65 protein-coding genes (2 of these 65 cut by a window edge) are annotated in these 57,671 nt (G+C 39.5%); 60 read left to right on the forward strand and 5 right to left on the reverse strand.

Translation table 11 applies throughout. From position 1 onward, the window contains the following. Positions 1 to 254, reverse strand: partial view of a ribose-5-phosphate isomerase RpiA gene (gene rpiA, locus IGL15_RS00260; protein ID WP_002294319.1) — the start only. 430 nt of this gene lie to the left of the window's left edge; 254 of the gene's 684 nt are visible here — the first part of the coding sequence; the start codon lies at positions 252 to 254; its stop codon lies off the left edge, out of view. A gap of 318 nt (positions 255 to 572) precedes the next feature. On the opposite strand from rpiA, the gene rpsL reads away from it, so the two are divergent. The 37 genes from rpsL to truA all read left to right on the forward strand — a co-directional run bounded on the left by rpsL (position 573) and on the right by truA (position 23,274). Continuing rightward, complete coding sequence (rpsL, locus tag IGL15_RS00265; protein ID WP_002294318.1) at positions 573 to 986, forward strand: 30S ribosomal protein S12; 414 nt, start codon at positions 573 to 575, stop codon at positions 984 to 986. An 83-nt stretch (positions 987 to 1,069) separates the two neighbouring features. Next, complete coding sequence (gene rpsG / locus IGL15_RS00270) at positions 1,070 to 1,540, forward strand: 30S ribosomal protein S7 (RefSeq protein WP_002290440.1); 471 nt, start codon at positions 1,070 to 1,072, stop codon at positions 1,538 to 1,540. Between the two features lie 93 nt (positions 1,541 to 1,633). Beyond that, positions 1,634 to 3,721: an elongation factor G gene (fusA, locus tag IGL15_RS00275; protein WP_002294317.1), complete on the forward strand. Its 2,088-nt coding sequence runs from the start codon at positions 1,634 to 1,636 to the stop codon at positions 3,719 to 3,721. 171 nt (positions 3,722 to 3,892) lie between these two features. Continuing rightward, positions 3,893 to 5,080 carry an elongation factor Tu gene (tuf, locus tag IGL15_RS00280; protein WP_002290442.1) on the forward strand — a complete coding sequence of 396 codons (1,188 nt, stop codon included), beginning with the start codon at positions 3,893 to 3,895 and terminating at the stop codon, positions 5,078 to 5,080. Positions 5,081 to 5,485: 405 nt separating this feature from the next. Further along, complete coding sequence (gene rpsJ, locus IGL15_RS00285; RefSeq protein ID WP_002290443.1) at positions 5,486 to 5,794, forward strand: 30S ribosomal protein S10; 309 nt, start codon at positions 5,486 to 5,488, stop codon at positions 5,792 to 5,794. Positions 5,795 to 5,824: 30 nt separating this feature from the next. Further along, positions 5,825 to 6,454, forward strand: a complete 630-nt coding sequence (gene rplC / locus IGL15_RS00290; RefSeq protein ID WP_002290445.1) for a 50S ribosomal protein L3 — start codon at positions 5,825 to 5,827, stop codon at positions 6,452 to 6,454. Between the two features lie 27 nt (positions 6,455 to 6,481). Then, positions 6,482 to 7,105 carry a 50S ribosomal protein L4 gene (gene rplD, locus IGL15_RS00295; RefSeq protein WP_002290446.1) on the forward strand — a complete coding sequence of 208 codons (624 nt, stop codon included), beginning with the start codon at positions 6,482 to 6,484 and terminating at the stop codon, positions 7,103 to 7,105. Continuing rightward, the gene (gene rplW / locus IGL15_RS00300; protein ID WP_002290449.1) at positions 7,105 to 7,395 is read left to right on the forward strand and encodes a 50S ribosomal protein L23; all 291 of its coding nucleotides are present in this window, start codon (positions 7,105 to 7,107) and stop codon (positions 7,393 to 7,395) included. The genes rplD and rplW overlap by 1 nt, the downstream gene beginning before the upstream one ends. Positions 7,396 to 7,433: 38 nt before the next feature. Continuing rightward, positions 7,434 to 8,267, forward strand: a complete 834-nt coding sequence (gene rplB, locus IGL15_RS00305; RefSeq protein WP_002290451.1) for a 50S ribosomal protein L2 — start codon at positions 7,434 to 7,436, stop codon at positions 8,265 to 8,267. Positions 8,268 to 8,309: 42 nt separating this feature from the next. Then, positions 8,310 to 8,588, forward strand: a complete 279-nt coding sequence (gene rpsS, locus IGL15_RS00310; RefSeq protein ID WP_002288655.1) for a 30S ribosomal protein S19 — start codon at positions 8,310 to 8,312, stop codon at positions 8,586 to 8,588. A 22-nt stretch (positions 8,589 to 8,610) separates the two neighbouring features. Next, positions 8,611 to 8,958: a 50S ribosomal protein L22 gene (rplV, locus tag IGL15_RS00315; protein WP_002288657.1), complete on the forward strand. Its 348-nt coding sequence runs from the start codon at positions 8,611 to 8,613 to the stop codon at positions 8,956 to 8,958. A gap of 13 nt (positions 8,959 to 8,971) precedes the next feature. Then, positions 8,972 to 9,628: a 30S ribosomal protein S3 gene (gene rpsC, locus IGL15_RS00320; RefSeq protein WP_002288659.1), complete on the forward strand. Its 657-nt coding sequence runs from the start codon at positions 8,972 to 8,974 to the stop codon at positions 9,626 to 9,628. 2 nt (positions 9,629 to 9,630) lie between these two features. Beyond that, entirely contained in the window at positions 9,631 to 10,065 is a 435-nt protein-coding gene (gene rplP, locus IGL15_RS00325; protein WP_002288661.1) for a 50S ribosomal protein L16, read from the forward strand. Continuing rightward, on the forward strand, positions 10,055 to 10,243 hold the full coding sequence (rpmC, locus tag IGL15_RS00330; protein ID WP_002288664.1) for a 50S ribosomal protein L29: 189 nt from the start codon (positions 10,055 to 10,057) through the stop codon (positions 10,241 to 10,243). The genes rplP and rpmC overlap by 11 nt, the downstream gene beginning before the upstream one ends. A gap of 24 nt (positions 10,244 to 10,267) precedes the next feature. Continuing rightward, entirely contained in the window at positions 10,268 to 10,534 is a 267-nt protein-coding gene (rpsQ, locus tag IGL15_RS00335) for a 30S ribosomal protein S17 (RefSeq protein ID WP_002288668.1), read from the forward strand. A gap of 57 nt (positions 10,535 to 10,591) precedes the next feature. After that, entirely contained in the window at positions 10,592 to 10,960 is a 369-nt protein-coding gene (rplN, locus tag IGL15_RS00340) for a 50S ribosomal protein L14 (RefSeq protein ID WP_002288669.1), read from the forward strand. A 36-nt stretch (positions 10,961 to 10,996) separates the two neighbouring features. Next, complete coding sequence (rplX, locus tag IGL15_RS00345; protein WP_002288670.1) at positions 10,997 to 11,305, forward strand: 50S ribosomal protein L24; 309 nt, start codon at positions 10,997 to 10,999, stop codon at positions 11,303 to 11,305. A gap of 27 nt (positions 11,306 to 11,332) precedes the next feature. Then, the gene (rplE, locus tag IGL15_RS00350) at positions 11,333 to 11,872 is read left to right on the forward strand and encodes a 50S ribosomal protein L5 (protein ID WP_002288671.1); all 540 of its coding nucleotides are present in this window, start codon (positions 11,333 to 11,335) and stop codon (positions 11,870 to 11,872) included. Positions 11,873 to 11,890: 18 nt separating this feature from the next. Further along, positions 11,891 to 12,076: a type Z 30S ribosomal protein S14 gene (locus IGL15_RS00355; protein ID WP_002288673.1), complete on the forward strand. Its 186-nt coding sequence runs from the start codon at positions 11,891 to 11,893 to the stop codon at positions 12,074 to 12,076. A gap of 35 nt (positions 12,077 to 12,111) precedes the next feature. Further along, positions 12,112 to 12,510 (forward strand): 30S ribosomal protein S8, encoded by a 399-nt coding sequence (gene rpsH, locus IGL15_RS00360; protein WP_002288675.1) that lies wholly within the window; start codon positions 12,112 to 12,114, stop codon positions 12,508 to 12,510. A 31-nt stretch (positions 12,511 to 12,541) separates the two neighbouring features. Next, positions 12,542 to 13,078, forward strand: coding sequence for a 50S ribosomal protein L6 (gene rplF / locus IGL15_RS00365; protein WP_002288677.1), 537 nt, complete (start codon positions 12,542 to 12,544; stop codon positions 13,076 to 13,078). Positions 13,079 to 13,238: 160 nt separating this feature from the next. Next, entirely contained in the window at positions 13,239 to 13,595 is a 357-nt protein-coding gene (rplR, locus tag IGL15_RS00370) for a 50S ribosomal protein L18 (protein WP_002288679.1), read from the forward strand. Positions 13,596 to 13,615: 20 nt separating this feature from the next. Beyond that, complete coding sequence (rpsE, locus tag IGL15_RS00375) at positions 13,616 to 14,116, forward strand: 30S ribosomal protein S5 (protein WP_002288681.1); 501 nt, start codon at positions 13,616 to 13,618, stop codon at positions 14,114 to 14,116. Between the two features lie 14 nt (positions 14,117 to 14,130). Continuing rightward, positions 14,131 to 14,310 carry a 50S ribosomal protein L30 gene (gene rpmD / locus IGL15_RS00380; RefSeq protein ID WP_002288686.1) on the forward strand — a complete coding sequence of 60 codons (180 nt, stop codon included), beginning with the start codon at positions 14,131 to 14,133 and terminating at the stop codon, positions 14,308 to 14,310. Between the two features lie 43 nt (positions 14,311 to 14,353). Further along, positions 14,354 to 14,794 (forward strand): 50S ribosomal protein L15, encoded by a 441-nt coding sequence (rplO, locus tag IGL15_RS00385; protein WP_002288687.1) that lies wholly within the window; start codon positions 14,354 to 14,356, stop codon positions 14,792 to 14,794. Further along, on the forward strand, positions 14,794 to 16,089 hold the full coding sequence (gene secY, locus IGL15_RS00390; RefSeq protein ID WP_002288688.1) for a preprotein translocase subunit SecY: 1,296 nt from the start codon (positions 14,794 to 14,796) through the stop codon (positions 16,087 to 16,089). Before rplO ends, secY begins: the two co-directional genes overlap by 1 nt. Positions 16,090 to 16,150: 61 nt before the next feature. After that, a complete protein-coding gene (locus IGL15_RS00395; RefSeq protein WP_002288690.1) occupies positions 16,151 to 16,798 on the forward strand; it encodes an adenylate kinase in 648 nt (215 codons plus the stop codon). A 190-nt stretch (positions 16,799 to 16,988) separates the two neighbouring features. Further along, complete coding sequence (gene infA / locus IGL15_RS00400) at positions 16,989 to 17,207, forward strand: translation initiation factor IF-1 (RefSeq protein WP_002288695.1); 219 nt, start codon at positions 16,989 to 16,991, stop codon at positions 17,205 to 17,207. Between the two features lie 32 nt (positions 17,208 to 17,239). After that, on the forward strand, positions 17,240 to 17,356 hold the full coding sequence (rpmJ, locus tag IGL15_RS00405) for a 50S ribosomal protein L36 (RefSeq protein ID WP_002288710.1): 117 nt from the start codon (positions 17,240 to 17,242) through the stop codon (positions 17,354 to 17,356). A 17-nt stretch (positions 17,357 to 17,373) separates the two neighbouring features. Beyond that, positions 17,374 to 17,739 carry a 30S ribosomal protein S13 gene (rpsM, locus tag IGL15_RS00410; RefSeq protein WP_002288713.1) on the forward strand — a complete coding sequence of 122 codons (366 nt, stop codon included), beginning with the start codon at positions 17,374 to 17,376 and terminating at the stop codon, positions 17,737 to 17,739. A gap of 27 nt (positions 17,740 to 17,766) precedes the next feature. After that, entirely contained in the window at positions 17,767 to 18,156 is a 390-nt protein-coding gene (gene rpsK, locus IGL15_RS00415; protein ID WP_002288714.1) for a 30S ribosomal protein S11, read from the forward strand. Between the two features lie 79 nt (positions 18,157 to 18,235). Next, positions 18,236 to 19,174, forward strand: coding sequence for a DNA-directed RNA polymerase subunit alpha (locus tag IGL15_RS00420; protein ID WP_002288715.1), 939 nt, complete (start codon positions 18,236 to 18,238; stop codon positions 19,172 to 19,174). Between the two features lie 27 nt (positions 19,175 to 19,201). Beyond that, on the forward strand, positions 19,202 to 19,582 hold the full coding sequence (rplQ, locus tag IGL15_RS00425; RefSeq protein WP_002288716.1) for a 50S ribosomal protein L17: 381 nt from the start codon (positions 19,202 to 19,204) through the stop codon (positions 19,580 to 19,582). 271 nt (positions 19,583 to 19,853) lie between these two features. Beyond that, positions 19,854 to 20,693, forward strand: coding sequence for an energy-coupling factor ABC transporter ATP-binding protein (locus tag IGL15_RS00430; RefSeq protein ID WP_002288720.1), 840 nt, complete (start codon positions 19,854 to 19,856; stop codon positions 20,691 to 20,693). Further along, positions 20,669 to 21,538 carry an energy-coupling factor ABC transporter ATP-binding protein gene (locus tag IGL15_RS00435; RefSeq protein WP_086299944.1) on the forward strand — a complete coding sequence of 290 codons (870 nt, stop codon included), beginning with the start codon at positions 20,669 to 20,671 and terminating at the stop codon, positions 21,536 to 21,538. Before IGL15_RS00430 ends, IGL15_RS00435 begins: the two co-directional genes overlap by 25 nt. Next, the gene (locus IGL15_RS00440) at positions 21,528 to 22,325 is read left to right on the forward strand and encodes an energy-coupling factor transporter transmembrane component T family protein (RefSeq protein WP_002288724.1); all 798 of its coding nucleotides are present in this window, start codon (positions 21,528 to 21,530) and stop codon (positions 22,323 to 22,325) included. Before IGL15_RS00435 ends, IGL15_RS00440 begins: the two co-directional genes overlap by 11 nt. 202 nt (positions 22,326 to 22,527) lie before the next feature. Then, on the forward strand, positions 22,528 to 23,274 hold the full coding sequence (gene truA / locus IGL15_RS00445) for a tRNA pseudouridine(38-40) synthase TruA (protein WP_002298563.1): 747 nt from the start codon (positions 22,528 to 22,530) through the stop codon (positions 23,272 to 23,274). Between the two features lie 520 nt (positions 23,275 to 23,794). On the opposite strand, the gene IGL15_RS00450 is transcribed toward truA, so the two are convergent. Both IGL15_RS00450 and rpmB read right to left on the reverse strand, forming a co-directional pair. After that, positions 23,795 to 26,464 carry a YfhO family protein gene (locus IGL15_RS00450; RefSeq protein ID WP_002304024.1) on the reverse strand — a complete coding sequence of 890 codons (2,670 nt, stop codon included), beginning with the start codon at positions 26,462 to 26,464 and terminating at the stop codon, positions 23,795 to 23,797. 237 nt (positions 26,465 to 26,701) lie between these two features. Next, positions 26,702 to 26,890, reverse strand: a complete 189-nt coding sequence (gene rpmB / locus IGL15_RS00455; RefSeq protein WP_002290463.1) for a 50S ribosomal protein L28 — start codon at positions 26,888 to 26,890, stop codon at positions 26,702 to 26,704. A gap of 269 nt (positions 26,891 to 27,159) precedes the next feature. Between rpmB and IGL15_RS00460 the strand changes: the two genes are divergently transcribed. The 15 genes from IGL15_RS00460 to gshAB all read left to right on the forward strand — a co-directional run bounded on the left by IGL15_RS00460 (position 27,160) and on the right by gshAB (position 47,667). Beyond that, positions 27,160 to 27,522 carry an Asp23/Gls24 family envelope stress response protein gene (locus tag IGL15_RS00460; RefSeq protein ID WP_002294298.1) on the forward strand — a complete coding sequence of 121 codons (363 nt, stop codon included), beginning with the start codon at positions 27,160 to 27,162 and terminating at the stop codon, positions 27,520 to 27,522. A gap of 51 nt (positions 27,523 to 27,573) precedes the next feature. Beyond that, positions 27,574 to 29,256 (forward strand): DAK2 domain-containing protein, encoded by a 1,683-nt coding sequence (locus IGL15_RS00465; RefSeq protein ID WP_002301169.1) that lies wholly within the window; start codon positions 27,574 to 27,576, stop codon positions 29,254 to 29,256. 116 nt (positions 29,257 to 29,372) lie between these two features. Then, the gene (gene recG, locus IGL15_RS00470; RefSeq protein WP_104765169.1) at positions 29,373 to 31,409 is read left to right on the forward strand and encodes an ATP-dependent DNA helicase RecG; all 2,037 of its coding nucleotides are present in this window, start codon (positions 29,373 to 29,375) and stop codon (positions 31,407 to 31,409) included. A gap of 48 nt (positions 31,410 to 31,457) precedes the next feature. Then, positions 31,458 to 32,459, forward strand: coding sequence for a phosphate acyltransferase PlsX (gene plsX, locus IGL15_RS00475; protein WP_104765168.1), 1,002 nt, complete (start codon positions 31,458 to 31,460; stop codon positions 32,457 to 32,459). 121 nt (positions 32,460 to 32,580) lie between these two features. Then, positions 32,581 to 32,823, forward strand: coding sequence for an acyl carrier protein (gene acpP, locus IGL15_RS00480; protein ID WP_002294295.1), 243 nt, complete (start codon positions 32,581 to 32,583; stop codon positions 32,821 to 32,823). A 267-nt stretch (positions 32,824 to 33,090) separates the two neighbouring features. Next, positions 33,091 to 34,095 (forward strand): ABC transporter ATP-binding protein, encoded by a 1,005-nt coding sequence (locus IGL15_RS00485; protein ID WP_104765167.1) that lies wholly within the window; start codon positions 33,091 to 33,093, stop codon positions 34,093 to 34,095. After that, positions 34,096 to 35,040: an ABC transporter ATP-binding protein gene (locus IGL15_RS00490; RefSeq protein ID WP_002287891.1), complete on the forward strand. Its 945-nt coding sequence runs from the start codon at positions 34,096 to 34,098 to the stop codon at positions 35,038 to 35,040. Then, the gene (opp4B, locus tag IGL15_RS00495; protein WP_002287892.1) at positions 35,040 to 36,002 is read left to right on the forward strand and encodes an oligopeptide ABC transporter permease; all 963 of its coding nucleotides are present in this window, start codon (positions 35,040 to 35,042) and stop codon (positions 36,000 to 36,002) included. Before IGL15_RS00490 ends, opp4B begins: the two co-directional genes overlap by 1 nt. Before the next feature lie 26 nt (positions 36,003 to 36,028). Next, a complete protein-coding gene (locus tag IGL15_RS00500; protein ID WP_104765166.1) occupies positions 36,029 to 36,943 on the forward strand; it encodes an ABC transporter permease in 915 nt (304 codons plus the stop codon). A 25-nt stretch (positions 36,944 to 36,968) separates the two neighbouring features. Further along, positions 36,969 to 38,750 (forward strand): oligopeptide ABC transporter substrate-binding protein, encoded by a 1,782-nt coding sequence (locus tag IGL15_RS00505; RefSeq protein WP_002294293.1) that lies wholly within the window; start codon positions 36,969 to 36,971, stop codon positions 38,748 to 38,750. A 347-nt stretch (positions 38,751 to 39,097) separates the two neighbouring features. After that, entirely contained in the window at positions 39,098 to 39,784 is a 687-nt protein-coding gene (gene rnc / locus IGL15_RS00510; protein WP_002287896.1) for a ribonuclease III, read from the forward strand. A gap of 19 nt (positions 39,785 to 39,803) precedes the next feature. Further along, on the forward strand, positions 39,804 to 43,385 hold the full coding sequence (smc, locus tag IGL15_RS00515) for a chromosome segregation protein SMC (RefSeq protein ID WP_104765165.1): 3,582 nt from the start codon (positions 39,804 to 39,806) through the stop codon (positions 43,383 to 43,385). Positions 43,386 to 43,393: 8 nt separating this feature from the next. Then, on the forward strand, positions 43,394 to 44,203 hold the full coding sequence (locus IGL15_RS00520; RefSeq protein WP_002287898.1) for a Cof-type HAD-IIB family hydrolase: 810 nt from the start codon (positions 43,394 to 43,396) through the stop codon (positions 44,201 to 44,203). A gap of 11 nt (positions 44,204 to 44,214) precedes the next feature. Beyond that, entirely contained in the window at positions 44,215 to 45,213 is a 999-nt protein-coding gene (gene ftsY, locus IGL15_RS00525) for a signal recognition particle-docking protein FtsY (protein ID WP_002287900.1), read from the forward strand. A 186-nt stretch (positions 45,214 to 45,399) separates the two neighbouring features. Then, positions 45,400 to 47,667, forward strand: a complete 2,268-nt coding sequence (gene gshAB / locus IGL15_RS00530; RefSeq protein ID WP_104765164.1) for a bifunctional glutamate--cysteine ligase GshA/glutathione synthetase GshB — start codon at positions 45,400 to 45,402, stop codon at positions 47,665 to 47,667. An 87-nt stretch (positions 47,668 to 47,754) separates the two neighbouring features. Here gshAB and IGL15_RS00535 read toward each other — a convergent pair whose 3' ends face one another. Beyond that, the gene (locus IGL15_RS00535; protein ID WP_002287902.1) at positions 47,755 to 48,207 is read right to left on the reverse strand and encodes a YueI family protein; all 453 of its coding nucleotides are present in this window, start codon (positions 48,205 to 48,207) and stop codon (positions 47,755 to 47,757) included. Positions 48,208 to 48,356: 149 nt separating this feature from the next. Between IGL15_RS00535 and IGL15_RS00540 the strand changes: the two genes are divergently transcribed. From IGL15_RS00540 to IGL15_RS00555, 4 genes are read left to right on the forward strand one after another with little or no spacing between them, the layout of a single operon-like run. After that, entirely contained in the window at positions 48,357 to 49,307 is a 951-nt protein-coding gene (locus tag IGL15_RS00540) for an ABC transporter permease (RefSeq protein WP_104765163.1), read from the forward strand. Next, entirely contained in the window at positions 49,300 to 50,259 is a 960-nt protein-coding gene (locus IGL15_RS00545; protein WP_002297789.1) for an iron chelate uptake ABC transporter family permease subunit, read from the forward strand. Before IGL15_RS00540 ends, IGL15_RS00545 begins: the two co-directional genes overlap by 8 nt. Continuing rightward, positions 50,256 to 51,011: an iron ABC transporter ATP-binding protein gene (locus IGL15_RS00550; protein ID WP_002312363.1), complete on the forward strand. Its 756-nt coding sequence runs from the start codon at positions 50,256 to 50,258 to the stop codon at positions 51,009 to 51,011. Before IGL15_RS00545 ends, IGL15_RS00550 begins: the two co-directional genes overlap by 4 nt. A 22-nt stretch (positions 51,012 to 51,033) precedes the next feature. Next, a complete protein-coding gene (locus IGL15_RS00555) occupies positions 51,034 to 51,987 on the forward strand; it encodes a siderophore ABC transporter substrate-binding protein (RefSeq protein ID WP_104765162.1) in 954 nt (317 codons plus the stop codon). 522 nt (positions 51,988 to 52,509) lie between these two features. Here IGL15_RS00555 and IGL15_RS00560 read toward each other — a convergent pair. Continuing rightward, entirely contained in the window at positions 52,510 to 52,806 is a 297-nt protein-coding gene (locus IGL15_RS00560; protein WP_002287909.1) for a phenylalanyl-tRNA synthetase subunit alpha, read from the reverse strand. Between the two features lie 354 nt (positions 52,807 to 53,160). On the opposite strand from IGL15_RS00560, the gene IGL15_RS00565 reads away from it, so the two are divergent. From IGL15_RS00565 to IGL15_RS00580, 4 genes are all read left to right on the forward strand, one after another. Beyond that, positions 53,161 to 53,517: an iron-sulfur cluster biosynthesis family protein gene (locus IGL15_RS00565; RefSeq protein ID WP_002287910.1), complete on the forward strand. Its 357-nt coding sequence runs from the start codon at positions 53,161 to 53,163 to the stop codon at positions 53,515 to 53,517. 9 nt (positions 53,518 to 53,526) lie between these two features. Further along, a complete protein-coding gene (locus IGL15_RS00570) occupies positions 53,527 to 54,426 on the forward strand; it encodes a metallophosphoesterase (protein ID WP_002297454.1) in 900 nt (299 codons plus the stop codon). A gap of 519 nt (positions 54,427 to 54,945) precedes the next feature. Further along, on the forward strand, positions 54,946 to 55,674 hold the full coding sequence (locus tag IGL15_RS00575; RefSeq protein ID WP_002331156.1) for a WxL domain-containing protein: 729 nt from the start codon (positions 54,946 to 54,948) through the stop codon (positions 55,672 to 55,674). Between the two features lie 144 nt (positions 55,675 to 55,818). Then, on the forward strand, positions 55,819 to 57,671 hold the 5' portion of the coding sequence (locus IGL15_RS00580) for a lectin-like domain-containing protein (RefSeq protein ID WP_010776644.1). 175 nt of this gene lie beyond the right edge of the window; 1,853 of the gene's 2,028 nt are visible here — the first part of the coding sequence; it begins with the start codon at positions 55,819 to 55,821; its stop codon lies off the right edge, out of view.

Raw genomic sequence — 57,671 nt, forward strand, 5'->3', positions numbered from 1 at the left:
TCATCAGCACCGTCTATTGTCAAATCGACTACGGGGACTTCATCAATACTCTTTAACGGTATTCCTAATTTTTCCGCTTGTTCTTTTGTCGCATTTGAAGTAGTAACTCCTGTGATACGTAAACCTTCTTCACGCATACGGCGACCAATCTCTTCTACCATATAATAGGCGGTTGAACCGGTCCCGAGACCTACGATCATCCCGTCCTTTACGAATTTCGCGGCTTCAATGCCAGCTAATTGTTTTAAATTCATCTTTGCGTCCACCTTTTTTTAGTTTGAGCATCGTGCTTTCCTCACTATTTTAGCGTGATTTACGGTAAAAAGATACCATTCTTTTTTATTCCAATAAAGCTTTTTCAAAAAAAATTGCATCTCTTGTTGACATGTTTTTTCATTCGTGATATTCTAACAAAGGTGCTTTATCTACAGGTTTCTGTGAAGAAACGTGCTGACTGTTTATCAAAGCATATTTGATAAGGATGCAGACATTGCATTTATTTTTTATCACAAAAAAAGAACCACCTGGATGTGTGGAACTAGACGCAAATCGTGGGAAGGAGGAAACAAGGAATGCCTACAATTAACCAATTAGTACGTAAACCTCGTAAATCAAAGGTGGAAAAATCTAATTCACCTGCTTTGAACAAAGGATATAACAGCTTTAAGAAAACTCAAACTAACGTAAACTCACCTCAAAAACGTGGGGTAGCAACTCGTGTGGGTACAATGACACCTAAAAAACCGAACTCAGCTTTACGTAAATATGCACGTGTTCGTTTGTCAAACTTAATTGAAGTTACTGCTTATATCCCAGGGATTGGTCATAACTTACAAGAACACAGTGTTGTATTATTACGCGGTGGTCGTGTAAAAGACTTACCAGGGGTACGTTACCATATCGTTCGCGGTGCTTTAGATACTGCTGGTGTTAACGACCGTAAACAAAGCCGTTCTAAATACGGAACTAAAAAACCTAAAGCTTAATTTTAATTATTAAACAAATGAAACTTGCTTCTACTATATAGAAGTAATTACTATGAACAATATTTCGGAAGGAGGAGTTACGGATGCCACGTAAAGGTCCTGTTGCAAAACGTGATGTTTTACCAGATCCTATTTATAACTCAAAATTAGTAACTCGCTTGATCAACCGTGTAATGGTTGACGGAAAACGCGGGATTGCAGCTAACATTATCTATAATGCCTTTGACTTGATCAAAGAATCTACAGGTAACGATCCATTAGAAGTGTTTGAACAAGCAATGAAAAACGTTCAACCTGTTCTTGAAGTTAAAGCACGTCGTGTTGGGGGTTCAAACTACCAAGTACCAGTTGAAGTTCGCCCTGAACGACGCGTTACTCTAGGTCTTCGTTGGGTAGTAAACTACGCTCGCTTGCGCGGTGAACACACAATGGAAGAACGCTTAGCAAAAGAAATCATGGATGCTGCAAACAACACAGGTGCTTCTGTTAAAAAACGTGAAGACACTCATAAAATGGCTGATGCCAACCGTGCGTTTGCTCACTATCGCTGGTAAGATTCTCTCTGTTTGGTCGGCTTTTATAAGTCGACCTCAGATAGTGTCCTTATTTTTAGCAACTAGATAGTAAAGAGAGGAGAAACAAGGAGAATGACCAGAGAATTTTCTTTACAAAATACTCGTAATATCGGTATCATGGCCCACATCGATGCTGGTAAAACGACTGCTACTGAACGTATCTTGTACTATACTGGTAAAATCCATAAAATTGGTGAAACTCATGAAGGAGCTTCACAAATGGACTGGATGGAACAAGAACAAGAACGTGGTATTACGATCACTTCTGCTGCTACTACAGCACAATGGAAGGGTCACCGAATCAACATCATCGACACACCAGGACACGTAGACTTCACAGTTGAAGTTGAACGTTCATTGCGTGTACTTGATGGTGCTGTAACTGTTCTTGATGCACAATCAGGTGTTGAACCTCAAACTGAAACAGTTTGGCGTCAAGCAACAACTTATGGTGTACCTCGTATCGTATTTGCAAACAAAATGGACAAGATCGGTGCTGACTTCTTATATTCAGTATCAACTTTACATGACCGTTTGCAAGCAAACGCTCACCCAATCCAATTACCAATTGGTGCGGAAGACGACTTCACAGGAATTATCGACCTTGTAACAATGAAGGCTGAAATGTATACAAACGATCTTGGAACAGAGATCGAAGAAACAGAAATTCCTGAAGAATACCGCGAATTAGCTGAAGAATGGCGCGAAAAATTGGTTGAAGCTGTAGCTGAAACTGATGAAGAACTTACTTTGAAATACTTAGAAGGTGAAGAAATCACTGAAGCTGAGTTAAAAGAAGGTATCCGCCGCGCAACAGTTAACGTAGAATTCTACCCAGTACTATGTGGTTCAGCATTTAAGAACAAAGGGGTTCAATTACTATTGGACGCTGTTCTTGATTACTTGCCATCACCGTTAGATATCCCAGCTATCAAAGGGATTGACCCTAAAACTGATGAAGAAGTAGAACGTCCTGCAGACGACAGCGCTCCTTTCTCAGCTTTAGCATTTAAAGTTATGACTGACCCATTCGTAGGTCGTTTAACTTTCTTCCGTGTGTACTCTGGTGTTTTACAATCAGGTTCATACGTACAAAACGCAACAAAAGGCAAACGTGAACGTGTTGGTCGTATCCTACAGATGCATGCCAACTCTCGTTCAGAAATCTCTGAAGTTTACGCTGGAGATATCGCTGCTGCTGTTGGTTTGAAAGACACAACTACTGGGGACACACTATGTGATGAAAAGAGTCTAGTTATTCTTGAATCCATGGAATTCCCAGAACCAGTTATCCAAGTCGCTATTGAACCTAAATCAAAAGCTGACCAAGATAAAATGGGTGTGGCTTTACAAAAACTATCTGAAGAAGATCCTACTTTCCGTGCTGAAACAAACGTGGAAACAGGCGAAACAATCATCGCTGGTATGGGTGAACTTCACTTAGATATCATCGTTGACCGTATGCGTCGTGAATTCAAAGTTGAAGCTAACGTAGGTGCGCCTCAAGTATCTTACCGTGAAACTTTCCGTGCTGGCACTCAAGCCGAAGGTAAGTTTGTACGTCAGTCTGGTGGTAAAGGTCAATACGGTCACGTATGGATTGAATTTACACCAAATGAAGAAGGTGCTGGTTTCGAATTTGAAAATGCGATCGTCGGTGGGGTTGTTCCTCGTGAATACATTCCAGCTGTTGAAACTGGTTTGAAAGATGCTATGGAAAATGGTGTCTTAGCTGGCTATCCATTAGTAGATATCAAAGCTAAACTTTACGATGGTTCATACCATGATGTCGATTCAAATGAAACTGCCTTCCGTGTTGCTGCTTCTATGGCATTACGTGCAGCAGCTAAGAAAGCTAATCCAGTAATCCTTGAACCAATCATGGCTGTAGAAGTTGTTATCCCTGAAGATTACTTAGGTGATGTTATGGGTCACGTAACTGCTCGTCGTGGACGTGTTGAAGGTATGGAAGCTCGCGCTGGCGGCCAACAAGTTGTTCGTGCGATGGTTCCACTTGCTGAAATGTTTGGTTATGCTACAACTCTTCGTTCTGCTACTCAAGGTCGTGGTACATTTACAATGACATTTGACCACTACGAAGATGTACCAAAATCAGTACAAGAAGAAATCATTAAGAAAAACGGCGGAAAAGCTGAATAATTTCTTAAAACCGGATAGTCTTGCAAAGAGATTATCCAAAGAGACTATATTTTTAATATAGTTTCGTGTAAAATAATTATCGATGATATGGGCATGTGGTGTACCTTGTGTACATCATATACCTATCAGACAAATAAAAAATATATTGTATTTTTAGGAGGACATTTTAAAATGGCAAAAGAAAAATTTGACCGTTCTAAACCACACGTTAACATTGGTACTATCGGACACGTTGACCATGGTAAAACTACATTAACAGCTGCAATCACAACTGTACTATCTAAGAAAAACGGCGGCCAAGCTATGGCTTACGATCAAATCGATGGTGCTCCAGAAGAACGCGAACGCGGAATCACAATCTCAACAGCTCACGTTGAGTATGAAACAGATACACGCCACTACGCTCACGTTGACTGCCCAGGACACGCGGACTACGTTAAAAACATGATCACTGGTGCTGCTCAAATGGACGGAGCTATCTTGGTAGTTTCTGCTGCTGACGGCCCAATGCCTCAAACTCGTGAACACATCCTATTGTCTCGTCAAGTTGGTGTTCCTTACATCGTTGTATTCTTGAACAAAGTAGACATGGTTGATGACGAAGAATTACTAGAATTAGTTGAAATGGAAGTTCGTGACCTATTAACAGAATACGAATTCCCTGGTGACGATGTTCCTGTAGTTGCTGGATCAGCTTTGAAAGCTCTAGAAGGCGACGCTTCATACGAAGAAAAAATTCTTGAATTAATGGCTGCAGTTGACGAATACATCCCAACTCCAGAACGTGACAACGACAAACCATTCATGATGCCAGTTGAAGACGTGTTCTCAATTACTGGACGTGGTACTGTTGCTACAGGTCGTGTTGAACGTGGACAAGTTCGCGTTGGTGACGAAGTTGAAGTTGTTGGTATTGCTGAAGAAACTTCAAAAACAACAGTTACTGGTGTTGAAATGTTCCGTAAATTGTTAGACTACGCTGAAGCTGGAGACAACATTGGTGCTTTACTACGTGGTGTTGCACGTGAAGACATCCAACGTGGACAAGTTTTAGCTAAACCAGGTACAATCACACCTCATACAAAATTCTCTGCAGAAGTATACGTGTTGACAAAAGAAGAAGGTGGACGTCATACTCCATTCTTCACTAACTACCGTCCACAATTCTACTTCCGTACAACTGACGTAACAGGTGTTGTTGAATTACCAGAAGGAACTGAAATGGTTATGCCTGGCGACAACGTAACAATGGAAGTTGAATTAATCCACCCAATCGCTATCGAAAACGGTACTAAATTCTCAATCCGTGAAGGCGGACGTACAGTTGGTGCCGGTGTCGTTACAGAAATCAAAGCTTAATTCACTTAAGTTTTAAAGTAAAGCAACATTTATTCGGACGTAATCGCTCGGAATGAAGGTCTCAGGATCTTTGTTCCGAGCTTTTTTATTTATTGCAGGATCAGGGAAAAAGACAGGAGCATTATAATAGAAGAAACACGAAATAAAAGAGTCAGTATTTTCTAAATGAAACTTTATGAAAACAAAATGTTTTTTACAAGAAAAAGCCTTGCTTTGTGAGTTTATATATATTATAATGACAAAGGTGCGTTTACTTTAGTGAATTGCACAGACGTAATCAGAATGATTTCGTCGGCTAAGAAACGAGAGGTTGCGACACGCCCGGACGCTTTGCCACGAACGAGCGTGACGGAAATTTTCGTGGAGCTATGTCTACTTTTCAAAATAGGCGAAGGAGGGAACAAGATGGCAAAACAAAAAATTCGTATCCGTTTAAAAGCGTATGAACACCGTATTTTAGATCAATCAGCGGATAAAATCGTGGAAACTGCAAAAAGAACTGGAGCTAGCGTGTCTGGTCCAATTCCATTACCAACTGAACGCAGTCTTTACACAATCATCCGTGCGACTCATAAATACAAAGATTCACGCGAACAATTCGAAATGCGTACACACAAACGCCTTATCGACATTGTGAACCCAACACCAAAAACTGTTGATGCTTTGATGAAGCTAGACTTACCATCTGGTGTAAACATCGAAATCAAATTATAAAACTAAAACAAAAATAATGGAGGTGTACTCATGACCAAAGGAATCTTAGGGAAAAAAGTGGGAATGACACAAATCTTCACTGAATCTGGTGAATTAATTCCAGTAACTGTTGTAGAAGCTACTCCAAACGTAGTACTACAAGTGAAAACAATGGAAACGGATGGCTACGAAGCTATTCAAGTTGGTTACCAAGATATGCGTGAAGTTTTATCAAACAAACCTGCGAAAGGTCATGTTGCAAAAGCAAACACGGCTCCTAAGCGCTTCATTCGTGAATTCAAAAATGTTGAGCTAGGAGAATATGAAGTAGGAAAAGAAATTACAGTAGATGTTTTCCAAGCAGGAGACATTATTGATGTAACAGGTACTACGAAAGGTAAAGGATTCCAAGGGGTTATCAAACGCCACGGACAAAGCCGCGGACCAATGGCTCACGGTTCTCGTTACCATCGTCGTCCTGGGTCAATGGGTCCAGTTGCACCTAACCGTGTATTTAAAAACAAACGTCTTGCTGGCCGTATGGGTGGCAACCGCGTAACTATCCAAAACTTGGAAGTTGTACGTGTCGATGCAGAAAGAAATGTTATCTTGATCAAAGGTAATGTTCCTGGAGCTAAAAAATCTTTAATCACTATCAAATCAGCTGTGAAAGCTAAATAATTGTAGGAAGAAAGGAGGAACTAAGGAATGCCGAATGTAGCATTATTCAAACAAGATGGAAGCCAAAACGGTGAAATCACACTTAACGAAGAAATCTTCGGAATTGAACCTAATGAAAGTGTTGTTTACGATGCAATCGTAATGCAACGTGCGTCATTAAGACAAGGAACACACGCGGTTAAAAACCGTAGCGCTGTTCGCGGCGGCGGACGTAAACCATGGCGTCAAAAAGGAACAGGTCGTGCACGTCAAGGATCTATCCGCTCACCACAATGGCGTGGAGGTGGCGTAGTCTTTGGACCAACACCACGTTCTTACAGCTACAAACTTCCTAAAAAAGTTCGTCGTTTAGCAATGAAATCTGTATTGTCAGAAAAAGTTGCTGAAAACAACTTGGTAGCAATCGAAGGCTTGAACTTCGACGCACCAAAAACAAAAGAATTCAAACAAGTTCTTGCTAACTTATCTATCGACTCTAAAGTATTGGTTGTTCTAGAAAAAGGTAACGACTTTGCTGCTTTATCAGCACGTAACTTACCAAACGTTTCTGTAGTAACTTCTGATAATGTGAGTGTGCTAGACGTTGTATCAAATACAAAAGTGTTAGCAACACAAACTGCTCTTACTCAAATTGAGGAGGTGCTTGCATAATGAACTTACTAGACGTAATCAAACGCCCAGTGATCACTGAAAAATCAATGCTTGCCATGGATGACAAGAAATACACTTTTGAAGTGGACACTCGCGCAAACAAAACTTTAGTAAAACAAGCGGTAGAAGCTGCTTTTGACGTTAAAGTCAAAAACGTTAACATCGTGAACGTACGTGCGAAATTCAAACGTATGGGCAAATATGCAGGATATACAAAAAAACGTCGCAAAGCGATCGTTACATTGACTGAAGATTCAAAAGAAATCCAATTATTCGAAGCTGCTGAATAAGCACTAATAGATAACTCATTAAATTAGGAGGGAAAAACGTGGCGATTAAAAAGTACAAACCTACCTCAAATGGTCGTCGTAACATGACAGGTTCTGATTTTGCTGAAATCACAACATCAACACCTGAAAAATCATTGTTACAACCATTGAAAAACCATGCTGGACGTAACAACAACGGCCGCATCACTGTACGTCATCAAGGTGGCGGACACAAACGCCAATATCGCGTGATCGACTTCAAACGTAACAAAGATAACGTTGTTGCAACTGTTCAAACGATCGAATATGATCCAAACCGTTCAGCTAACATCGCGTTAGTACACTATGAAGATGGAGTGAAAGCTTACATCTTAGCACCTAAAGGACTAGAAGTGGGTATGAAACTTGTTTCAGGTCCAGAAGCAGATATCAAAGTCGGAAATGCTCTTCCATTAGAAAACATTCCAGTTGGTACTGTTATCCACAACATTGAAATGAAACCTGGTAAAGGTGGACAATTGATCCGTTCTGCTGGTACAAGTGCTCAAGTACTTGGTAAAGAAGGCAAATACGTATTGATCCGCTTGAACTCTGGTGAAGTTCGTATGATCTTAGCTGCATGCCGTGCTACAATCGGTTCTGTAGGTAACGAACAACACGAATTAATCAACATCGGTAAAGCTGGACGCTCTCGTTGGATGCGTAAACGCCCAACTGTACGTGGTAGCGTAATGAACCCTAATGATCACCCACACGGTGGTGGTGAAGGTAAAGCTCCTATCGGACGTAAAGCACCAGTTTCTCCTTGGGGTCAACCAGCTCTTGGTTACAAAACTCGTAACAAAAAAGCTAAATCAGACAAACTTATTGTTCGTCGTCGCAAAAATAAATAATTACTTTGACCATGTGTCGCACATTTTGAGAGGAGGTTCACCATGGGTCGTAGTTTAAAGAAAGGACCTTTTGTCGATGAGCATTTAATGAAAAAAGTTGAAGCTCAAGCAGGGGTTGAAAAGAAAAAAGTTATCAAAACTTGGTCACGCCGTTCAACAGTTTTCCCAAGTTTTGTTGGATATACCATCGCAGTTTATGATGGACGTAAACATGTACCAGTTTACATCCAAGAAGACATGGTAGGACACAAATTAGGTGAATTTGCACCTACAAGAACTTATCGTGGACATGCTGCTGACGATAAGAAAACGAAACGCTAATTTGAGGGGAGGATAAATCCAAATGGCAGAACAAATCACATCAGCTAAAGCAACTGCAAAAACAGTTCGCACTTCACCTCGAAAAGCCCGTTTAGTAATTGACCTTATCAGAGGTAAAAGTGTCGCAGATGCAATTTCAATCTTGAAATTCACACCAAACAAATCTGCTGGAATCATTGAAAAAGTATTGATGTCAGCAGTTGCGAATGCAGAAAATAACTTTGACTTAGATGTTGAAAACTTGGTAGTAAGCGAAGCTTTTGTTAACGAAGGACCTACAATGAAACGTTTCCGTCCTCGTGCAAAAGGATCAGCTTCTCCAATCAACAAACGTACAAGTCATATCACGGTAGTCGTATCAGAAAAATAAGGAGGGATAATCAGTGGGTCAAAAAGTACATCCAATTGGAATGCGTGTAGGCATCATCCGCGACTGGGATGCTAAATGGTATGCTGAAAAAGAGTATGCTGAGTTCTTACACGAAGATTTAAGAATCCGTAAATTTATTTCAACTAAACTTGCTGATGCTGCTGTATCAACAGTTGAAATCGAACGCGCAACAGGTCGCGTAAACATTTCAATTCACACAGCTAAACCAGGTATGGTTATTGGTAAAGGCGGTTCTGAAGTCGAAAGCCTAAGAAAAGAATTAAACAAATTAACTGGTAAAAGAATCCATATCAATATCGTGGAAATCAAAAAACCAGATCTAGATGCAAAATTAGTAGGTGAAGGAATCGCACGTCAATTAGAAAACCGTGTTGCTTTCCGTCGCGCTCAAAAACAAGCCATCCAACGCTCAATGCGTGCTGGCGCTCAAGGGATCAAAACTCAAGTATCTGGTCGTCTAAACGGAGCAGATATCGCTCGTTCAGAAGGATACTCAGAAGGAACTGTTCCTCTTCATACTTTACGTGCGGACATTGATTACGCATGGGAAGAAGCAGATACAACATACGGAAAACTAGGAGTTAAAGTGTGGATCTATCGTGGAGAAATTCTTCCAACTAAAAAAAACACTGAGAAAGGAGGGAAATAATCATGTTAGTACCTAAACGTGTAAAACACCGTCGTGAATTCCGCGGAAAAATGCGCGGGGAAGCTAAAGGCGGAAAAGAAGTAGCATTCGGTGAATACGGTTTGCAAGCTGTTGATTCACATTGGATCACAAACCGCCAAATCGAAGCTGCTCGTATCGCAATGACTCGTTACATGAAACGTGGTGGGAAAGTATGGATTAAAATTTTCCCTCACAAATCTTATACTGCCAAAGCAATTGGGGTACGTATGGGTTCTGGTAAAGGGGCACCTGAAGGATGGGTTGCACCAGTAAAACGTGGTAAAATCATGTTTGAAATCGCAGGCGTTCCTGAAGAAGTAGCTCGTGAAGCGTTACGTCTAGCTTCTCACAAATTACCAATGAAAACTAAGATCGTAAAACGTGAGGAAATGGGTGGTGAATCGAATGAAGGTTAAAGAAATCAGAGAATTAACCACTGCCGAAATGCTTGATCAAGAAAAACAATTAAAAGAAGAATTGTTTAATCTTAGATTCCAATTAGCAACAGGTCAATTAGAAAACACTGCACGTATTAAAGAAGTACGTAAATCGATTGCACGCATCAAAACTGTGTTGCGTGAACAAGCTAAGTAATTATGGAAGGAGGCCATTAAGCGTATGACTGAAGGAAGAAATCAACGCAAAGTTTATCAAGGTCGCGTGGTTTCAGACAAAATGGATAAAACAATTACCGTTGCTGTCGAAACAAAGAAAAACCACCCTATCTATGGCAAACGCATGAACTATTCTAAGAAATACAAAGTGCATGATGAAAACAACACAGCAAAAGTTGGCGACATCGTGAGAATTATGGAAACTCGTCCATTATCAGCTACAAAACGTTTCCGTTTGTTGGAAGTAGTCGAAGAAGCAGTTATTATCTAATAACACGAGATTTTCCTATATAGATTGAATGCAAAATCTGAAAGGAGGATACACAACGTGATCCAAGCAGAAAGTCGTTTAAAAGTCGCTGATAACTCAGGCGCACGTGAAATTTTGACGATCAAAGTCCTTGGTGGATCTGGTCGTAAAACTGCTAACATCGGTGATGTGATCGTTGCTACGGTTAAACAAGCAACGCCAGGTGGGGTTGTCAAAAAAGGTGACGTCGTTAAAGCCGTTATCGTTCGAACAAAATCAGGAGCTCGTCGTACAGACGGTTCATATATTAAATTTGATGAAAATGCTGCAGTGATTATTCGTGATGATAAAAGCCCTCGTGGAACACGTATCTTTGGGCCAGTTGCACGTGAACTACGTGAAAACAACTTCATGAAGATCGTTTCACTAGCACCAGAAGTTTTATAATCTTGAGACACTTATCAAAGGAGGTGCGAAACAGTTATGTTTGTTAAAAAAGGCGATAAAGTTAAAGTTATCACTGGAAAAGACAAAAACAAAGAAGGCGTTGTACTAGCAGCGTTCCCGAAAAAAGATAAAGTTATTGTCGAAGGTGTAAATGTCGTTAAAAAACACCAAAAACCTTCTCAAGCTGCTCCTCAAGGTGGAATTGTTGAGATGGAAGCGCCAATTCATGTTTCTAACGTGATGGTGGTTGACTCTACTGGTGTAGCTGGCCGAGTTGGCTACAAAGAAGTAGACGGCAAAAAAGTCCGTGTTTCTAAAAAAACCGGTGAAGTTTTAGATAAATAAAAGTTTAAGGAAGGAGGGTCTTACTGAATGAACCGCCTAAAAGAAAAATATCTTAAAGAAGTAACTCCATCATTGATGGAAAAATTTAACTATAGCTCTGTTATGCAAACACCTAAAGTTGAAAAAATCGTCATCAACATGGGTGTTGGTGATGCGGTATCAAACGCTAAAAACTTAGATAAAGCAGTTGAAGAATTAACTTTGATCACTGGTCAAAAACCAATGATTACAAAAGCTAAAAAATCAATCGCTGGATTCCGTTTACGTGAAGGAATGCCAATTGGTGCAAAAGTTACATTGCGCGGAGAAAGAATGTACGAATTCTTAGACAAATTGGTTTCTGTTTCACTACCACGTGTACGTGACTTCCATGGTGTAAGTAAAAAAGCCTTTGACGGTCGTGGAAACTATACTTTAGGTATTAAAGAACAATTGATCTTCCCAGAAGTAGATTATGATTTAGTAGATAAAGTACGTGGTATGGACATCGTTATTGTAACAACAGCAAACTCTGATGAAGAATCTCGTGAGTTGTTGACACAATTAGGCATGCCATTCCAAAAATAATTAAAGGAGGCGAACTACGTGGCTAAAAAATCAATGATTGCTAAAAACAAACGTCCTGCAAAATTTTCAACACAAGCTTATACTCGTTGCGAACGTTGCGGACGTCCACATTCAGTTTATCGTAAGTTCCATCTTTGCCGTATTTGCTTCCGCGAACTTGCCTATAAAGGTCAAATTCCCGGCGTGAAGAAAGCTAGCTGGTAAAAAGTAAATTCGCATAAGAAGGAGGTAAAAGATCAATGGTCATGACAGATCCAATTGCAGATTTTCTAACTCGTATCCGTAACGCAAACATGGTTAAACATGAGTCTTTAGAAGTACCTGCATCAAAAATTAAACGTGACATCGCTGAAATCTTGAAACGTGAAGGTTTCGTTCGTGATGTTGAATACATCGAAGATGACAAACAAGGCGTGATCCGTGTTTTCCTAAAATTTGGTAAAAACGGCGAACGTGTTATCACAAACTTAAAACGTATCTCTAAACCAGGTTTGCGTGCTTATGTCAAAGCTGACGAAGTACCAAAAGTATTGAACGGTTTAGGTATCGCAATCATTTCGACTTCTGAAGGTGTTGTCACTGATAAAGAAGCTCGTGAAAAAAATATCGGCGGCGAAGTTATCGCTTACGTATGGTAATCAAGTAGAATCTACAAGGAGGTGTCTTTAAGTGAGCCGTATCGGAAATAAAGTCGTTGTTATCCCTGAAGGAGTAACAGTTACTCAAGACGGAAACAACGTTACAGTTAAAGGACCAAAAGGTGAATTGACTCGTACTTTTTCAGCAGATATCAAAATGAATATCGAAGGAAACGAAGTAACTTTCACTCGTCCAAACGACAGTAAAGAAATGAAAACAATTCATGGAACAACTCGTGCGAACTTCAACAACATGGTTGTAGGTGTCAGCGAAGGTTTCCAAAAAGCGTTAGAACTAATCGGGGTTGGGTACCGTGCACAATTACAAGGATCAAAACTTGTATTGAACGTTGGTTACTCACATCCAGTAGAAATCACACCACCAGCTGGAGTAACTGTTGAAGTACCAGCTAACACACAAGTAATTGTTAAAGGTGCGAACAAAGAAGAAGTTGGCGAATTAGCTGCAAACATTCGTGGAACTCGTCCTCCAGAACCTTATAAAGGTAAAGGTATTCGTTATGTTGGCGAATATGTACGCCGTAAAGAAGGTAAAACTGGTAAATAATCGTTTAGAAAAATTGCATAGAAGCCAGCAGCAGGAAAAAGGCATTTGGCTGAAGTTTACCTTCAAAAAAATACATTTTTACTTGTGCCGCAGCTTCTATTTTTCGAAACGTATTTACTGCTTGAAATAGTAGTACAATAAAAATAAAGAGGTGACAATTGTGATTACAAAACCAGATAAGAACAAAACACGTCAAAAGAGACATCGTCGTGTACGTAACAATATCTCTGGTACTGCTGAGCGCCCACGCTTGAACGTTTTTCGTTCTAACAAAAACATCTACGCTCAAATTATTGATGACGTAGCGGGTGTAACGCTAGCAAGTGCCTCTACCTTGGATAAAGAAATTTCAGGTGGAACAAAAACAGAAGCAGCACAAGCTGTCGGTAAACTAGTTGCTGAACGTGCAGCTGAAAAAGGCATTAAAGTAGTAGTCTTTGACCGTGGTGGATACCTTTACCATGGCCGTGTGCAAGCTTTAGCTGAAGCTGCTCGCGAAAATGGACTAGAATTTTAGAAGAAGGAGGAATACCATTCATGGTTTATATCGATCCAAAACATTTGGAATTAGAAGACCGCGTTGTTGCAATTAACCGTGTAACAAAAGTTGTTAAAGGTGGACGTCGTCTACGTTTTGCTGCTTTAGTTGTTGTCGGTGACAAAAACGGACACGTAGGATTTGGTACAGGTAAAGCTCAAGAAGTTCCTGAAGCAATCCGTAAAGCAATTGAAGATGCGAAGAAAAACTTAGTTGAAGTACCTATGGTTGGTTCAACAATCCCACACGAAGTAATCGGTGCTTTTAGTGGTGGTAGAATCCTAATGAAACCTGCTGTAGAAGGTTCTGGGGTTGCTGCTGGTGGACCAGTTCGTGCCGTATTAGAATTAGCTGGGGTAGCAGATATCACTTCTAAATCTTTAGGCTCAAATACACCAATCAACGTTGTTCGCGCAACAGTTGAAGGTTTGAAACAATTGAAACGTGCAGAAGAAGTTGCAGAACTTCGCGGCAAATCAGTTGAAGAATTAATCGGATAAGGAGGACAACAATAATGGCTGAATTAAAAGTTACTTTAAAACGCAGTATTATCGGACGTCCTCAAAACCAACGCGATACAGTTAAAGCGTTAGGTCTTACAAAGATTAACAGTTCAGTGGTTAAGCCTTCTAATGAAGCAATTAAAGGCATGATCAATACTGTTTCTCACCTAGTGGACGTTGAAGAAATTTAATTTAGAAAAATCATAACTAGAACATTAAGGAGGTGCCAAACCTATGAAACTTCATGAATTAAAACCTGCTGAAGGTTCACGCCAAGTACGTAACCGTGTTGGTCGTGGTACTTCATCTGGTAACGGAAAAACTGCCGGACGCGGACAAAAAGGACAAAAAGCTCGTTCAGGCGGCGGTGTGCGTTTAGGATTTGAAGGGGGACAAACACCATTGTTCCGTCGTTTACCAAAACGAGGATTCACAAACGTGAACCGTAAAGACTATGCAGTCATTAATCTTGATGTATTGAACCGCTTTGAAGACGGAGCTGAAGTAACTCCTGTTGCTTTAGTTGAAGCTGGAATCGTGAAAAACGAAAAAGCTGGAATCAAAGTATTAGCTAATGGGGAACTAAACAAGAAATTAACTGTGAAAGCAGCAAAATTCTCTAAAGCAGCTCAAGAAGCAATTGAAGCGGCTGGTGGATCAATCGAGGTGATCTAATGTTTAGACTATTAAAAGATGCTTTTAAAGTAAAAGACATTAGATCGAAAATCCTATTTACTGTATTTGTGTTGTTTGTATTTCGCCTAGGTGCACATATTACTGTACCAGGCGTAAATGCTGCTTCATTGCAAAACCTTTCTTCTTTGCCATTTTTCAACATGTTGAACTTGGTAAGTGGTAGTGCGATGCAAAACTTTTCCATTTTCTCAATGGGGGTTTCACCATACATTACTGCTTCTATCGTCATTCAGCTTCTTCAAATGGACATCGTGCCTCGATTTGTTGAATGGTCGAAACAAGGGGAAGTTGGTCGTAAAAAACTGAATCAAGCGACTCGATATCTGACATTAGTATTGGCATTTATCCAATCTGTCGGTATCACTGCTGGATTCAATCAATACGCTCAATTAGGTTTCGTGAATAATCCTAACGTAGCAACTTACGTAACGATCGGTTTGATTCTAACAGCCGGTACGATGTTTGTTACTTGGCTAGGAGAACAGATCACAGAAAAAGGTATCGGAAATGGCGTATCAATGATCATTTTTGCAGGTATCATTTCTAGATTGCCTGAAAGTATCAGAGAAATTTATGAAGATTACTTTATAAATATTGATCCTTCAGACATATGGAAATCTGCTATTTTTGTGGCCATTTTACTAGTAGCGGTCTTATTGATCGTGACATTCGTAACATTTTTCCAACAAGCTGAACGCAAGATCCCGATCCAATATACGAAACGCGTAGCTGGCGCGCCTACAAGCAGCTATCTGCCGTTGAAAGTAAATGCAGCTGGAGTTATTCCAGTTATCTTTGCTAGTTCGTTTATTGCTACGCCAAATGCTGTTTTACAAGCATTGAGCGGTAGATTCGGTTCTGAAAACTGGTACAAAGTGATGATGGAGATCTTTAACTATAATACAGCACCTGGTGCTACGATTTATACGATTCTGATCGTTGCCTTCACTTTCTTCTACGCCTTTGTTCAAGTAAACCCTGAGAAATTAGCGGAAAACTTGCAAAAGCAAGGAAGTTATATACCAAGCGTACGCCCTGGTAAGGGGACTGAAGAGTATGTCTCAAGATTACTGATGCGTTTAAGTACAGTTGGTGCAGTCTTCCTTGGTTTAGTGGCATTGCTTCCAATCATTGCTCAAATGGTTTGGGATCTTCCACAATCAATCGGATTAGGCGGTACAAGCTTACTGATCGTTATCGGTGTAGCTTTAGAAACTGCGAAACAGTTAGAAGGCTTAATGCTGAAACGTAAATATGTTGGATTCATTGAGTAAGAAAGCGTGTTGAGGTTTCCCCTCAACACACGTTCTCACACATTTATTAGGAGGGAAAACAATGAACCTCATTTTAATGGGGCTGCCAGGCGCAGGTAAAGGAACACAAGCTGAAAAAATCATTGATGCTTATGGTATTCCGCACATCTCAACAGGAGATATGTTCCGCGCAGCGATGCAAAACGAAACAGCTCTTGGCCTGGAAGCAAAGTCTTATATGGATAAAGGTGCATTAGTTCCTGATGAAGTAACAAATGGAATCGTGAAAGAGCGACTAGCTGAACCAGATACAGAGAAAGGCTTCTTATTAGATGGCTTTCCACGTACGCTAGATCAAGCAAAAGCTCTGGACGCAATGCTAAAAGATTTGAATAAAAAAATTGATGCTGTCATCGATATCCATGTTGGTGAAGAAATCTTGGTCGAACGTCTAGCCGGCCGATTTATCTGCAGCAATTGTGGAGCAACTTACCATAAAATTTTCAACCCTACAAAAGTTGAAGACACATGTGATCGTTGCGGTGGGCATGAATTCTATCAAAGAGAAGATGATAAACCTGAGACGGTTAAAAATCGTCTGGCTATCAACATCAAAAATAGTGAACCAATCTTGGCTTATTATAAAGAACAAGGTTTGCTAAACACTATTGATGGTGCTCGTGAAATCGATGCTGTATTTGCAGATGTACAAAAAATCATTGAAAAATAGCACGATTGCCCGTAGCCGACTTGCATTATGCAGTTACTCTTGTCAAGTTCAATAAATTATGATAGAATATGTCAGTCCGACTTCTAGAGAATCCTCTAGATGATCCATTTTGAGAATTTTGAGGTGGGAACTGCAGTTTCCGCCATTTTATCGTGTGAAAATGCGAAACAAGTACAAGGAGGTACTGTGCGTGGCAAAAGAAGATATGATTGAAGTCGAAGGTACAGTCGTCGAAACTTTGCCGAATGCAATGTTTAAAGTTGAACTAGAAAACGGACACCAAGTTCTTGCTACTGTTTCAGGTAAAATTCGTATGCATTACATCCGTATCTTACCTGGTGACAAAGTAACGGTTGAATTGTCTCCATACGATCTTAACCGTGGCCGTATTACTTATCGCTTTAAATAATTGTACTCCGTAAAACTACAGGAGGTATTATCATGAAAGTAAGACCATCAGTAAAACCAATGTGCGAACATTGTAAAGTAATTCGTCGTAAAGGACGCGTTATGGTGATTTGCCCAGCAAATCCAAAACATAAACAACGTCAAGGATAATTGGAGGTGCTATAAATATGGCTCGTATTGCAGGAGTAGATATTCCTCGTGATAAACGTGTAGTAGTTTCACTTACTTATATCTATGGTATTGGTAACACTACTGCTAAAAAGATCTTAGCTGATGCTGGTGTATCTGAAGATGTTCGCGTTCGTGAATTAACGAATGAACAAACAGATGCTATCCGTGCAGAAGTAGATAAATTAAAAGTTGAAGGGGATCTTCGTCGTGAAGTGAACTTGAACATCAAACGTTTGATGGAAATCGGTTCTTACCGTGGAATCCGTCATCGCCGTGGATTGCCTGTTCGTGGACAAAACACGAAAAACAATGCACGTACTCGTAAAGGCCCAGCTCGCGCTATCGCTGGCAAGAAAAAATAATTCTTAAGTGAAGGAGGTTAAAACTTCATGGCAGCAAAAAAAGTGAATCGTAAACGCCGTGTGAAGAAGAATATAGAAGCAGGTATTGCACATATCCATTCTACATTCAATAACACTATCATCATGATCACTGATACTCACGGAAATGCATTAGCGTGGTCATCAGCTGGTTCATTAGGTTTCAAAGGAAGCAAAAAATCAACTCCTTTTGCCGCTCAAATGGCAGCAGAAACTGCTACAAAAGCAGCAATGGAACACGGATTAAAGACTGTTGAAGTAACAGTTAAAGGACCTGGTTCTGGACGTGAAGCAGCAATTCGTTCATTACAAGCTACAGGTTTAGAAGTGACTGCAATTCGTGACGTGACTCCAGTTCCTCATAATGGTGCCCGCCCTCCAAAACGCCGTCGTGTTTAATGAGTGCCGCTCATTTTGAGTTTTATCAGTAACGTCATTGAACAAGACACTTTTCGTTTTGAAAGGGGTAAAGATAAGAATGATTGAGTTCGAAAAACCAAGAATCGCAAAAATTGATGAAGAAAAAGATTATGGCAAGTTCATCGTTGAACCTCTTGAAAGAGGGTATGGGACTACTTTAGGGAATTCCCTACGTCGTATTTTATTATCTTCTTTGCCAGGTGCTGCCATCACTAATATTCAAATCGATGGTGTACTGCATGAATTCTCTACCATCAAAGGTGTTAGAGAAGACGTCACTCAAATCATCTTGAACATTAAAGGCTTAGCGCTGAAAATGTATGGCCAAGAAGAAAAAACCCTTGAAATCGATATTACCGGACCTGCTACAGTAACTGCTGGCGATATTATCGTTGATAGTGATGTAGAAATTCTTAACAAAGATATGTACATCTGTAGTGTCTCTGAAGGAGCTACGTTCCATGCTCGCTTAACAGTGAAACCTGGACGTGGTTATGTTCAAGCAGATGAAAATAAAAAAGAAGATATGCCAATTGGCGTTCTTCCAGTCGATTCAATCTACACACCTGTTCGTCGTGTGAACTATCAAGTTGAGAACACACGTGTTGGGCACCGTGAAGATTTTGATAAATTGACGATGGAGATTTGGACAGATGGTTCAATTGAACCGTTGGAAGCAATGAGTTTGTCTGCGAAAATCATGACTGAACATTTGGATATTTTTGTGAACTTAACTGATGAAGCAAAAAATGCTGAAATCATGGTCGAAAAAGAAGAAACACAAAAAGAAAAAATGTTGGAAATGACGATCGAAGAGTTAGACTTGTCTGTTCGCTCTTACAATTGTTTGAAACGTGCAGGAATCAATACTGTACAAGAACTTACAAATAAATCTGAGCCTGAAATGATCAAAGTCCGTAACTTAGGACGTAAATCATTAGAAGAAGTTAAAGCAAAATTGCACGACTTAGGTTTAGGTTTACGTAAAGAAGATTAAAACCTTTTACGAAGGAGGGAAACCAACGTGAGTTATCGTAAACTAGGACGCACATCTAGCCAACGTAAAGCGATGTTGCGTGATTTAACAACTGATTTATTAATCAACGAACGTATTGTGACTACTGAAGCTCGTGCGAAAGAAGTTCGCTCAACTGCAGAAAAAATGATCACTTTAGGTAAACGCGGAGATTTGCATGCACGTCGTCAAGCTGCGGCTTTCGTACGTAATGAAGTTGCCAGCGTGCGTGAAGAAAATGAGGACATCGTCATTGAATCAGCTTTACAAAAACTGTTCAACGATATTGCACCTCGTTACGCAGAACGTCAAGGCGGATACACACGCATTTTGAAGACAGAACCAAGACGCGGTGATGGTGCACCAATGGTTGTCTTAGAACTTGTCTAAAATCACACTAATAACATCACTTTATAGATGATTCTTTTAGAGTGTTATGATGTTGGAAGATATTTTTCCGAGTCTAGCTCAGCGCTGCTCCTCAAGCGAATATCGCTTGGGGAGTAAGCACTCATCATAAAGTGTTTTTTTATACCTTCAATTACCTGTCATGACAGATATATTTGAAGGCATAAAAAAACATTTTAAGCGAGAAATAATTGAAAATTTTGTCTTTTTTTGATAGTGTTAGTAGGAACTTTAGGATGAAGAAGGAGTAATCATGGAGCCAATTATTGAATTAGAAAAGATAAATTATAAATACCAGCCAGATGATCTTCGCCCCGCATTGAAAGATGTCTCCTTTACAATTGATAAAGGTGAGTGGATCGCTATTATTGGACACAATGGTTCAGGAAAATCGACACTTGCCAAAACGATCAATGGATTGCTTCTGCCAGAATCAGGGATCGTGAAAGTGGGAAATCAAATATTGGATGAAGAAAATATTTGGACGATCCGACAGATGGTTGGAATGGTTTTTCAAAATCCAGACAATCAGTTTGTTGGTTCGACAGTAGAAGATGACGTTGCTTTTGGTCTTGAAAATCAAGGGATTCCCAGAGAAGAAATGCTAGTGCGTGTGAAAGATGCACTTGAGAAAGTTAGAATGGCTGAGTTTGCTTCACGCGAGCCTGCTCGTTTATCAGGAGGGCAAAAACAACGTGTTGCCATTGCCGGCGTGGTTGCCTTACGACCTGATATCATTATTTTAGATGAAGCAACCAGTATGCTAGATCCAGAAGGTCGTGAAGAAGTGATCTCTACGATCAAGAAGATCAAAGAAGAAAGTCAATTGACCGTTATATCTATCACTCATGATATTGATGAAGCAGCTAATGCCAATCGGATACTAGTGATGAGACAAGGAGAACTTGTCCGCGAAGGTACACCAAAAGAAATTTTTTCTGCTGGTCCTGAACTGATCGACTTAGGTCTGGATCTACCATTTCCTGAAAAACTGAAGAGCGCACTGAAAGAACGTGGGGTTGATGTGCCAAGTGAATATATGACAGAAGAAAGGATGGTGGATTGGTTATGGACATCCGTTTTGAACAAGTAGACTTCACTTATCAGCCGAATACACCATTTGAACAAAGAGCCTTATTTGACATCAATATGACGATCAAAGAAAACAGTTATACTGCATTAGTAGGGCATACCGGAAGCGGGAAATCAACCTTACTTCAGCATTTGAATGCGCTTGTTAAGCCAACAAGCGGTACAGTCCATATTGGAGAACGAGATATTCAGCCGGATACGGATAATAAGAATTTAAAGCCCATCCGAAAAAAAGTTGGCATCGTCTTTCAGTTTCCAGAAGCACAGCTATTCGAAGAAACGGTAGCAAAAGACATTGCTTTCGGTCCTAAAAACTTTGGTGTCAGCGAAGAAGAAGCACTAGTCCTAGCAAAAGAAACATTAGAACAAGTTGGGCTGGATGAAAGCTATTTGGAACGTTCGCCATTTGAACTTTCAGGAGGGCAAATGCGTAGAGTAGCAATCGCTGGTGTGCTTGCCATGAGGCCGGAAGTACTTGTATTGGATGAACCAACGGCAGGACTTGATCCCCAGGGTAGAAAAGAAATGATGGAGATGTTTTGGCGTCTTCATAAGGATCAGCAGATCACTATTGTATTAGTTACGCATTTAATGGATGATGTAGCCAATTTTGCAGATTATGTCTATGTGTTGGAAAAGGGACGAATCGTTAATAGCGGGGAGCCGCAAGAGGTCTTTCAAAACATTGAATGGCTAAAAGAAAAACAACTAGGCGTACCTACTGCCACCGAGTTTGCAGAAGAATTAATGGCTAAAGGGATGAACTTTGCTACCTTGCCTTTGACAGCTGAAGAATTAGCAGACGCTATCGTCCATTATGCTGGAGGAAATGCCCATGATGAATAAATTGATATTTGGTCGTTATATGCCTGGAGATTCCTTGATCCATCGATTGGATCCCCGAGCTAAATTATTAGCCAGTTTTTATTTTATCGGAATCATTTTTTTAGCAAATAATTGGGAAACGTACCTTTTGTTGGCATTTTTCACATTACTTTCTGTCTTCTTGTCAAAAGTAGATTTGAAATTTTTTATCCGAGGCATTCGCCCATTGATCTGGCTAATCCTCTTCACTGTAGCTTTGCAGGTCTTGTTTACAAGTGGCGGAGAAACTTATTGGAGTTGGGGTGTTTTCCATATCACTGAATTTGGTGTGATGAACGGCCTCTTTATTTTCTGTCGATTCGTGTTGATCATTTTTATGTCGACTCTACTCACGCTTACTACACCGCCTTTGGAATTATCGGATGCGATTGAGTACTTGCTTCGTCCATTGAAAGCCGTACGGTTCCCAGTCCACGAAATTTCATTGATGCTGTCGATTGCTCTTCGTTTTGTGCCTACATTGATGGACGAAACAGAAAAGATCATGAACGCTCAGCGCGCTCGCGGTGTTGATTTTGGTGAAGGAAACCTAGTTCAGAAAATGAAAGCAGTCATTCCTTTGCTGATTCCTTTATTTGTCAGCAGCTTCAACCGTGCGGAAGATCTTGCGACTGCTATGGAAGCAAGAGGCTACAAAGGTGGGGAAGGAAGAACGAAATATCGTGTATTGCATTGGCATAATAGAGACACGATGGTTATCATTGCTTTTGTATTATTAACTGTGCTACTGATCTTTTTAAGAGGATAAACGTTCAGTGGGCCGCTATCTATTCTTTTCTTGCTGATCTGTTTGCAAGAAAGGATGCGAGCAGTGTATGACAAGAAATATTAGGGTCTGTGGCAGACTAAGGTCACAGGCCTCTTTCTTTTATCTGAAAAGAAAGAACGAAAAAATTTTATAAAAAAATCATTATTCCAGATAACCTTTTAGGAACAAAGGAGAGAAAAACATGGTACGTTACAAAGCAATCATTGCGTACGACGGAACAAATTTTAATGGATTCCAAAAACAGCCAAATGGGCGTACTGTTCAAGAAGAAGTAGAAAAAACATTACAAAAAATGGCAAATGGAAAAGAAATCACGGTCTTTGGTTCGGGAAGGACAGATGCCGGAGTACATGCGATCGGGCAAGTAATCCATTTTGATTATCCAGAGGAGCGTCCGTTAGAACGAATGCGTTTCGCGCTAGATACCCAGTCACCAGAGGATATTGCTGTAAGACAAGTAGAAATTGTTTCAGAAGACTTCCACGCAAGATATTTGGTCAAAGAAAAGACGTATCAATTTCGAGTGGATATAGGGAAACCACGCAGTCCTTTTCGACGCCATTATGCAAGTTATTTTCCTTACCCTCTTGATTTGGAAAAAATTCAGCGGGCACTTCCTGATTTATTAGGGACTCACGATTTCACCTCTTTTTGTGCATCAGGAAGCTCGATAGAGGATAAAGTACGTACGATCTACGAGGCTAAGATGGAGGTAAATGAAACAAAAGACGAATTGTTGTTTACATTTAGGGGAAATGGCTTCTTGTATAAGATGATACGGATCTTAGTAGGAACGCTTTTGAAAATTGGCAATGGCCGATTGCCTGAAGATAGTATCCCAGATATTATTGCGAAAAAAGATCGTAATGCAGCAGGACCTACAGCACACCCTGAAGGACTTTATTTGTATGAAGTGAAATATGAATAAGAGGTTATGATAGAAGTGGTCAGCTTCAAGAAATAAGAAGGAATTTACGAAAATTACTTCTCAAAATTTTGCAAAATTTCGGCTTATTTTCGAAGGAGCTACTTCTGGAACACCGTGAATCAGAGGTTGTGAAAAAGCTGCCCTGCATCAAGCAATAAGCCCAGCCAAACCAAAATAGCTCCTCATATTTTTCGTTTGGCTGGGCTTATTGCCGCAGATGCAAGCTTTTGAACACCGTTTAAGGAAGAGGTTGTGAAATCAGCGTTTTGAGCTAATACCGAAGGTCAGCTGACTGAACACCGTTTAAGAAAGAGGTCGTGAGCCTGTCATTTAACTCTGAGTCACAAGGAACAATTTCAAAAAACAGCTTCTCATCTTTGATGAATATCGTGACTTGTGGACGAAGCATGGATAAGTGAACCTTCTTTTTGCCATGCTACTTTTTTTGTAACCAAAAAACGATGGAACGTTGTTTTGATTGCCCTTGGTGCGGACAGTCTGAACAGGTTCCATCGTTTCTTTATTTTCTACGTCTTCTTCTGTGTGTGTTTCGTGGTTGTTCTTCTATTGCTGGATCAATCGTGCCATAAAAGGGGCGATTGCGGTCAAGGTACCAGACATAAAGAATAAACAATGCAATACATAGGACAAAAAGGATTGCACCTATCGTAAATCCTTCAGGCAAGTAACTGAAAGTGACAGTATGTTTACCTGCTGGAACTTTTATCATCAAGAATGCGTCTTTGAAATTGCTGACCTTGACTGGTTTCCCATCAATTTTAGCTTTCCATCCTTTGTCATAAGGAATAGTTGTCACCAACATGGAATCTTCAGCGGTATTTACAGTCCCAGAAGCTTTTCTGCCAGTGGCTTCCATTTCGACACCTTTTTCTTTGATCTGATTCATTGCGGCTTGATAGGCTACAACATCTAGACCAACGACTTTAGGCTCCATGAAACTTATTTCTTTCGTCCCATAAAAACTTGCAGTAAATGTCACTGTTGTCTCTTGAGGATAATAGCCAAGATCATAGTATTGACCAGAAATGTTGATTTGCGTTTTTCGCGATGTACCATTGACAGTGATCGTCGCACTAGAACTTTCTAATTGCGCAAAATTGGTTGGGAACAAACTTAAGTAAGCTTGTGTATTTGCAGGCACATGGACTTCCCAAGTGAGCTCTTTTGGCTGGTTATCTGCTGTTTCTGAGTAAGTGACGCCAGTCGTTGTCTTTGTGATCGTCGTATTCAACTGATTCTTCAAAGTAGGTGTATAGAATGTAAAATACTGTTCATTTAGACCAGACAATGTATTGATCAAGTTTGTCTGACTGGTCAAATTATCTGTCACTGGCTGCTCAACATCATTAACGGACAACGGTGCAGTAAATGCTAGTGGCAATGCATTGACATTCTGATACAGTGTATAGTCGCCGCTTTGACCAGCTTGGCGGAAGCCATATTTACTGAACGTGCTTTCGTTTTTAGAAATGTTATATTTGATTCCTGTAAACCCATCCATCAGCAAAGTATTATTGTTATAACGGATATTCAAATTTGTCCCTCTTGAACGGAAACCTAATTTATCCAGGTAAGAGGAAGAATTACGATTTCTTATAGAAGAAAACAAACTGATACCACTGTAACCATAGTTGATCGAATCGTTTGCAGATACTGGATCCAGATTTTCCAAGCGGTAAAACGAGTCGGAATCTTTTTTTGTTTCATTTACAAGAGCTTTCAAGTCAGGATAAGGATCAGTATATAAACTGCGGGAAGCATAATTCCAATCATCAAGAATGCCATGGATCATACTGTTCGTATTGACCAGTGCTTCAGCAGACATGATCAATAATAACAATATACTCAGATGATTGAATGAAAGTTTTTTATGCTGATAAAATCCCACAGCAAAAGCATAAATCCCTAAGAAAACCACTGTCAATACAAAGGAAGTCATCGTCACATAGGTGTAGCTTCCTTCAGGTTTGATGCCCCATGCCACCGCAAAGAGAGCAGCTACGACCAAAATGATTCCTAACAACAGCCCACGATCGTCTTGTTCTATCTTTTCCCATCCTTTTCCTGCAAGCAGGAGCACTAAGAAAGAGAACAGATAGGCATAACGGAATAAAAACATATTCGGTGCATGCATACCATGCCAGAACAAATTCAATGGAACAAGATAAAAACTTGCGATAAGTATGGCGAAAAGACTGCCGTACAAAAATTTATTTTTCAACGGTACTTTCCGACTGGCAAAATAAAACAGACAGAGGACTAATGGTAGCAGACCTGCGTAAACGAACGGAATCGATCCGTATTTTGTCGTGTCATAAACACCAATCATATTTTTCATGATTAGATCCAGATAAGAAGTCGCTTCTGTTTTCAACGTAGTGATCTGACTCAGTGCCTCGCCATTTGACCGAAGATCCAGCACTGCTGGCAATACAATGATCATTGAAGCGCCGCCTGCCAGTAAAGAAGTGATACCATAAGGAACAATCGTTTTTTTATATTCTGACCAGTTTGTCAATAGACGGGCGATAAAATATAAGAAAGAAAATACGCCAATCATAAAACCCATATAAAAACTGGATAAAAACAAGAGTAAATAACTGATAAATAAAAGTTTCGGCCGTTTAAGATCCATAACACGATGAATCCCCAAAATCACTAATGGAAGATAAACAAATGCATCCAGCCACATGATGATCTCCGAATGTGCAGTGATAAATGAGATCAATGCGTAACTGACGCTAAGTGCAACATGCCCCCAGCGAGGAATCTTGAACGTACGTGCAAGAAACCAAAAAGCCAATCCGGCACAGCCGACCTTAAGCAAAGTCAGAACATACAGTGCATCTGGCATCATCTGGTTTGGAAAAAAGAACACCAGTGGCGTGAAGATCCCGCCTAGATAGTAAGAAATTAAAGATAAATAATTCAATCCTAGAGAAGCATTCCATGTATAAAAAATACTTTGCTTTCCAAGAAGAACATTTCGGAAGCTGGCATGAAAATTAGAAAACTGTGAAAAGGCATCACTTGCCAAAATACTTCTGCTGCTTCCAGGATAGATTCCGATACTTAGATAAACAAGTGCTAAAATCAAAAACGGAATCAGGAAACTAGCTGCTGCGTAGCGTCCGTTTTCTCTAAAGAATGACTTTAAATTTTTTTTCATATTTATTTTCCACCAAATTTCTATGAAGTTGTATTCAGTTTATCATATCCTTGTTTTTCTCTGCTTAAAAAGAGTCTAGTTTTCACAAAAAAATAAAATTTAGAATAAATAACTTCATAATTTGTTCGTATAACAAAAATAAACACAAAAAAAGGGTAGGAATCAAAAGTCCCACCCTTAAAAATTTTTATTAAATAAAAAACCGTTCACTATCTGAACGGTCCAAGTATCATTCAATTAAACGCGTTCAACTTTTCCTGATTTCAAAGCACGAGTTGACACCCAAACTTTTTTAGGTTTTCCGTCGACCATAACGCGAACTTTTTGTAAGTTAGGTTTAACAGTACGTTTTGTTGAGTTCATAGCGTGTGAACGGTTGTTTCCACTTTTTGTCTTGCGACCTGTAAAGTAACAAACTTTTGCCATGGTAATTTCCTCCTTTGCCTTGATTTGGAGCAATAGAATAATTCAGCTCATACCAGACTAACATATCATATAGAATGGAAATTTGCAAGTACATTTTCATAGATACAATTGACAATTGAGAAGAATAATTGTAAATTAAACAAGGTTATACCTGAAATTTTGCAAGGTTTTTGAGTACTTTGGGTAACTGCCTTTTATTTCAAGTTGCGCTATGATAAAATATGATAGAAGAAAAATGGGAGTTTTTTACCCGTTAAGGAGGCTCATTCATGGCTGTAAAAATTCAAACGTCAGCTGGAACCATTGAAATTACCAATGATGTAATTGCAACAGTTGTTGGTGGCGCCGCGACAGATGTGTTCGGTGTTGTAGGAATGGCCAGCAAAAATCAAATTAAAGATAATATTACTGAGATTTTGCGTAAAGAAAATTACTCAAGAGGAGTAGTTGTCCGCCAAGAAGATAATGGTATTGCTGTAGATGTTTATACGATTATCAGCTATGGTACGAAAATCTCTGAAGTTTCCCGCAACGTCCAAGAAAAAGTGAAATACAATCTAGAGGCATTATTAGGCGTAACTGCCAATTCAGTTAATGTCTTTGTACAAGGTGTTCGTGTACTGCCAGACTAGGCAGGAGACTGGCTGGTAACTCAGCAGTCGATCTGAAGGAGGATTATCTAGGTGAGTGTAACAGAAATAAGTGCAAGCCAGTTCCAGGAAATGGTCCAGGCAGGTGCGAATCGTCTGCAAGTAAATGCAGAATACGTCAATTCATTAAATGTATTCCCTGTGCCAGATGGCGATACGGGAACAAATATGAATCTATCTATGACTAGTGGAGCTAAGGCAGTAGTAGATTCAACCTCAGAAAAAGTAGGAGAATTAGCAGCAATGCTTTCAAAAGGATTGCTGATGGGTGCGCGCGGAAATTCCGGCGTTATTTTGTCTCAATTGTTTCGTGGATTTTCTAAGCAAATTCCAGATGTTGTCTCATTAAATGCTTCTGATCTTGCTGCAGCCTTCACTCATGGAGTTGAAACTGCGTATAAAGCAGTAATGAAACCAGTAGAAGGAACGATTTTGACAGTAGCTAGAGAAGCAGCGAAAGCTGGAGAAAAGAAAGCAAAAAGTACTGATGATGTCGTTGAAGTAATGACAGCTGTTGTAAAAGGAGCAAAACGTGCTTTAGCTAAAACTCCAGACTTGCTTCCAGTCCTAAAAGAAGTCGGTGTCGTAGACAGTGGAGGGCAAGGACTGCTGTTTGTTTATGAGGGCTTTTTAAGTGCATTGAATGGAGAATTCCAAGCGGATGAAACATATGAACCTTCTCCAGCAGAAATGGATGATATGGTCAATGCAGAACATCATCGCAGTGTCCAAGGTCAAATGGCGACAGAAGATATCCATTTTGGTTACTGTACAGAAATCATGGTAAAAATCGGAGAAGGACCTACAGTCGATAGTACATTCGATTACGAAGAATTCCGTAACTATTTAGATGGTATAGGAGATTCTTTACTTGTGGTCAATGATGACGAGATCATCAAAGTCCACGTGCATACAGAAAACCCAGGAGAAGTCTTGAATTATGGACAAAAATTCGGTTCATTAGTCAAAATCAAAGTCGACAACATGCGCTTGCAGCATGAGACGATTTTGGAACACGATGAAGAAGTGAACGAGTTTGCGAAAAAAGAAACACCACGTATCCCGTATGGTATCGTAGCGATCGCTGCTGGTAAAGGCGTCCAAGAGCTGTTTGAAAGTTTAGGCGCTAATTATGTTATCAGTGGTGGGCAAACAATGAATCCAAGTACGGAAGACATTGTTAAAGCGATTCAAGAAGTAAACGCAGATAAAGTGATTGTCTTGCCAAACAATAAGAACATCTTCATGGCAGCTGATCAAGCAGCAGAAGTAGCAGATATCCCAGTAGCAGTTGTTCCTTCAAGAACGATTTCCCAAGGATTGACAGCTATGCTTTCATTCAATGATCAAGCTTCTTTAGAAGAAAACAAAGAAACGATGACAGAAATGTTGTCTAGCGTTGTGAGCGGTCAAGTCACTCACGCGATCAGAGATACCTCAATTGACGGTGTAGAGATCAAAGAAGGAGACTTTTTGGGCATGATCGATGGAAAAATCCTGATCTCTAACCCAGATATCACAGCAACAGCGTTAAGTACACTAGAACAAATGATCAATGAGGACACAGAGATCGTAACGATCTTGGCAGGTGATGAAGGAACAGTTGAACAAGCAAATGAATTTGCTGAGAAACTAACAGAAAAACATCCTGATTTGGAAATCGAGATCCACCAAGGAGATCAGCCTGTCTATCCTTATCTATTTTCTGCTGAATAATTTCTGTGTCAGAATATCTTTCTAACACAGTATTCATTCATAAAAGGCCTTCGGTTAGTGATCAGGTATGATCGCTGACCAAGTCCTTTTTTTGTTAAAGGAGGGAGGAAAAATTTATGCGTTCTTTAGATGATCCAATCACTATGCTGGCAGGAGTCGGAGAAAAAAGAGCAGCTAGTCTTGCCAGCTTGGGCATCCAAACGATTGAAGACTTACTGACTTATTATCCTTTTCGCTACGAAGATATTCAGGAAAGAAATCTAAACGAGATCCAGGATCAAGAAAAGGTTACTTTGAAAGGAATCGTAGTCTCGCCTCCTGTGATGAATCGATTTGGTTATAAAAAAAGCCGATTGCAATTTCGTATGATGCAAGAACATGATGTGTTCAACGTTTCTTTTTTTAATCAACCTTATCTAAAAGAAAAAGTCATTTTATCGGAGGAAATCGCCGTATACGGTAAATGGGATGCAAAGCGTAAAGCCTTGAACGGGATGAAGATTTTAGGTTCTCAAACAATGGATGACTTTTCGCCGATATATCACGTCAACAAATCAATTCGTCAAACGACATTAGTTGATCTAATCAAAAAAGGGTTTCAAGAATACGGCACATTGATTGAAGAAAATCTGCCAAACAACCTTGTGGAGAAATATCGACTGCTTGACCGAGCTTCTGCTGTAAGAAGTATGCATTTTCCAAAAGACCACGAAGAAAACCATCAAGCCAAACGACGTGTCGTTTTTGAAGAGTTCTTTTTATTTCAAATGCGTCTTCAAGGATTGAAAAAAGCAGAAAAAGCAGAAACGAATGGTTTGGAGATCCTTTATGATGTCCAAAAATTGAAAGAATTTACTCAAAAGCTACCTTTTGAACTGACAAATGCACAAAAACGTGTAACGAATGAAATCTGTCGGGATCTTCGCAGTCCGCAGCATATGCAGCGACTTTTGCAGGGAGATGTAGGTAGCGGAAAAACAGTGGTTGCCGCGATTGCGTTATACGCTACCGTTACAGCAGGTTTCCAAGGTGCGTTGATGGTGCCTACAGAAATCTTGGCACAACAACATATGGAAAGCTTGCAACAGCTGTTTGATCCCAATGAAGTAACCATCGCATTGCTTACGGGGTCAACGAAAGCAAAAGAACGACGTGAGCTCCTTGAAAAACTAGAGCAAGGGGAAATTAACGTCGTGATCGGCACACATGCATTGATCCAAGATGGAGTCGAATTTCAGAATTTAGGTCTAGTTATTACGGATGAGCAGCACCGTTTTGGCGTGAACCAGCGGAAAGTACTTCGTGAAAAAGGCTGGCGACCAGATGTCTTATTTATGACAGCGACTCCGATTCCTAGAACATTAGCTATTACAGCATATGGTGAGATGGATGTATCTATCATTGATGAACTTCCAGCTGGACGTATCCCGATCGAAACACGCTGGGTAAGAACACCTCAATTGGGCAGTGTACTGGATTGGACGAAAAAAGAACTGGCAAGAGGACATCAAATGTATGTCATCTGTCCGCTGATTGAAGAATCAGAAGCATTAGATGTAAAAAATGCAGTGGAAATCTATGAAAAACTTCGTGAACTATTTGCACCAAAATATGAAGTTGGCTTGTTACATGGTAAAATGAAGAATCAGGAAAAAGAAGTAATCATGGAAGCCTTCAAAGACAACCAGATGCAGATATTAGTTTCGACTACTGTAATTGAAGTAGGGGTAAACGTGCCGAACGCGACCGTCATGCTGATCATGGATGCGGATCGATTTGGATTGGCACAGCTGCATCAACTTCGTGGACGTGTTGGACGCGGAAGTGATGCTTCCTACTGTATCTTAGTTGCTAATCCTAAAAATGAACTAGGTGTGGAACGGATGAAAATCATGACAGAGACCACCAATGGTTTTGTACTAAGCGAAAAAGATCTGGAATTACGTGGTCCTGGTGAAGTATTTGGCTTCCGTCAATCTGGTCTGCCTCAATTTGCGATTGCTGACTTGGTGACGGATGGAAATGTTTTGGAGGTAGCCAGAGAAGAGGCTGCAGCCCTTTGGCAGATAAAGGATTGGCAGATGCTTCCTGAGTATCAGCCTTTAGCGCAAAGCCTCCAAATAGAAAATCAGGATAATCGTTATTTCGATTAGCAGACTGTGCTATACTTTATACTGATGACGGAAAAAGGAGTGGAAACAATGAAAATTGCCGTAGATGCAATGGGCGGAGATCACGCACCTCAAGCAATTGTAGAAGGCGTGGCTTTAGCGCAGCAAGATTTTCCAGAAGTAGAATTCTTACTTTACGGAAAAGAAGCAGAAATCAAGAAATACTTAACAAATGAAAAAAACATCACGATTATCCATACAGACGAAAAAATCAATAGTGATGATGAGCCAGTAAAAGCAATTCGACGAAAAAAGACTGCATCAATGGTCCTTGCTGCACAAGCAGTGAAAAACGGTGAAGCAGATGCTGTATTTTCAGCAGGGAATACAGGCGCGCTACTAGCAGCAGGGTTGTTCATCGTAGGACGTATCAAAAATATCGAACGCCCTGGCTTGATGTCTACCTTGCCAGTAGTAGGGAAAGAAGGTGCCGGTTTCGATATGCTGGATCTTGGCGCTAACGCAGAAAACAAACCAGAACATTTGTTGCAATACGGTATTTTAGGTTCTTTTTATGCACGTAAAGTCCGAGGTATCGGACGTCCTCGTGTCGCACTCTTAAACAATGGAACAGAAGCAACAAAAGGTAGTGAAGTGACGAAAAAAGCCTATGAACTCCTTCAGAATGAAACAAGCTTGAATTTTATTGGAAACGTAGAAGCTCGTGAGCTACTCAATGGTGTGGCTGATGTAGTGGTCACAGATGGATTTACAGGCAACGCTGTTTTGAAATCTATTGAAGGAACAGCAATGAATATGATGAATCTATTAAAATCTGCTATTCTAAATGAAGGGATCAAAGGAAAAATGGGCGCTATGCTTTTAAAAGACGGCTTACGTTCTTTGAAAGCAGAAATGGATTATTCCAAACATGGCGGTGCCGTTTTGTTTGGCTTGAAAGCACCAGTCATTAAAACTCATGGAGCAACAGGCCCCGATGCTGTCCGCTATACGATCCGCCAAATCCACACAATGCTTGAGACAGATGTAGTTGGACAATTAGTCAAACAATTTGAAAAAAGCGAAGAATAGCATTTGGATATCTGAAGCGATCCGTTCCATTGAAAAAAAGGTGGACATTCCTGAAAAATGCCAGTAAAATTAGCCATGGTGTAGGTAATTGACAAGTGTATGATTCTTGGAGGTGAAAAAGTTGACTCGCGAAGAAGTATTTAACAAAGTAGCGAAAATTATTTCAAATCATTTTGAGATAGATACCGATAAAGTGACGGATGAATTGAACATCAAAGATGATTTAAAAGCTGATTCAATTAGTATTATGGAATTCGTTTTAGAGCTTGAAGATGAATTCGGTACGGAAATTTCAGATGAAGACGCTGAACAAATTGAAACAGTCGGTGGCGCAGTAGATTATATCAGCAGCCATCTTAAATAATTTCAAATAAAAGCAAAGAAGGATAAAAAGCTGCATACAGCTTTTTATCCTTCTTTTTTTAATCTTTTTGACACGTAAAAGTCATTTTTCTGATAATTCTGGCGATAAACAGAAATTATGTTGCAAAGTAAAGCGATTTTCTATATAATTATTAATAATTCATTACACAAAGATAAGAATAACCTTTGTTATAAAACGATTTATTCTGTGTAATGTCCTTTTTTATTAAGAAAAACTTCCATTTAAGAAGCAGAGAGGGGTATTCGATTGTCCGATAACCAATTATTAGAAGTTCAGAACCTACATACAGGATTCCGACTCAAAGATGACTATTACGATGCAGTAGATGACGTTTCATTTACTTTAGACAAAAACGAGATTTTAGCAATCGTTGGGGAATCTGGGTGCGGGAAAAGTACCTTGGCTACTACGATTATGGGATTACTTGATCCTAATAACACAAAAATTACAGGTGAGATTTTATATAACGATCTGAATTTAATCGACCTGAACGAAACGCTCTATAATAAAATCCGCGGAAATGATATCGGAATGATTTTCCAAGATCCGTTGTCTGCATTAAATCCTCTCATGAGAATCGAAGACCAGATCAAAGAAGGACTTTCCTATCACACAAAGATGAATGCAGAACAGCGTCAAGCTCGTGCACTAGAATTGCTAGAACAAGTAGGGATTCCTAATCCTGCGAGAGTTGGACGCCAATATCCCCATGAACTATCAGGCGGTATGAGACAACGTGTCATCATCGCAATCGCAATCGCCTGCAAACCTCCAATCGTCATTGCAGATGAACCGACGACAGCCCTAGATGTAACCATCCAAGCACAGATTCTTGATTTACTGAAAGACCTTCAGGAAGAAACAAAAACAGGGATCATCTTGATCACTCATGACTTAGGAGTCGTAGCAGAAATGGCTGATCGAGTGGCAGTGATGTATGGCGGACAGTTCGTTGAAGTAGCAGGTGTAAAAGAACTGTTTGATCATCCTAAGCATCCTTATACACGCTCTTTACTGAACTCTATACCACAAGAAGGAAATCATGATGCAGAACTCCATGTGATCGAAGGTGTCGTTCCTTCTCTGAAAAACATGCCTCGTAAAGGTTGTCGGTTTGCACCACGTATTCCATGGATACCAGCAAGCGATCATGAAGAAGAGCCTATCCTTCATGAAGTCGCACCGAACCACTTGGTACGTTGCTCCTGCTATAAGCATTTCCACTTTAGAGAAGAAAAAGGAGAGGTGTAGATGACAGAATTAATCACAATCAAAGACCTGAAAGTTCATTACCCTATTCGCAGTGGATTCTTCAATCGAGTAACGGATCATGTATATGCTGTAGATGGTGTGGATTTTATTATCGAAAAAGGAAAGACATATGGTTTAGTGGGAGAGTCTGGCTCTGGAAAATCTACTACGGGAAAAGCCGTTGTGGGATTAGAAAAGGTGACAGCCGGACAAATCATGTATGAAGGAAAAGATGTAACGAAGCGAAGCAACCGCAAAAAAATGGGTTATAACAAGGATGTGCAGATGATCTTCCAAGATTCAATGTCCAGTTTGAATCCTAAAAAGCGAGTGTTGGATATCATTGCTGAACCCATCCGAAATTTTGAACGGTTAAGCGATCAAGAAGAAAAGAAAAAGGTAAAAGGACTGCTAGATATCGTTGGGATGCCGGAAGATGCGCTATATAAATATCCTCATGAATTTTCAGGCGGACAACGTCAACGTCTAGGAGTAGCCCGTGCTGTTGCTACCAATCCAAAACTGATCGTAGCCGATGAACCTGTATCTGCTCTGGATCTATCTGTTCAAGCGCAAGTATTGAATTTCATGAAACGAATCCAGCAAGAATACGGCCTCAGCTATTTATTCATTTCACATGATTTAGGTGTAGTAAAACACATGTGCGACAATATCGCAATTATGTACAAAGGTCGATTTGTAGAAATCGGTACAAGAGAAGACATTTATAATGACCCGCGACATATCTATACGAAACGTCTGCTTTCAGCTATTCCGCAAATCGATGTAGAAAATAGGGAAAGCCACAAAGAAAATCGACGAAGAGTAGAACAAGAGTATATCCAAAACCAAAAAGAATACTATGATGCGACTGGTCGAGTCTACGATTTGCGTACGATCACAACTACACACAAAGTGGCGTTGAAAGATGGAGGTGCAAGCTAATGTGGAAAACGATTCTGCGACGTGTTTTATTGATGATCCCGCAAGTTATTATTTTAAGTGTTCTGATCTTCTTATTAGCCCAAGCGATGCCGGGGGATCCATTTACCGGTTTGATCAATCCAAATCAGGATCCGGCAGTGATCGAACAGATGCGACAAGCAGCTGGCTTGAATGACCCATGGTATGTCCAGTACTTCCGTTGGATCGGAAATGCTTTGCAAGGCGATTTTGGTCAAAGTTTCTTATACAAACGCTCTGTTGCTGACTTGATCGGCGAACGGATCATCAACACTTTATATCTATCGATCTTGACAGTTGTCCTTACTTATTTGATTGCTGTGCCTCTGGGGATGCTTGCTGGCCGGTATCAAAATTCAATCTTGGATAAGATTGTCGTAATCTACAACTTCTTTAGTTTTGCTGTTCCTTTATTTATCTTCGGCTTGATCATGCTATTTGTTTTTGGTTATCGTTTAGGCTGGTTCCCAACAAGTGGATCACAAACACTAGGTTTGCAAGGTGGATTTATCACTCAATGGATAGACCGTTTGAAATATATTCTGTTACCATCAATTACCCAAGCATTTTTGGCGACTGCCGTCACAATCCAATATCTGCGAAGTGAAGTAATCGATTCGAAATCGCTCGATTTTGTCAGAACAGCCCGTTCCAAAGGGGTACCGACGAATAAAGTATTCAGTCGACATATTTTCCGAAATGCAGCGTTGCCGATGGCTTCTCAAATGGGGTATGAAATCACTTCGTTGATTGCTGGTTCTGTAGTTATCGAAAAGATTTTTGGTTATCCGGGAGTCGGAAAACTATTTATTGATTCCATCGGCCAACGGGACTATACCGTGATCACATCCTTAGTATTGATTTTAGGAATCGCGACGCTAGTGGGGACATTACTTTCAGATATCATCATGAGTATCGTTGACCCGCGTATTCGGATTCAATAAAACCAATCAGAAAGGAGAATGGATCGATGAGTGAAAAAAACAATACAGCAGTTCAAGAAAGTATTCCTCCTATGGGGATACGAATGATTGCTCGAGAATTTAAAAAAGATAAAATTGCTATTTTTTCATTAGGTTTGCTAGTGGTTTTATTATTAGTGATCTTTATCGGTGCGATGCTGACCGATCAAGACAAAGTGATGTATGTTAGTATCTTCGACAAATACGCTGCACCAGGAACAGTTTCGACACAAGGACAAAAGTTCATTCTGGGAGCAGATGAAGGCGGACGTGATGTATTAGGACAATTGATCATAGGTGCTAGAAACTCTGTTACGATCGGATTTGCGATCACGATCCTTACTTCGATCATCGGGGTTGGATTAGGGATCATCTCTGGCTACTACGGAGGGATCATTGACAACATCTTGATGCGGATCGTTGATTTTATCATGATTCTACCGATCATGCTGATCATTATCGTCTTCGTATCGATTATTTCCAGATACAATGTCTGGACCTTTATTTTCATCATGAGTGCATTTTATTGGGTAGCTAAAGCCCGATTATTCCGAAGCAAGACATTATCTGAAGCAAGAAGAGATTATGTAAGTGCCTCAAAAACAATGGGAACCAATGATTTTAAAATCATGTTCCGCGAAATCATGCCGAATCTAAGTTCATTAATCATTACTAATTTGACGATGAACTTTGCGGCAAACATCGGTATCGAGACAACTTTGACTTTCTTAGGTTTCGGCTTGCCGGCAAATGTACCTAGTTTAGGTACATTGATCGGTTATGCAAGTAACGGAGAAGTCTTAGTGAATCGGCAATGGATCTGGTTACCCGCATCAATCCTTATTTTAGTTTTGATGTTGAGTATCAATTATGTTGGACAAGCATTCAAGCGTTCTGCAGATGCGCGCCAACGGTTAGGCTAGTATAGAAGCGAAGGGGGAAATAGGAATGAAGAAAACGATTTTTGGATTTGCAGCGCTGATGTCTGCTGTCGTTCTTGCAGCATGCGGGGGCGGAGGTACAGATACCTCTGGAAACAACTCTGGAGGCAACGGCAATAACAAAGAGGAATTAACTTTTCCAATTGCAACAAAAAATAATGATGATGCAATCGAAGACGGCGAATTAGAAGCTGCGGTCGCAACGGACAGTCAGTTTAAAGGATTGTTCCAGTGGGAGTTTTACCAAGATTCATATGATGCAGCTTTTATGGCTCCTTCTCATGAACCGCTATTTGCAAACGATGACGATTTCAGAATCACAGACGACGGAGCTGCAACGCTTGATCTAGATGAAGATACGAAAAAAGCGACAATCAAAGTAAAAGACAACGTCAAATGGTCAGATGGTGAAGATGTAACGGCGGACGATGTGATTTTCCCTTACGAAATCATTGGGAATAAAGATTACACTGGTATCCGTTATGACGACACTTTCCGTAACATCGTAGGTATGGAAGAATATCATGATGGAAGTGCCGACACAATCTCCGGAATCAAAAAAATAGACGACAAAACAGTTGAAATCGAATATAAAGAAGTAAACCCAAGCATGCTTCAATCGGGTGGTGGTATCTGGTCATATGCAGCACCAAAACATACGTTAGAAGGTGTAGCAATCAAAGATATGGAATCAAGCGATCAAGTACGTAAAAATCCAGTGACTTTTGGCCCTTATTACATGAGTAATATCGTTGCAGGAGAATCAGTAGAATACTTGCCAAACGAGCACTACTGGAATGGTACGCCTAAATTGAAAAAGATCACGATGAAATCTGTACCGATTGCAAGTGCAACTGAAGCATTGAACTCTAAATTATATGATATGATTTTCCAAATGCCAACAGATACTTACGATACCTATAAAGAAATTGCTGGCTATACAAACTTAGGCCGTGAACAAACTTCTTATACTTATCTAGGATTCAAGTTAGGTAAATGGAATGCAGATACAAAGAGTGTGGAATACAATCCAGATTCAAAAATGGCTGATAAATCATTACGTCAAGCAATGGGCTATGCACTAGATAATGATGCAGTAGGTGAACGTTTCTATGCAGGTTTGAGAAGCAATGCGACTTCATTGATTCCTCCAGTATTCCAGTCATATCATGATGATGAGATGAAAGGATTCACACAAGATCTAGACAAAGCGAAAAAACTATTAGATGATGCTGGCTACAAAGATGTGGATGACGATGGTTTAAGAGAAGACAAAGATGGAAATAAACTAACAATCAACTTTGCTTCGATGTCCGGTGGGGAAACAGCGCAACCATTGGCAGATTACTATATCCAACAATGGAAAGAAATTGGTTTGGATGTCCAATACACAACAGGTCGTCTGATCGAATTCAATTCTTTCTATGATAAATTAGAAAACGATGATCCTGAAATCGATGTTTACCAAGCTGCTTGGAATACAGGAACTGATCCAAATCCAAGTGGACTATGGGGACCAAATGCTGCGTTCAACTACACTCGTTATGAATCAGAAGAAAATACAAAATTGATCAACGATATCAGTTCAAGCAAAGCATTTGATGAAGAGTACCAAAAAGAAGCATATCAAAAATGGCAACAATATGCGTTTGAAGAAGCATTTGCGATTCCAACGTTGTTCCGTAATGAAGTATTGCCAGTCAACGACCGTGTCAAAGACTGGGATTGGTCTTATGATGTACCAAACCCATGGGCAAATGTTTCTGTTACAGCAGATTCACGTTCATAATCACTAAAAATGACCGAAAAAGGGCGATGTCCTTTTTCGGTTTTTTGATATTTTTCTGTTTATTTCTCTAATATTCAGGTCAAGGCGCTGATTTCATGACTTCTCCAATAAACGGTGTTCAAAGTCCAGTTTCTCGGTATTAAGTCAAATTTATGCAAAAACATGGAAAGCCATTTTTACAAAATTTTTTCTTCATACTCGAAACTAAACGAATTTTTCACAACTTCTCGTCAATCACTAGGATTATTAAAGCTTTACTTACCTTTTGACCGAACCATTTCAAATTTGACAAAAAACCAGTATAATAAGGAAGTATCGAAAAAATATCCATAAAAGGAATGTGGAAAATGGACAACCAGCTGACAAAAGAACTAAAAGAAAACTATAACATCGTTTTTCACGATCTAAATTTGCTTGAACAAGCTTTTACCCATTCATCCTATGTGAATGAGCATCGCAATCTGCAATTATCGGATAATGAGCGACTTGAATTTTTAGGAGATGCCGTTTTAGAACTGATGGTTTCTCAGTATTTATTCCGTTTATATCCTCATTTGCCAGAAGGAAAATTGACAAAAACACGAGCTGCGATCGTTCGCGAAGACAGCTTGTCGAAATTTGCCAAAGAATGTCACTTTGATCAATATGTTCTGTTGGGCAAGGGAGAAGAGAATTCAGGAGGACGTACGCGACCAGCATTGCTTTGCGACCTATTCGAAGCTTTTTTAGGCGCGTTATATCTTGACCAGGGATTCGACACGACCCATGCATTCATCGAAAAAGTGATTTTTCCTAAAGTCAAAGCAGGTGCTTTTTCACATGAGATGGATCATAAAACAAAACTACAAGAAGTCTTGCAAAAATCAGGTGATGTATCAATCGAATACCGATTGATAAATGAAGAAGGTCCAGCTCATGAACGAGTATTTTGGATCGAAGTTTATGTAGATGATCAATTGATTGGCACTGGACAAGGAAAATCGAAAAAATTAGCAGAACAAGCTGCGGCGGAAAATGCATTGGCAGCACTGTAAAAGTAAGTGAGGGAAAGCTTTGTATTTGAAACGAATTGAAATAGCCGGTTTTAAATCATTTGCAGACAAGACAGTCATTGATTTTGAAAACAGCGTCACAGCAGTGGTTGGACCAAATGGCAGCGGAAAAAGCAATATTACAGAGGCTATCCGCTGGGTATTAGGAGAACAATCTGCTAAAAGTCTGCGAGGCGGAAAAATGCCGGATATCATCTTTGCCGGTTCCGATACCCGTAAGCAGCTGAATATTGCAGAAGTCACAGTGATTTTAGACAATAGTGATCATTATCTGCCATTGGAGTACAATGAGATCAGTGTAACCCGCCGTTATCGACGGACTGGGGAAAGCGAGTTTTTCATCAATAAACAAAGCTGCAGATTAAAAGATATCCAAGAATTGTTCTTAGATTCTGGATTAGGAAAAGAATCGTTCTCAATCATTTCTCAAGGAAAAGTAGAAGCGATTTTCAGTAGTAAACCGGAAGACCGTCGTGGGATCTTTGAAGAAGCAGCTGGTGTCTTGAAATACAAGCAGCGGAAAAAGAAAGCAGAACAGAAGCTTTTTGAAACAGAAGACAACCTCAGCCGCGTCCAAGACATCATCCACGAATTGGAAGAACAGTTAACTCCTTTGGCCGCCCAGAGTGAGGCAGCAAAGGAGTTTTTACGGCTAAAAGAAACACTGACTCAAACCGATGTCTCTTTGATGGTTGCCGAAATCAAGACAGCAAAAAAAGATTGGGACAACAAACAAGCACAGCTTGCGAAATTCAATCTAGAATTAGGCAAACTATCTGAGTCGATCCAAGAACAAGAATCCATTTTGGCGAAGCAGCGTAAAGAAAATGCGCAAGCCGACCGTCTGATCGAAAAAAATCAGCAAGTATTATTAGATCTTTCGGAAAAACTGAAGCAGACAGAAGGACAAAAAGATGTTTTGCAGGAGCGGACAAAGCATACACAAAAAAGCTCGCAAGAATATCAAACTTCATTAGCAGAAGCACAAAAAAAGGTTAAACATTTTGAAAAGCTTCAAGAAAGCTTGATGAAAGAAGCAGCAGAAAAAGAAACAGAGATCCAAAAAGCTGAAGCAAATCTCATAAAAACACAGCAAGAATTAGAAAAATACCAAAAATCAACGAAAGAATTATTGGCAGAATTAAGAGATCAATATGTTGATTTGATGCAAGAACAAGCAGCTGTAGGAAACGAACTGAAGTATCTAGAACGTCAATATATACAAGAAACAGCAAAAAGCAAGCAGACGTTAGCCAAGCAATCGGAAGTAGAAGCATCAGTAGATCGATTGATCTTACAAAAAGAAGAATTGACACAAAAGCAGGCGCAGCTAAAATCATCTTTAACTGAAACAAAAGAGAAGTTAGAAATGATCCAACAAAACGGGAAAAAGTTCCAAGAAGCATTAGCAAAAGAACAGCCTAAAATGTATCAATTGATGAATCAAGTCCAGCAGCTGCGTGCTCGTCAGAAAAGCCTTCAAGAAATCCAAGAAAACTATTTTGGTTTTTACCAAGGGGTTCGATTGGTCTTGCAGCATAAACAGCAGCTTTCGGGTATTGTCGGAGCAGTGGCTGAACTGATCGATGTTCCTGCAGATTTCACGTTAGCTATCGAAACAGCTTTAGGTGGGGCAGCCCAGCATGTCATCGTTGAAAATGAAAAAGATGCTCGGCAAGCCATCACGTATTTGAAACAGCAAAGAGGAGGAAGAGCAACATTCCTTCCACTGACGACAATCAAACCAAGACAATTACCGGCTCATATATTGACACAAGCAGCAGCTGTAGAAGGGTTTATAGGGATTGCCAGTGAACAAGTCAGTTATCCCGATCAAATCCAAACTGTGGTTCAAAACCTGCTAGGAACGATCCTTTTAGCCAAAGACTTAACTAGTGCCAATGCAATCGCGCAAACGATCCGCTATCAATATCGAGTGGTTTCCTTAGAAGGTGATGTGATGAATGCCGGAGGATCCATGACAGGTGGAGCGAATAAACGAGGAAACCAAGGCAGTTTGCTTGTGCAAAATCAAGAATTGAAACAGTTGACTAGTGAATTTGAAGAAGCAGATAAACAACTCCAAGCACAAGAAAAAAAAGTTCAGGAGCTGCAACAAGAAACAGCTCGTTTAACCGAAGAACAAGAAGTTTTGCGTACACGAGGCGAACAATTACGTTTTGAAGAACAAGAAGCGACAAATCAGCTACAAAACATCATAAATGAACTTGAACGTTTTGAAAAAGAAAAGCAAATCTCAACTTTTGAGACACGTGAACTGCAGCAGTTTATCGAAGATTACGAAAAGCAAACGAACGAATTGAAAGACAAACAAACAGATCTTGAATCGCAACGACAAAAAATCGACGAAGAAATCAAATCGTTAAGTCAAGAAAGCGACCAGATGGAAGCCAGAAGAGCACAAGTACAAAGTCAAAAAGCACAAGAACAAGCAGATCTTGCTGTCTTGAAAGAGCAGTTTAATCATCTGCAGATCCAGCTCCGCGGTGCCCGAGTCCAAAAAGCAGAGGCAACCGAACGTCAAGAAGCGATAGAAAAGCAGTTGGCGACATTGACAGCAGACTTTTCTGATCATGAAGTCACAGAAGAAAGTTTGGAAAAACAAATTAACGAATTATCTGCTCAGCGAGAAACATTAAAAGCCGAGTTGGCAAAAGCCAAAGAGCAGCGAGATAGAAGGCAAAAGGAGATCGATAAGCTTGAAGCAGTCTTGGCAGAGCGTAATCGTGAGCAAAAAGCACGACTGTCGGAACAATCCAAATTAGAAGTCCAAAAAGACCGAGCTGAAATGATTTTAGATAATCATTTGACCTATCTGCAGTCAGAATATCAGCTGACATTTGAGAAAGCTTCCCAAGACTATCAAGAAACAACCGATATCGAAGACAGTAGAACAAAGGTTTCATCCTTAAAAGAACAGATTGAAAAACTGGGACCAGTAAACTTAAATTCAATCGAACAATACGAACAAGTCAGTGAAAGACATACATTCTTAGCAACACAGCGAGATGATCTGTTAGCAGCGAAAAACCAATTGTTTGAAACGATGGATGAGATGGATGATGAAGTGCGGACAAGATTCAAAGAAGTATTTGAAGCTATCCGTCAAGAATTCAAAATTGTCTTTCCAAATATGTTTGGCGGCGGTAAAGCTGAATTAGTACTGACAGAACCAACTGATTTGCTGAAAACAGGTATTGAGATTGAAGTACAACCTCCTGGCAAAAAACTGCAAAGTCTAAGTTTGCTTTCTGGAGGAGAACGAGCACTTACAGCCATCGCGTTGCTCTTTTCCATTATCCGTGTCTGTCCTGTTCCGTTTTGTATCTTAGATGAGGTAGAAGCAGCGTTAGATGAAGCCAATGTGAAACGTTTTGGTCGTTACTTGAGCGATTTCCAAGATGACACACAATTTATCGTAGTCACACACCGCAAAGGAACGATGGTCGCAGCAGATGTACTGTACGGAGTGACGATGCAGGAATCCGGTGTATCAAAAATCGTTTCTGTACGGATGGAAGATATCAATGAAGAGGCGAAAATCAACGAAACGAAAGTGTAGGAACGAAAATGATCAAATTAGTAGCAATCGATTTGGACGGTACATTATTAAATGAACAAAAGCTGATTTCAGATGAGAATAAACAAGCATTAGCACAAGCAAAACAGCAAGGGGTCAAGATCGTTCTATGTACAGGACGCCCCTTAGCTGCGATGGCGCATTATCTGCAAGAATTAGGACTGGTAGATGAAGGTGACTACAGCATCACTTTCAACGGCGGTTTGGTACAAAAAAATGATACTGGTGAAATCATGGAAAAGAAAGTGATGGAAGTATCAGATATCCAACGCTTATACAAACTGGCTCAGCAATTGGATCTGCCACTAGATGTTTTGTCTGACAATGTGGTTTTACAGCTGCCTAGTGCCCCAAGGAAGCAATCCTTGTACAATGTGTTGAATAAGCTGCTGCAATTCCAACCAGCGGATATAAGCGATATTACAGATGAATTTGTGCTTAATAAGGCAGTAATCGCTTATGACCAAGAAGAATTAGATCCTAAAATCAAAGAAATACCAGCAGAATTCCATGAAATGTATGAGATCATCAAAACGAGAAGTATGCTTTTGGAATTTATGCCAAAAGGTGTTACAAAAGCTTATGGTATTTCTTTATTGGCAAAAGATCTTGGTTTGAAACAAGAAGAAATCATGGCAATCGGTGATGAAGAAAATGATTTACCGATGATCCAATACGCTGGACTAGGCGTAGCGATGGAGAATGCTGTGCCTTTCGTCAAAGAAGCAGCAGATTTCGTGACAGCCAGCAATGAAGAAAATGGCGTAGCCAAAGTGATCCAAAAATTTGTATTAGAGTAGGGGGGAGTCAAATGGGATTTTTTGATAAAATCAAGCGTGCTTTTACTGGCGAAGAGAAAACAGAAGAAGTTGAAGTACAGGAGAAGTACGACAAGGGTTTAGAAAAGACGCGTAAAACATTTGGTGAACGGATGAATGAGTTGTTTGCCAATTTTCGAACAGTCGATGAAGACTTTTTTGAAGAATTAGAAGAAACACTTATCGGTGCAGATGTAGGTTTTGAAACAGCGATACGAATCACCGAAGCATTACGTCAAGAAGTGAAACTCAGAAATGCGAAAAAATCGGCAGAAGTCCAAAATGCGATCATCGAGAAACTTGTGGATCTCTATGAAGCGGAAGGAATCAATGAAGTAAATGAACTAAATATCCAAGAAGACGGACTAACAGTTATTTTGTTTGTCGGTGTTAATGGTGTAGGGAAAACAACAAGTATTGGTAAACTTGCCCATCAGTTCAAAAACGAAGGTAAAAAAGTATTGATGGCAGCAGCAGATACCTTCCGCGCTGGAGCAATCGACCAGTTAGTTGTCTGGGGCGAACGCGCTGGTGTTGAAGTTGTTCGTGGCAATGCAGGCGGCGATCCAGCAGCTGTCGTATTCGATGCTTTGGAAAGAGCAAAGACAGAGCAGGCAGATGTTTTACTAGTTGATACTGCAGGCCGACTGCAAAATAAAGTGAACTTGATGAACGAATTAGAAAAAATAAAACGAGTAATCCAGCGGGAATTACCAGAAGCACCCCAAGAAACACTTCTTGTACTAGATGCAACAACTGGTCAAAACGCGATGGTTCAAGCAAAACAATTCAAAGAAACAACAGATGTGACCGGTCTTGTTTTGACAAAATTAGATGGTACAGCAAAGGGCGGTATCGTACTTGCTATCCGTAATGAATTGCATTTACCAGTGAAATTGGTCGGTCTTGGTGAAGGAATCGATGACTTGGAGCCGTTTGATCCAAATGATTTTGTCGTTGGATTGTTCAAAGGATTACTAAAAGAAGAATAACCCATGTCTAAAAAGCAGGAGCTGTGACAAAAGTTGCAGCTCCTTGTTTGAATGATTGTTTTTAACATAGCTGTGTTTTTGATGCCTTCATTTTTATACTTATTTGTAAGCGGTTCTCAAACAATTTCGTTCTTTTTCTTAGACTTTTTGATTATAATTAGATTCATATGAATTGGAGGTCACTTAATGATGAATTTTAAGCAATTATTATTGCATGTCAATGCGCGCCCTTTTATCGACCAAGCTCGATTTGGTATAGAACGGGAAGGACAGCGGGTTGATCTTGCAGGAAATCTAGCAAAAACCGATCATCCAGCAATCTTTGGCGATCGATCCTATCACCCCTATATCCAAACAGATTTTAGCGAAACACAAACAGAGATGATCACCCCTGTTACCGATTCTATTCCCGAATTATTTCAGTATCTCGCTGCTGTTTATGATGTGACTGCTCGTTCTATACCGAAAGAAGAGATGATCTGGCCATTAAGTATGCCACCTGCCTTACCGGAAAAAGACGAAGAGATCATTATTGCAAAATTAAAAAATTTCGAAGATGTCTTGTATCGACGTTATTTAGCAAAAGAATACGGGAAGCGAAAACAGATGGTAAGCGGTATCCATTTCAATTTTGAATTTGGCGATGAGTTGCTAAGAACATTGTTCAGCCATCAGGAAGAATTTCAAGATTTTTCCGAATTCAAAACAGAACTTTATTTGAAAACAGCGAGAAACTTTATGCGCTATCGCTGGATGATCACTTATTTATTCGGTGCTTCACCAATGAGTGAGAAGAACTACTTTTTAGATGAATCACATCCGCAAGAACCTGTTCGCAGTATTCGCAACAGTGCGCTGGGCTATACGAATCATCCAAATGTGAAAGTTTCCTATGCTTCTATGAAACAGTATTTAGCAGATATCGAGCGAATGATCGAAGAAGGGAAACTTTCGGAGGAGAAAGAATTTTATACACCGCTTCGTTTCCGAGGCGGAAAGAAAGTCGCAGATTTAGCAACAACAGGTGTTCGTTATATTGAATTGCGGAATATCGATTTGAATCCTTATGCAAGATTGGGTATCAATCCAGAGCAAGTTCGGTTCTTACAATTATTCCTGATGTACATGTTATGGACAGAAGAAAAAGAAGACTGTGACCAATGGGTAGCAGAAGGTACGACTCGAAATAACAAAGTAGCACTAGAACAACCATCAGATCAAACAGAATTTCATCAAGAAGGTAGAGAAATTCTTGAAGGGATGAAGCAAATGCTGGTTGAATTGGATTGGTTGGATTCTCTTTATTTAGTAGAGGAAGCATTGACTCAAATGGATCATCCTGAACAAACGTTAGCAGCGAAACTCTATCAAGAAGCACAGCTATCGAGTCAGCAAGAAGTTGCTGTGGCATTGGGACATCAATATTATAAAGAAAGCCATGAACGTCCCTATCAGTTGGCCGGTTTTCGCGAAATGGAACTTTCTACTCAGATATTTATGTTCGATGCCATCCAAAAAGGTGTCCAAGTCAAAGTATTAGATGAGTCGGATCAATTTTTGCGTCTGCAATTCCAAGACCATGTAGAATATGTGAAAAATGCAAACATGACAAGTAAGGACAGCTATATCGTCCCACTTATCATGGAAAACAAAACAGTAACGAAAAAAGTCTTAAAAGAAGCTGGGTTCCGGGTACCAGGAGGCGCAGAATTTTCATCCATGGAAGAAGCGGTAAAAGCTTATCCGAGATTTGCCGAGCAGGCATTTGTGATCAAACCTAAATCAACCAATTACGGGTTAGGTATCACGATTTTCAAGGAAGGAGCTAGTCTGGAAGATTATCAATCAGGTTTAGCCATTGCTTTTCGTGAAGACAGTTCGGTTTTAGTAGAAGAATTTATGCCGGGAACGGAATATCGTTTCTTTGTGATCGACGGAGAAGTTCAAGCCATCATGTTGCGAGTCCCTGCTAATGTTATTGGTGACGGTATCCGAACAGTGAAAGAACTTGTTGAAGAAAAAAATAGTGACCCTTTGCGTGGAACGAATCATCGTGCACCTTTAGAATTGATCCAATTAGGTGAATTAGAACAATTGATGTTGAAAGAACAAGGGTTGACGATCGAATCAGTTCCCCAAGCCAATCAAATTGTTTATCTAAGGGAGAACTCAAATATCAGTACAGGTGGTGATTCGATCGATATGACTGATGAATTTTCTGAAGCTTACAAAAAAATCGCCGTTTCTGCGGTAGAAGCACTAGGAGCTAAGATTAGTGGTATTGATTTGATTATACCAGATAAAGAAATCGATCCTACAACTGATAAAAAAGCATATGGGATCATCGAAGCAAATTTCAATCCAGCGATGCATATGCATGTTTATCCCTTTGCAGGAAAAGGCAGAAGATTGACGATGAATGTATTGAAATTGTTATATCCTGAAGTATTTTAAAAGAAAAAGCTTTTGACAGATTGTCCTATTTGATGTCAATCTGATCAAAAGCTTTTTTGCATGTAAAAATTTATGTGTTTTTTCGTTTTAAAATAAACGATCCCAGAAGCTTTTTTTCTTTTTTGGTTTTTCTTTTTCAGCTGGCGAAGAGTTTTCTTCTGGGTATTTTTTTTCGATATCAATCACAGGTTCATTTACTGCTTCTTTTGCTGTTAAGAGCAATCCGAATTCCTCAGGATTTGCAGTGACGTAATCGTTGACTACAGTAAATCGGCTATTGTTTTTCGTTGCTAGCTGGATATATTGGTTTTGGACAGAAAGGGGTAGAGCCCCATTCAAGAGTATGGAAGCATCTGGATGTTTTTTGAGTTCTTTTAAAAAGTTTTCTTTGTTTTTTGGTTGGATCATTTCAGCAACAGTCATACTAAGATAGCAACGTTCCCTGAATGTCCCTAAATATTTATGCTGTTCTTCAGGGTTCACTAAAGGTGTACCATAAAGTCCCTTATCCAAATGGCTTTTTACATCATCTTGTGCCATAAAAAATACCCTCCTTCTTCTCTTTGTCTTTCTTACGATTATAGCATATTCCCAATAATACCTAAAACATATGAAAAAGCGGTTGCTTTTGTTCAACGATTCACTTAAAATAAGAATGAAAATCATTCTCAATTAGAAAGGTGGATTGGATGCGCTACGGACGACTAGTAGCATTATTAGTTATTTTAAGTAGTATTTCATTGTTCATCGGAGTATCGAATGTACAATTGTCAGAACTGCTCCAGTTAGATGGGCAAAGCTTACAAATCTTGCTAGCGACTCGTTTGCCACGAACGATTTGTTTGATCCTTGTGGGAGCGACCAGTAGTATTTGTGGGTTGATCATGCAACATTTGACCCAAAATAAATTTGTTTCACCAACGACTGCGGGCACGATGGATAGTGCGCGTTTAGGTATTTTAGTGGCTATGATTTTCCTACCTGGTGCATCCTTGATTATCCGATCCTTGACAGCATTTTGCTTTGCTTTTGCAGGAACATTGCTTTTTTTATCCCTTACGCGATTGTTCCCCCAGAAAAATCAATTGATGCTTCCGTTGATTGGAGTCATGTTAGGGAATATCATTGGTTCAGTTGCTACTTTTTTTGCTTATCAATTCCAGTTGGTACAAAATATGACTTCATGGCTTCAAGGGAATTTTGCGACTGTGATACGAGGAAATTATGAGTTATTGTATGCTGTTGTTCCATTGTTGCTCTTGGTTTGGCTATTTGCTTACCGATTTACGATCATTGGTCTGGGCGAATCGTTTGCAGTAAATTTGGGAATAGATTACCAGAAGATGCAGTTTTTAGGCATTGGCTTAGTATCATTGGCTAGTGCAGTCATGTTGATCATGGTAGGAAGCATTCCTTTTATCGGAGTGATCATTCCGAATCTTGTCTCTAGAATATATGGAGATCAAGTGCACAAAACAATTGGCGTAACTGCTTTAGCAGGTAGTTTGTTCTTAGTATTTTGCGACCTTGTCGCTCGCGTGTTGATTTTTCCCTATGAAATACCAGTCAGTGTGATCGTTGGAATCATCGGTGGGGCTATCTTCCTTTATCTTCTGATAAGGGGGCGACGATATGCTTAAAAAAAAGCCATCTATTTTTATTGGTATGCTTGTTCTTGTTTTATTTGTTACAGGAATGTACTTGACGATCCATACATATGGAAACTGGCATTTTGCATGGGCATTGAGGAGTAAGAAAATTTTTGCATTTATCCTCGTCTCGCTAGCTGTCAGCAGTGCCACAATCAGCTTTCAGACAATTACGCATAACCAGTTTTTGACTCCTTCCGTATTGGGACTTGAGTCGTTATATGTCCTTGTCCAAACGGTCCTTTTCTTCTTTATCGGAGGAGTGACGATGCTTCAGCAGACAGGTACAGGTTTTTTCTTATTGAACGTTGGGCTGATGGTTGGGCTGAGTCTGTTGTTATTTTTCTTTCTTTTGAAAAAAATGAGAGCGAATCTTTTTTTATTACTGATGTCAGGGATGATTTTAGGTACGCTTTTTGGTAGTGTCAGTACCTTTTTACAAGTCATCATGGATCCGAATGAATATGATTTGCTTCAAGGCAGATTATTTGCAAGCTTTGGCAATATCCAGAGTCAGTATCTTTTGCCTGCTTCTTTGATCATTATCGGCTGCTGGTACCTGTTATTTCGATATCGACATGTGCTAGACGTTTTCCATCTCGGAAATGAACAAGCAGTAAACCTCGGGATAGACACAGATCGTTTTGAATTTTTGATTTTATGTTGTGTCAGTCTTTTGACAGGGACATCAACGGCTCTTGTGGGTCCAGTTACTTTTTTAGGGTTTATTGTCGCAAATATCAGTTATCGTGTCTTTTCTACTTATCGTCATGGTCAGCTATTTATCGGAAGCTTTCTGGTAGCTATGCTGTTTCTGACAGGCGGACAGCTCGCAGTAGAGCAGATTTTCGGCTGGAATACAACAGTGAGTGTCGTTGTTGAATTTGTCGGAGGAATTTATTTTGTCACAAAATTGATTCGCGAAAGGAAGAGTATCCTATGATCGATTTACAAAAGGTCAATAAACTGTACCATGGAAAATCAGTGGTCAAAGATGTACAGTTAACGATTCCTGAAAAGAAGTTGACTGCTTTTATCGGTCCAAATGGTGCTGGAAAGTCAACAGTGTTGTCGATGATCAGTCGTTTGATACCAAAAGATACAGGTGAAATCTATTTAGACCATAACGAAGTAAAGGCTTGGAAATCCAATGAATTAGCCAAAAAATTGTCGATCCTGCGACAATCGAATGAAATAAATGTCCAAATCACCGTGAAAGAATTAGTAGAATTTGGACGATTTCCTTATACGAAAGGAAAATTGACGACAAAAGATCAGAAAATCGTTCAGGAATCACTGGAACACCTCGGGCTAGAAGAAATAGCAGATCAATCGATTGACACTCTTTCAGGCGGTCAACTCCAACGTGCGTATATTGCAATGGTGCTAGCGCAAGACACGGATTATATTTTACTGGATGAACCTTTGAACAATCTAGATATGAATTTTGCGGTTCAAATCATGCAGATTTTAAAAAATTTAGTACAAAAAATCGGAAAAACGATTGTTATTGTTCTTCATGATATCAACTTTGCTGCAAGTTATGCAGACGAAATTATTGCAATGAAAGATGGGAAGTTATTCACGCAAGGAACGACCCAAGAAATGATAAAAAAAGATGTATTGGATGAATTGTACGAAATGGACATACGGATTTGTGAGATTGAAGGCCGCAGATTCTGTCTTTATTTCTAAAACTAACATTAGGAGAGAAGAGATGAAAAAATTAGTAGTAGGTATCTTGATTCTAGCATCATTTGGTTTAGCAGCATGTGGAAATAGTAACAATACCAGTCAGGCAGACACAAAGAAAAGCAGTACGCAAGCTGAAACGGCATTAACGATAAAAGACAGTAATGGTGATCAAATCGAGGTGCCAAATAATCCAGAAAAAGTCGTCGTATTCGACAATGGTTCTTTAGATACGATGGATGCTCTTGGTGTTGGAGATAAGGTAGTTGGAGCAGCTACAAGCAGCCTTCCTGAGTATCTTTCATCCTATAAAAAAGTAGAATCTGCAGGTGGAATAAAAGAACCAGACTTAGAAAAAATTAATCAGCTTCAGCCAGATCTAATCATCATTTCTGGCCGACAAAGAGATTTTCAAAAAGATCTAAGTCAAATCGCTCCGACTATTTTCCTTTCTTTAGATGCGAAAAAGCCATGGGAATCTTTCCAGCAAAATGTCACTACTTTAGGGGAGATCTTTGGCAAGCAAGAAGAAGCCAAAACTCAATTAGAGGAATTATCTAGTGCAATCGATCAGACGAAAAAGAAAGCAGAAGCGTCTGATAAAAAAGCACTAGTCACACTTGTGAATGAAGGGCAATTGTCAGCCTACGGATCTGGTTCTAGATTCGGTTTCATCCATGATTTATTTGGCTTTGAACAAGCAGATGATCAAATCGAAGCATCCACTCACGGTCAAAGTGTTTCTTATGAATATGTGCTAGAAAAAAATCCGGATATCTTATTTGTAGTAGACAGAACAAAAGCTATTGGTGGAGACGACAGCAAAGATGATATTTCTGCCAATGAACTGGTAGCACAAACGAATGCTGGTAAAAATCAGCAGATCATCTCCCTTGAACCAGATGTCTGGTATTTAAGCGGGGGCGGTTTAGAATCAATGAAACTGATGATCGAAGATGTGAATCAAGCATTTAAATAGCATAAATAACAGAGGATTAAACTCTCATACTATGTAACAATAATGTTTCTTACATTCTTAAATAGCAAGAGCCTATCCTCAAAGAAGTTATCAAAAACCATCCGTAAAATCGTATTGATGATTTTACGGATGGTTTTTATTTATTTGGGAAATCTTTTTTCAACGTGAATTCATTCTCTACATCATACGGGTTGATTCTAGAATGGGGAGTGGCAAAAAATAGTGTGATCCATTTTTTCAGCATCAAGATCGCCTCCTTTGATTTGAATCAAAGGTACAAAGCGAAACTTAGATAAAACTTAAATTTAGATATTTTTATTTTGTACCGATCTCTTCTTTAAACGATGTTCCATCTGCTGCTTCTCGGCAATAAGTCCACTAGACTAGAAAATATGAGAAGCTATTTTCTGTCCAGCGTTCTTATTACTCAAAGCAAATCGTAGTTGTCACAATCTCTTCTAAACGATGTTCCATCAGCTGACCTTCGGTATTAGCTCAAAGCACTGATTTCACAACCTCTATTTAGGCATGTGTCTCAGCAAGCGGTTGATAGTTGATGATCTGCATTTTTCGATAAAAATCGGCGGGAAGCTTACTCCACCGTTTTAATAATTGATAGAAATAACTTTCTTCTGCTTTGATTTTATACTCGCTTAATATCAATCCAAAACTATTCGTTTTTTTTGAAGCTAATTTTTTATAAATATCCAATGCTTTGGTTTTATCTTCATTGACAAAGAGTGTTTTTACTTCAATATAAGAACCCTCGATATTTTGTGTTTCTTCGATAAAATAGATGTTTTTTATATATTCCTTCATAGTGATTCCTCCAAAGAAGTCTTTTATTTGATAAGTTTACTCTACCGAAGAGTTGTTAATAATCCGTGAACAAAAAGTAATTCTTTTTCCAATAGTTGTTAAAGGTTTTTTATTTTTTATAGTATTTTTTGTTATTTAAGAAAGGAATAAGGTTAAACAAATAACAGGTTGCTTTTTGGGTCTTTTTCCGTTCAAGAAACTGAACGAAGAAAAGGGAAAGTTGTCTCTTTTGTGATAAGAGAAATCATAATAAACGAATGACTTACTTTCCAATAAATTGAGAACAGTCAGAACCAGACAAATTAGTTGCATCTGATGAATAAAGTGATTATTCTATGACATGAGGTGATACAGATGAAATTAGAAGTGACAAAAGAAGCACAAGAAGTATTGAAGAATAAATTAGAAGCAGACGATCAACTTTTATTAGATATCGAAAACGGTGACGGTCCATTTGCAGAAAGCCAAGTCAGTTGTCAATTAGACACGGCATTTCGATTGATCATTGTTAAAAAAGATACACAAACAGATCTAAGTCTTTATTCTGTAGTGGCTGATACACCAGTTGGACCAATCAAAATCAAAGACAGTGCAATACTTTACATGGATGATCCATCCACACTTGCTTTAGAACCAACTTATAATAGTTTACAATTAAAAGGACCAAGTGGCTTGAGAAAAGGCAACTTGCAAGTTGTTCGAAAAGACTAGAGGGATAAAATGGGAAATTTGGCAATCATCAGCGACCTACATGTGGACATCAATAAATTCGGCGAACCAGAGCTAATGCAGCTTTGGCAAGTTTTGCAAAAGCACAAAATCACTCGGCTTCATCTAGCCGGAGATACGGCTAATAAAGTAGATCGCTGCCTAGCGGTTGTCGAATTTTTCGCCAATAAAGGATTATCTACGACATTTCATTTCGGCAATCACGAGTTGGCAGATGTGCCCAATGAACAGATGATGGACCATTTTCCAGACCCACATTTTTTAAATGAACGGTATATTGCTTTAAATGAGCAGACCGTTCTTTTAGGGATGAATGGCTGGTACGACTATCAGTTTTCCGAATTGAAAGATTACGAGGCAATCGTACGAATGAAGCGTTTGTATTGGTATGATCGGTTCATCCAGCGTGGGAAAACAGATCTCGAGGTCAATGCAGAAATGCTTGCAGCTGCAAAAAATTTGCTAGACCAGCTGGAAGCAAAAAAACTTGAGGTGATTTTATCCACTCATTTCGTTCCTAAACGGGCATTTATCATGTATCAATCTGCTCCTTATGAGCGTTGGAACAAATTAAATGCATTTTTAGGATCAGAATCATTCGGAGAATTACTTGACCGTTATTCAAATATCAAACAAGTAGTTTTTGGCCATACGCATCGTCGCTTTGAAGATAAATCCATCGGTCACACGATTTACAGCTGCAGACCTTTTGGTTATTATTATGAATGGCAGCTGACCCGAGATTTTGTCTTGAAAGAACAGTTGCTAGACAGCTATGATCCTATGAAATTACGTGTCCTCTTGCGTGCCCATCACCCAGCTTTTCAGGCCTATCAAACACAACATTTGCAAGAGGAATTTGAACAAGCGATGACAATCGTTCCGTATTGAGACAGCATTAGTAATGTGTAAAAGAAAATACCTTGTAAAACATAAGGATAAGTAAGAGCAGTAGATCCATTTATCGTGGATATGCTGCTTTTTTTGTGGAAAATAATCAGCGAATGTTTATTTGATCGGATGATTTGTAACTCGCAGAGTACTAGATGCAAGCGTTTATTCTTTTTTTGAACGATAATCACAAAAAAAAATATAATATACATTTTTTATTTAATTATAATTAATATTGATTGAAGTCTAGGCAGTCAAGTCACATTTTGATAGATAGGAGGGGGACTTACGAATTATTTTAAAGGCTATGACAGCTGTATTTCTAGATTGTGTTTGCATCAAGTTGCAATAAAAACTAGAAATCAAATCGGGCTGATAATCATTTATAACTAATCGATACATAGGACCAAATATAGGTCTATGTTCTTTTATTTCATAAGTATCGTAAAACAGAATTTTGCTATGGATTAATCCAATCGACTGATATGTTTAGTAAATAAAGAAAGAGGAATGTCAATGATGAAAAAAGAAATCGTATTAACAGCAGCAACGATGTTATTCAGCATGGTAGCAAGTACGACTTTTGTTTCTGCAACTGAAGTATACCCAAAGGAATATAACACAGAAGGAACGATTACATTTGAAGCAGGAGATGAGGGTGTAACTCCTCCTGTTGATCCAGAGAATCCTGATCCCAATAAACCTGTCGATCCATCAGATCCTCCAAGCCCTGGAACAGGAGGGGCATTATCGATTGATTATGGATCAAAATTCAAATTTGGGACTCAAAAAATTTCTACTGCGGATAAAACGTATTATGCAGCTGCTGATGTGATGAACGATGGGTCTAGAAAACCGACATATGTCCAAGTGACAGATAGGAGAGGTACCTTATCTGGGTGGAAATTAAGTGTCTCTCAACCAGAACAGTTTAAAACTGCCAGTGGGGATGAACTAGTTGGAGCACAGCTGAAATTTACGAAAGGGCAGGCTGTTTCTTTGGTTGATCCAACATATATGCCGCAAACGGTGAATTCTGAATTAACGTTGACACCGGGAGGAAACAATACGTTAGCAATTAATGCTAAATCAGGAACAGGTGTGGGGACTTGGGTCTATCGATTTGGTGCAAATGAAAATGAAAATCAAGATGCGGTACAGCTTTCGGTACCCGGTAAATCTGTCAAGTTAGCGCAACAATATTCCACTAAATTAGTTTGGACATTAGAAGATACACCTAACAACTAGTTTACTGAAAAGAACTGTTAAAAATAAATACGTAGTCATATTGTCTTGCGAGGTAATCGAGCAAAAATTGTCAAAGGCTAGGCTAAATTTGTTTGGATACGAATAGTTCATCTAGGAATTTAACGATCAGGAGGAAAAGATATATTGAAAAAGAGGAGGATCGTGCTCATTTTAAGCAGTCTCTTAGTGACTAATATCTTTCCGATCATAGGGTACTCTTTGGAATTGAATCAGTTGGAGCATGGAAATAGAAGAGACGAAGAAAGCAAACTCACTTCGACATTCGACAGTTTAATAGAATCCAACCAGACACAAGAAAGCAGTGAGGATTTAAGTATTTCGAGTAGTGGAGAGACCACTGACAACGTAGAAGCTGAGGGTTCGGACAAACAAGGACTGGAAGATGCACCAATTTCTGCGGTTGAGCTGCCTGACGATCCCAATATTATTTCTATCGATAAAATTTTTCAAACACCTATCGGTACTAGCACGTCCATATTGGAAAATGGGAAGTTACTGCAGTTGAACCCAGCAGAAAGGTCTCAAAGAGGAGCTATTTGGTCAAATAAGAAGATTAGTTTACTCTCGGATTTTACATTTAAATCTTATTTATACTTAGGAAATCAACGAGATAGAGCGGGAGATGGCATGACCTTTACATTGACTGGCGATCCTAGAATGGCTAGTAATCCCAGTCAAGTTATTGGATCGCCAGGTATGGGAATTGGCTCATATTCTACTCGTTCTGGCCAACCTTACATTGCGAATGCGCTCTCGATTGAGTTTGATACGTATAAAAATAGTGGTTCTTCTGATCGAATGGATCGAGAGATAACTGCTGATAATAGAGGGCATGGACATGTCGCTTTTGTCACGCCTAAACCAAATAATAATAATTATTCTGGAGAGCATACTGGCGTGACGGTAGCTCCTACATTTCTTTCTAATGGCACATGGCGCTTGTTAATAATTAAATGGGACGCGGAGCAAAGAAGTCTTACTTATGATTTGGAAGGTGTCGGTCGCTCTTCTCGGATTATACCTGATCTCATTAGGCAGTTTGGTTCTACAGAAGTAAATTGGGGGTTTACTTCTTCAACAGGTACTTTTTTTCAAGAAAATGCTGTCGCTGTCACGCGACTTCCATCGAATGTCACATCAACAGCTGATGTAAAAGTCAACGATAGTGATTATGGGGCCATCGCTGAAGCTGGAGGAAACGATAAGATAACTATCAGAAATACATTGAAGGTCGAGGGGGATTTTCTTGAATATAAGAAAATGCAGACTAGTATCGACCTCCCACAAGAATTAACTATTCCCGAGCATATCTTGATCAATGGAAATCAAATTGATGCCAAAGATATCTTGATAACCGGAAATCGAGTCACGCTAAATCTGACAGATTATTTTATTGCTGGAGATACGTTAATAATCGAATTGGAGACAACTTTGCAGGAAGTAATTCCTGAAAAAGTACTCACTATGCATTTTGAATACCTTGAAAACGAGAATTTGATTGAGCAATCGAATGAAATAAACCTAAAGATCGCAAAGCTGAAGGAGATAGATATCCATGTTTATTATAAAGATAAAGACAGTCAGATTGATATTGCTGAAATGAAAACAATCACTGGGAAAATAGGAGAGAAGTATAAAGAAACTCCTATTGATGTTGAAGGGTATGTCTTTGACTCGGATTCAGCGAATACAGAAGGCATCTTCTCCGAAAATACAGAGGATATCTATTTTTATTACAGAAAAGGCAAACTTTATCTCTCAACTGCTCCTCAATATGTCAATTTTGGAAAACATAAAATATCCAGTAGACCATTAAGTGAATTCGGACAGTTTTCAGGTGGGTTGAAAATTATAGATGAACGGGCTTTTGGAAGTTGGAAATTACAATTGAAACAAGAGAAAGTTCTTACAAATGGAGATTTTGAGCTTCCAGAAGCTCTTTCCTTTGTTACCTCTGAAAATACAACGGTTATAGG

The sequence above is a fragment of the Enterococcus sp. DIV0436a genome (genome assembly GCF_051711605.1).
GTDB classification, from domain to species: Bacteria; Bacillota; Bacilli; order Lactobacillales; family Enterococcaceae; genus Enterococcus_B; species Enterococcus_B faecium.

Bases quoted from the DNA above. Each gene is read 5' to 3' on its own strand.
- rpsL (WP_002294318.1), top strand. From the start codon at position 573: ATGCCTACAATTAACCAATTAGTACGTAAACCTCGTAAATCAAAGGTG.
- rpsG (WP_002290440.1), top strand. From the start codon at position 1,070: ATGCCACGTAAAGGTCCTGTTGCAAAACGTGATGTTTTACCAGATCCT.
- fusA (WP_002294317.1), top strand. From the start codon at position 1,634: ATGACCAGAGAATTTTCTTTACAAAATACTCGTAATATCGGTATCATG.
- tuf (WP_002290442.1), top strand. From the start codon at position 3,893: ATGGCAAAAGAAAAATTTGACCGTTCTAAACCACACGTTAACATTGGT.
- rpsJ (WP_002290443.1), top strand. From the start codon at position 5,486: ATGGCAAAACAAAAAATTCGTATCCGTTTAAAAGCGTATGAACACCGT.
- rplC (WP_002290445.1), top strand. From the start codon at position 5,825: ATGACCAAAGGAATCTTAGGGAAAAAAGTGGGAATGACACAAATCTTC.
- rplD (WP_002290446.1), top strand. From the start codon at position 6,482: ATGCCGAATGTAGCATTATTCAAACAAGATGGAAGCCAAAACGGTGAA.
- rplW (WP_002290449.1), top strand. From the start codon at position 7,105: ATGAACTTACTAGACGTAATCAAACGCCCAGTGATCACTGAAAAATCA.
- rpsS (WP_002288655.1), top strand. From the start codon at position 8,310: ATGGGTCGTAGTTTAAAGAAAGGACCTTTTGTCGATGAGCATTTAATG.
- rplV (WP_002288657.1), top strand. From the start codon at position 8,611: ATGGCAGAACAAATCACATCAGCTAAAGCAACTGCAAAAACAGTTCGC.
- rplP (WP_002288661.1), top strand. From the start codon at position 9,631: ATGTTAGTACCTAAACGTGTAAAACACCGTCGTGAATTCCGCGGAAAA.
- rpmC (WP_002288664.1), top strand. From the start codon at position 10,055: ATGAAGGTTAAAGAAATCAGAGAATTAACCACTGCCGAAATGCTTGAT.
- rpsQ (WP_002288668.1), top strand. From the start codon at position 10,268: ATGACTGAAGGAAGAAATCAACGCAAAGTTTATCAAGGTCGCGTGGTT.
- rplX (WP_002288670.1), top strand. From the start codon at position 10,997: ATGTTTGTTAAAAAAGGCGATAAAGTTAAAGTTATCACTGGAAAAGAC.
- rplE (WP_002288671.1), top strand. From the start codon at position 11,333: ATGAACCGCCTAAAAGAAAAATATCTTAAAGAAGTAACTCCATCATTG.
- rpsH (WP_002288675.1), top strand. From the start codon at position 12,112: ATGGTCATGACAGATCCAATTGCAGATTTTCTAACTCGTATCCGTAAC.
- rpsE (WP_002288681.1), top strand. From the start codon at position 13,616: ATGGTTTATATCGATCCAAAACATTTGGAATTAGAAGACCGCGTTGTT.
- rpmD (WP_002288686.1), top strand. From the start codon at position 14,131: ATGGCTGAATTAAAAGTTACTTTAAAACGCAGTATTATCGGACGTCCT.
- rplO (WP_002288687.1), top strand. From the start codon at position 14,354: ATGAAACTTCATGAATTAAAACCTGCTGAAGGTTCACGCCAAGTACGT.
- secY (WP_002288688.1), top strand. From the start codon at position 14,794: ATGTTTAGACTATTAAAAGATGCTTTTAAAGTAAAAGACATTAGATCG.
- IGL15_RS00395 (WP_002288690.1), top strand. From the start codon at position 16,151: ATGAACCTCATTTTAATGGGGCTGCCAGGCGCAGGTAAAGGAACACAA.
- rpmJ (WP_002288710.1), top strand. From the start codon at position 17,240: ATGAAAGTAAGACCATCAGTAAAACCAATGTGCGAACATTGTAAAGTA.
- rpsM (WP_002288713.1), top strand. From the start codon at position 17,374: ATGGCTCGTATTGCAGGAGTAGATATTCCTCGTGATAAACGTGTAGTA.
- rpsK (WP_002288714.1), top strand. From the start codon at position 17,767: ATGGCAGCAAAAAAAGTGAATCGTAAACGCCGTGTGAAGAAGAATATA.
- IGL15_RS00420 (WP_002288715.1), top strand. From the start codon at position 18,236: ATGATTGAGTTCGAAAAACCAAGAATCGCAAAAATTGATGAAGAAAAA.
- IGL15_RS00430 (WP_002288720.1), top strand. From the start codon at position 19,854: ATGGAGCCAATTATTGAATTAGAAAAGATAAATTATAAATACCAGCCA.
- IGL15_RS00435 (WP_086299944.1), top strand. From the start codon at position 20,669: ATGGACATCCGTTTTGAACAAGTAGACTTCACTTATCAGCCGAATACA.
- IGL15_RS00440 (WP_002288724.1), top strand. From the start codon at position 21,528: ATGATGAATAAATTGATATTTGGTCGTTATATGCCTGGAGATTCCTTG.
- truA (WP_002298563.1), top strand. From the start codon at position 22,528: ATGGTACGTTACAAAGCAATCATTGCGTACGACGGAACAAATTTTAAT.
- IGL15_RS00450 (WP_002304024.1), bottom strand. From the start codon at position 26,464: ATGAAAAAAAATTTAAAGTCATTCTTTAGAGAAAACGGACGCTACGCA.
- rpmB (WP_002290463.1), bottom strand. From the start codon at position 26,890: ATGGCAAAAGTTTGTTACTTTACAGGTCGCAAGACAAAAAGTGGAAAC.
- IGL15_RS00460 (WP_002294298.1), top strand. From the start codon at position 27,160: ATGGCTGTAAAAATTCAAACGTCAGCTGGAACCATTGAAATTACCAAT.
- recG (WP_104765169.1), top strand. From the start codon at position 29,373: ATGCGTTCTTTAGATGATCCAATCACTATGCTGGCAGGAGTCGGAGAA.
- plsX (WP_104765168.1), top strand. From the start codon at position 31,458: ATGAAAATTGCCGTAGATGCAATGGGCGGAGATCACGCACCTCAAGCA.
- IGL15_RS00490 (WP_002287891.1), top strand. From the start codon at position 34,096: ATGACAGAATTAATCACAATCAAAGACCTGAAAGTTCATTACCCTATT.
- opp4B (WP_002287892.1), top strand. From the start codon at position 35,040: ATGTGGAAAACGATTCTGCGACGTGTTTTATTGATGATCCCGCAAGTT.
- IGL15_RS00500 (WP_104765166.1), top strand. From the start codon at position 36,029: ATGAGTGAAAAAAACAATACAGCAGTTCAAGAAAGTATTCCTCCTATG.
- IGL15_RS00505 (WP_002294293.1), top strand. From the start codon at position 36,969: ATGAAGAAAACGATTTTTGGATTTGCAGCGCTGATGTCTGCTGTCGTT.
- rnc (WP_002287896.1), top strand. From the start codon at position 39,098: ATGGACAACCAGCTGACAAAAGAACTAAAAGAAAACTATAACATCGTT.
- IGL15_RS00520 (WP_002287898.1), top strand. From the start codon at position 43,394: ATGATCAAATTAGTAGCAATCGATTTGGACGGTACATTATTAAATGAA.
- ftsY (WP_002287900.1), top strand. From the start codon at position 44,215: ATGGGATTTTTTGATAAAATCAAGCGTGCTTTTACTGGCGAAGAGAAA.
- gshAB (WP_104765164.1), top strand. From the start codon at position 45,400: ATGATGAATTTTAAGCAATTATTATTGCATGTCAATGCGCGCCCTTTT.
- IGL15_RS00535 (WP_002287902.1), bottom strand. From the start codon at position 48,207: ATGGCACAAGATGATGTAAAAAGCCATTTGGATAAGGGACTTTATGGT.
- IGL15_RS00540 (WP_104765163.1), top strand. From the start codon at position 48,357: ATGCGCTACGGACGACTAGTAGCATTATTAGTTATTTTAAGTAGTATT.
- IGL15_RS00545 (WP_002297789.1), top strand. From the start codon at position 49,300: ATGCTTAAAAAAAAGCCATCTATTTTTATTGGTATGCTTGTTCTTGTT.
- IGL15_RS00550 (WP_002312363.1), top strand. From the start codon at position 50,256: ATGATCGATTTACAAAAGGTCAATAAACTGTACCATGGAAAATCAGTG.
- IGL15_RS00555 (WP_104765162.1), top strand. From the start codon at position 51,034: ATGAAAAAATTAGTAGTAGGTATCTTGATTCTAGCATCATTTGGTTTA.
- IGL15_RS00560 (WP_002287909.1), bottom strand. From the start codon at position 52,806: ATGAAGGAATATATAAAAAACATCTATTTTATCGAAGAAACACAAAAT.
- IGL15_RS00565 (WP_002287910.1), top strand. From the start codon at position 53,161: ATGAAATTAGAAGTGACAAAAGAAGCACAAGAAGTATTGAAGAATAAA.
- IGL15_RS00570 (WP_002297454.1), top strand. From the start codon at position 53,527: ATGGGAAATTTGGCAATCATCAGCGACCTACATGTGGACATCAATAAA.
- IGL15_RS00575 (WP_002331156.1), top strand. From the start codon at position 54,946: ATGAAAAAAGAAATCGTATTAACAGCAGCAACGATGTTATTCAGCATG.